The organism is Pedobacter yulinensis (genome assembly GCF_003029735.1).
GTDB lineage: Bacteria > Bacteroidota > Bacteroidia > Sphingobacteriales > Sphingobacteriaceae > Pedobacter > Pedobacter yulinensis.
In genome coordinates this window covers 1,548,715-1,599,214 of the sequence record NZ_KZ686269.1, presented here as the reverse complement: position 1 = coordinate 1,599,214, position 50,500 = coordinate 1,548,715, and the positions used below count along the sequence as shown (strand labels likewise).

General features: G+C 51.3%; 47 protein-coding genes and 1 other RNA gene (1 of these 48 cut by a window edge). 31 read left to right on the top strand and 17 right to left on the bottom strand.

From position 1 onward, the window contains the following. The 7 genes from C7T94_RS14520 to C7T94_RS19550 form a co-directional block, all read left to right on the top strand. Positions 1 to 3,049, top strand: a 3,049-nt coding sequence (locus C7T94_RS14520) for a YraN family protein (RefSeq protein WP_204353288.1), incomplete at its 5' end; no start/stop codon positions are given. Positions 3,050 to 3,051: 2 nt separating this feature from the next. Further along, positions 3,052 to 3,978, top strand: a complete 927-nt coding sequence (locus C7T94_RS14515) for a hypothetical protein (protein ID WP_107215989.1) — start codon at positions 3,052 to 3,054, stop codon at positions 3,976 to 3,978. 126 nt (positions 3,979 to 4,104) lie between these two features. After that, positions 4,105 to 4,668, top strand: coding sequence for a Crp/Fnr family transcriptional regulator (locus C7T94_RS14510; RefSeq protein WP_107215988.1), 564 nt, complete (start codon positions 4,105 to 4,107; stop codon positions 4,666 to 4,668). A gap of 63 nt (positions 4,669 to 4,731) precedes the next feature. After that, entirely contained in the window at positions 4,732 to 5,481 is a 750-nt protein-coding gene (locus C7T94_RS14505) for a hypothetical protein (RefSeq protein ID WP_107215987.1), read from the top strand. Positions 5,482 to 5,639: 158 nt separating this feature from the next. Continuing rightward, positions 5,640 to 6,008, top strand: a transfer-messenger RNA (tmRNA) gene (gene ssrA, locus C7T94_RS14500). A 1,342-nt stretch (positions 6,009 to 7,350) separates the two neighbouring features. After that, positions 7,351 to 7,917 (top strand): AAA family ATPase, encoded by a 567-nt coding sequence (locus tag C7T94_RS19760; protein ID WP_394341005.1) that lies wholly within the window; start codon positions 7,351 to 7,353, stop codon positions 7,915 to 7,917. Continuing rightward, positions 7,859 to 8,680 (top strand): DUF4143 domain-containing protein, encoded by an 822-nt coding sequence (locus tag C7T94_RS19550; RefSeq protein WP_204353287.1) that lies wholly within the window; start codon positions 7,859 to 7,861, stop codon positions 8,678 to 8,680. The genes C7T94_RS19760 and C7T94_RS19550 overlap by 59 nt, the downstream gene beginning before the upstream one ends. A gap of 101 nt (positions 8,681 to 8,781) precedes the next feature. Here C7T94_RS19550 and C7T94_RS14490 read toward each other — a convergent pair whose 3' ends face one another. Continuing rightward, entirely contained in the window at positions 8,782 to 9,981 is a 1,200-nt protein-coding gene (locus C7T94_RS14490; protein ID WP_107215986.1) for a pyridoxal phosphate-dependent aminotransferase, read from the bottom strand. Positions 9,982 to 10,046: 65 nt separating this feature from the next. Then, entirely contained in the window at positions 10,047 to 10,436 is a 390-nt protein-coding gene (locus tag C7T94_RS14485) for a DUF1573 domain-containing protein (RefSeq protein WP_107215985.1), read from the bottom strand. Between the two features lie 193 nt (positions 10,437 to 10,629). Between C7T94_RS14485 and C7T94_RS14480 the strand changes: the two genes are divergently transcribed. Next, entirely contained in the window at positions 10,630 to 13,071 is a 2,442-nt protein-coding gene (locus tag C7T94_RS14480) for an alpha-ketoacid dehydrogenase subunit alpha/beta (RefSeq protein WP_107215984.1), read from the top strand. A 36-nt stretch (positions 13,072 to 13,107) separates the two neighbouring features. Here the strand turns inward: C7T94_RS14480 and C7T94_RS14475 are convergent, their stop codons facing one another. The 8 genes from C7T94_RS14475 to C7T94_RS14440 all read right to left on the bottom strand — a co-directional run bounded on the left by C7T94_RS14475 (position 13,108) and on the right by C7T94_RS14440 (position 20,611). Continuing rightward, positions 13,108 to 13,716, bottom strand: coding sequence for a DUF1684 domain-containing protein (locus C7T94_RS14475; RefSeq protein WP_107215983.1), 609 nt, complete (start codon positions 13,714 to 13,716; stop codon positions 13,108 to 13,110). 8 nt (positions 13,717 to 13,724) lie between these two features. Continuing rightward, positions 13,725 to 14,828: a chorismate synthase gene (gene aroC / locus C7T94_RS14470; RefSeq protein WP_107215982.1), complete on the bottom strand. Its 1,104-nt coding sequence runs from the start codon at positions 14,826 to 14,828 to the stop codon at positions 13,725 to 13,727. Between the two features lie 67 nt (positions 14,829 to 14,895). Then, on the bottom strand, positions 14,896 to 16,152 hold the full coding sequence (gene aroA, locus C7T94_RS14465; protein WP_107215981.1) for a 3-phosphoshikimate 1-carboxyvinyltransferase: 1,257 nt from the start codon (positions 16,150 to 16,152) through the stop codon (positions 14,896 to 14,898). A 2-nt stretch (positions 16,153 to 16,154) separates the two neighbouring features. Continuing rightward, positions 16,155 to 17,294, bottom strand: coding sequence for a chorismate mutase (locus C7T94_RS14460; RefSeq protein ID WP_107215980.1), 1,140 nt, complete (start codon positions 17,292 to 17,294; stop codon positions 16,155 to 16,157). Positions 17,295 to 17,358: 64 nt separating this feature from the next. Then, the gene (locus C7T94_RS14455; RefSeq protein WP_107215979.1) at positions 17,359 to 18,192 is read right to left on the bottom strand and encodes a prephenate dehydratase; all 834 of its coding nucleotides are present in this window, start codon (positions 18,190 to 18,192) and stop codon (positions 17,359 to 17,361) included. 214 nt (positions 18,193 to 18,406) lie between these two features. Continuing rightward, positions 18,407 to 19,303: a sterol desaturase family protein gene (locus C7T94_RS14450; RefSeq protein ID WP_107215978.1), complete on the bottom strand. Its 897-nt coding sequence runs from the start codon at positions 19,301 to 19,303 to the stop codon at positions 18,407 to 18,409. 2 nt (positions 19,304 to 19,305) lie between these two features. Beyond that, positions 19,306 to 20,367 carry a 3-dehydroquinate synthase gene (aroB, locus tag C7T94_RS14445; protein ID WP_107215977.1) on the bottom strand — a complete coding sequence of 354 codons (1,062 nt, stop codon included), beginning with the start codon at positions 20,365 to 20,367 and terminating at the stop codon, positions 19,306 to 19,308. 37 nt (positions 20,368 to 20,404) lie between these two features. After that, positions 20,405 to 20,611: an RNA-binding S4 domain-containing protein gene (locus tag C7T94_RS14440; RefSeq protein ID WP_107215976.1), complete on the bottom strand. Its 207-nt coding sequence runs from the start codon at positions 20,609 to 20,611 to the stop codon at positions 20,405 to 20,407. A 92-nt stretch (positions 20,612 to 20,703) separates the two neighbouring features. Here C7T94_RS14440 and C7T94_RS14435 point away from each other — a divergent pair, with 92 nt between their 5' ends. After that, complete coding sequence (locus tag C7T94_RS14435; RefSeq protein ID WP_107216148.1) at positions 20,704 to 21,888, top strand: proline dehydrogenase family protein; 1,185 nt, start codon at positions 20,704 to 20,706, stop codon at positions 21,886 to 21,888. Between the two features lie 2 nt (positions 21,889 to 21,890). On the opposite strand, the gene C7T94_RS14430 is transcribed toward C7T94_RS14435, so the two are convergent. Beyond that, positions 21,891 to 22,214 (bottom strand): Mpo1-like protein, encoded by a 324-nt coding sequence (locus C7T94_RS14430; protein ID WP_107216147.1) that lies wholly within the window; start codon positions 22,212 to 22,214, stop codon positions 21,891 to 21,893. Positions 22,215 to 22,465: 251 nt separating this feature from the next. Here C7T94_RS14430 and C7T94_RS14425 point away from each other — a divergent pair, with 251 nt between their 5' ends. Beyond that, positions 22,466 to 24,571, top strand: coding sequence for an FUSC family protein (locus tag C7T94_RS14425; RefSeq protein WP_162618707.1), 2,106 nt, complete (start codon positions 22,466 to 22,468; stop codon positions 24,569 to 24,571). Here C7T94_RS14425 and C7T94_RS14420 read toward each other — a convergent pair whose 3' ends face one another. Beyond that, a complete protein-coding gene (locus C7T94_RS14420; RefSeq protein WP_107216146.1) occupies positions 24,572 to 25,318 on the bottom strand; it encodes a hypothetical protein in 747 nt (248 codons plus the stop codon). A 165-nt stretch (positions 25,319 to 25,483) separates the two neighbouring features. On the opposite strand from C7T94_RS14420, the gene C7T94_RS14415 reads away from it, so the two are divergent. The 11 genes from C7T94_RS14415 to C7T94_RS14365 all read left to right on the top strand — a co-directional run bounded on the left by C7T94_RS14415 (position 25,484) and on the right by C7T94_RS14365 (position 35,082). Further along, a complete protein-coding gene (locus tag C7T94_RS14415) occupies positions 25,484 to 25,939 on the top strand; it encodes a hypothetical protein (RefSeq protein WP_162618706.1) in 456 nt (151 codons plus the stop codon). 116 nt (positions 25,940 to 26,055) lie between these two features. Next, entirely contained in the window at positions 26,056 to 26,403 is a 348-nt protein-coding gene (locus C7T94_RS14410) for a hypothetical protein (RefSeq protein ID WP_162618705.1), read from the top strand. Positions 26,404 to 26,450: 47 nt separating this feature from the next. Continuing rightward, positions 26,451 to 27,284: an HAEPLYID family protein gene (locus C7T94_RS14405; protein ID WP_107215972.1), complete on the top strand. Its 834-nt coding sequence runs from the start codon at positions 26,451 to 26,453 to the stop codon at positions 27,282 to 27,284. Positions 27,285 to 27,457: 173 nt separating this feature from the next. Continuing rightward, complete coding sequence (locus C7T94_RS14400) at positions 27,458 to 28,318, top strand: STAS domain-containing protein (protein ID WP_107215971.1); 861 nt, start codon at positions 27,458 to 27,460, stop codon at positions 28,316 to 28,318. 12 nt (positions 28,319 to 28,330) lie between these two features. After that, positions 28,331 to 28,738 (top strand): STAS domain-containing protein, encoded by a 408-nt coding sequence (locus C7T94_RS14395; RefSeq protein ID WP_107215970.1) that lies wholly within the window; start codon positions 28,331 to 28,333, stop codon positions 28,736 to 28,738. After that, positions 28,719 to 29,132 carry an anti-sigma regulatory factor gene (locus tag C7T94_RS14390; protein ID WP_107215969.1) on the top strand — a complete coding sequence of 138 codons (414 nt, stop codon included), beginning with the start codon at positions 28,719 to 28,721 and terminating at the stop codon, positions 29,130 to 29,132. Before C7T94_RS14395 ends, C7T94_RS14390 begins: the two co-directional genes overlap by 20 nt. Beyond that, on the top strand, positions 29,125 to 30,135 hold the full coding sequence (locus tag C7T94_RS14385) for a serine/threonine protein kinase (RefSeq protein ID WP_107215968.1): 1,011 nt from the start codon (positions 29,125 to 29,127) through the stop codon (positions 30,133 to 30,135). The genes C7T94_RS14390 and C7T94_RS14385 overlap by 8 nt, the downstream gene beginning before the upstream one ends. Positions 30,136 to 30,137: 2 nt before the next feature. Continuing rightward, on the top strand, positions 30,138 to 31,349 hold the full coding sequence (locus C7T94_RS14380; RefSeq protein ID WP_107216145.1) for an ATP-binding protein: 1,212 nt from the start codon (positions 30,138 to 30,140) through the stop codon (positions 31,347 to 31,349). A 193-nt stretch (positions 31,350 to 31,542) separates the two neighbouring features. Continuing rightward, entirely contained in the window at positions 31,543 to 34,191 is a 2,649-nt protein-coding gene (locus C7T94_RS14375; RefSeq protein WP_107215967.1) for a glycoside hydrolase family 78 protein, read from the top strand. Positions 34,192 to 34,251: 60 nt separating this feature from the next. After that, entirely contained in the window at positions 34,252 to 34,683 is a 432-nt protein-coding gene (locus C7T94_RS14370; RefSeq protein ID WP_162618704.1) for a helix-turn-helix domain-containing protein, read from the top strand. Positions 34,684 to 34,689: 6 nt separating this feature from the next. After that, complete coding sequence (locus tag C7T94_RS14365; RefSeq protein WP_107215965.1) at positions 34,690 to 35,082, top strand: VOC family protein; 393 nt, start codon at positions 34,690 to 34,692, stop codon at positions 35,080 to 35,082. Positions 35,083 to 35,177: 95 nt separating this feature from the next. Here the strand turns inward: C7T94_RS14365 and C7T94_RS14360 are convergent, their stop codons facing one another. The 3 genes from C7T94_RS14360 to C7T94_RS14350 all read right to left on the bottom strand — a co-directional run bounded on the left by C7T94_RS14360 (position 35,178) and on the right by C7T94_RS14350 (position 36,798). Beyond that, complete coding sequence (locus C7T94_RS14360; protein WP_107215964.1) at positions 35,178 to 35,672, bottom strand: DinB family protein; 495 nt, start codon at positions 35,670 to 35,672, stop codon at positions 35,178 to 35,180. A gap of 85 nt (positions 35,673 to 35,757) precedes the next feature. Beyond that, the gene (locus C7T94_RS14355; protein ID WP_107215963.1) at positions 35,758 to 36,057 is read right to left on the bottom strand and encodes a hypothetical protein; all 300 of its coding nucleotides are present in this window, start codon (positions 36,055 to 36,057) and stop codon (positions 35,758 to 35,760) included. A 129-nt stretch (positions 36,058 to 36,186) separates the two neighbouring features. After that, complete coding sequence (locus C7T94_RS14350; protein WP_107215962.1) at positions 36,187 to 36,798, bottom strand: RNA polymerase sigma-70 factor; 612 nt, start codon at positions 36,796 to 36,798, stop codon at positions 36,187 to 36,189. A gap of 200 nt (positions 36,799 to 36,998) precedes the next feature. Between C7T94_RS14350 and C7T94_RS14345 the strand changes: the two genes are divergently transcribed. From C7T94_RS14345 to C7T94_RS14310, 8 genes are all read left to right on the top strand, one after another. Beyond that, positions 36,999 to 37,964: a FecR family protein gene (locus C7T94_RS14345; RefSeq protein WP_107215961.1), complete on the top strand. Its 966-nt coding sequence runs from the start codon at positions 36,999 to 37,001 to the stop codon at positions 37,962 to 37,964. A 225-nt stretch (positions 37,965 to 38,189) separates the two neighbouring features. After that, a complete protein-coding gene (locus C7T94_RS14340; RefSeq protein ID WP_239495023.1) occupies positions 38,190 to 41,612 on the top strand; it encodes a TonB-dependent receptor in 3,423 nt (1,140 codons plus the stop codon). An 18-nt stretch (positions 41,613 to 41,630) separates the two neighbouring features. After that, positions 41,631 to 43,223, top strand: a complete 1,593-nt coding sequence (locus C7T94_RS14335; RefSeq protein ID WP_107215960.1) for a RagB/SusD family nutrient uptake outer membrane protein — start codon at positions 41,631 to 41,633, stop codon at positions 43,221 to 43,223. Between the two features lie 20 nt (positions 43,224 to 43,243). Next, positions 43,244 to 44,200, top strand: a complete 957-nt coding sequence (locus C7T94_RS14330) for a DUF5017 domain-containing protein (RefSeq protein ID WP_107215959.1) — start codon at positions 43,244 to 43,246, stop codon at positions 44,198 to 44,200. 4 nt (positions 44,201 to 44,204) lie between these two features. Next, positions 44,205 to 45,137: a glycerophosphodiester phosphodiesterase family protein gene (locus C7T94_RS14325; RefSeq protein WP_107215958.1), complete on the top strand. Its 933-nt coding sequence runs from the start codon at positions 44,205 to 44,207 to the stop codon at positions 45,135 to 45,137. Between the two features lie 11 nt (positions 45,138 to 45,148). Next, positions 45,149 to 46,042: a glycerophosphodiester phosphodiesterase family protein gene (locus C7T94_RS14320; RefSeq protein ID WP_107215957.1), complete on the top strand. Its 894-nt coding sequence runs from the start codon at positions 45,149 to 45,151 to the stop codon at positions 46,040 to 46,042. Positions 46,043 to 46,047: 5 nt separating this feature from the next. Next, complete coding sequence (locus C7T94_RS14315) at positions 46,048 to 46,839, top strand: sialate O-acetylesterase (RefSeq protein ID WP_107215956.1); 792 nt, start codon at positions 46,048 to 46,050, stop codon at positions 46,837 to 46,839. Between the two features lie 93 nt (positions 46,840 to 46,932). Then, the gene (locus C7T94_RS14310) at positions 46,933 to 47,736 is read left to right on the top strand and encodes an endonuclease/exonuclease/phosphatase family protein (RefSeq protein ID WP_107216143.1); all 804 of its coding nucleotides are present in this window, start codon (positions 46,933 to 46,935) and stop codon (positions 47,734 to 47,736) included. A gap of 21 nt (positions 47,737 to 47,757) precedes the next feature. Here the strand turns inward: C7T94_RS14310 and C7T94_RS14305 are convergent, their stop codons facing one another. Together C7T94_RS14305 and C7T94_RS14300 are read right to left on the bottom strand one after the other, a co-directional pair. Next, positions 47,758 to 49,179, bottom strand: coding sequence for an MFS transporter (locus C7T94_RS14305; protein ID WP_162618702.1), 1,422 nt, complete (start codon positions 49,177 to 49,179; stop codon positions 47,758 to 47,760). 37 nt (positions 49,180 to 49,216) lie between these two features. Continuing rightward, the gene (locus C7T94_RS14300; protein ID WP_107215954.1) at positions 49,217 to 49,771 is read right to left on the bottom strand and encodes a TetR/AcrR family transcriptional regulator; all 555 of its coding nucleotides are present in this window, start codon (positions 49,769 to 49,771) and stop codon (positions 49,217 to 49,219) included. 346 nt (positions 49,772 to 50,117) lie between these two features. On the opposite strand from C7T94_RS14300, the gene C7T94_RS14295 reads away from it, so the two are divergent. Both C7T94_RS14295 and kdpA read left to right on the top strand, forming a co-directional pair. Then, positions 50,118 to 50,195, top strand: coding sequence for a potassium-transporting ATPase subunit F (locus tag C7T94_RS14295; protein ID WP_107216142.1), 78 nt, complete (start codon positions 50,118 to 50,120; stop codon positions 50,193 to 50,195). Positions 50,196 to 50,204: 9 nt separating this feature from the next. Then, positions 50,205 to 50,500 carry the 5' end (the start) of a potassium-transporting ATPase subunit KdpA gene (gene kdpA, locus C7T94_RS14290; RefSeq protein WP_107215953.1) on the top strand. 1,426 nt of this gene lie beyond the right edge of the window, so only the first 296 of its 1,722 coding nucleotides appear in the window; it begins with the start codon at positions 50,205 to 50,207; its stop codon lies off the right edge, out of view.

Genomic DNA, 50,500 nt, shown 5'->3' with positions numbered 1-50,500 from the left:
GTATGATGATCAGGGGAACCTGACGCATGTATATGACCGGGCGGGCAAGAGCATCCGTTTTGGTTATGACGAACAGAACCGGGTAACCGGGCGTCGCAACCGCAACGGGATGCAGTACATCTGGCGTTACGACAAACAGGGCCGGGTCACGCATACAGAAGGAGAAGGCGGTTACATGCGGGGGGAGATCAGGTATCACCCGGATGAGGGTTACAACGAGGTGATCTACCACAAAGACAAGATCGAACAGTACTGGTATGATCAAGACCAGCTGGTGTACAAAAAAGTGGATGCGCTGGGCGGAGAAACCTGGTATGAATACAACCGCTATAACGAGCAGACAATGATGTCGAGCCCAGAGGGTAAGATAACTGGCCAGGCGTATGATGAAATGGGTAATCCTGTAACGTGGTATCTTTCTGACGGAACGGAACACCAGGCGTCCTATGACGCTTACGGGCGCATGCTGAGCCGGACCGATGGCAACGGCTTATCTGAACGCTGGTCGTATGATGAATCAGGACGGCTTGTCTTACACCAGGACAAAGACGGTTCTTCCTGGGCTTACTTCTATAGCGGTGATAAGCCGTATCCCGCGGGTTCAAGAAACCAGAACGGCCTGGAGATTACCTGGACTTATAACGAACAGCATCAGCTTGTTGAGGCAAAGAGCTCGGCCGGCCTGCTGCGGTCATGGGCATATGACACCTACGGACGATTGATCAGATTTATTGCTGAAAACGGCTCCGTAAGCGAATGGGATTATGATGACCTCGGGCGGACGACTGCCGTTCGGGAAACAGATAAAGCTCCGCTCAGCTTCGCGTACGACGCGTACGATTTACCGGTTGCCGCATCAGATGGCCGGGAAGCGTGGACAATGAAGTATACGGCGATGGGTAGTTTGCTCATGCAAAGCCGTAAGCGCCTGGATGGTCCTGAGGAAGTCCAGACCCTCCGCTTCAGGTATGACGACTGGGACGCACTGCAGGCCATTCACAATGAAAAAGACGAAGTGTACCGCTTTGTTCGCGACGCAACTGATGAAATTATAGCAGAAACGGGTTTCGACGGCGCAACGCAGCGATACGAGCGCAACAAAGACGGAGAAGTGGAGCGTACAATACGTCCTGACGGGACTGAGGTGCGGCATTATTATGATCTGGCGGGCCGGATGGTCTACAGCCGCTACCCCGATGGCAGTTACGAAGCACTTACCTATGACAAAAATGGGTTGCTTATCGAGGCAGAGAATACCCACACCACGGTGCGGATTGCGCGTGATGCGCTCGGCCGTGTAAAAGAAGAAGACCAGAACGGCCACAAAATCAAGTATAGCTATGATGTGCTGGGGAACCTGAGCCAGGTGCAAACTTCACTTGGCGCGAATGTCACCTACCGGAGCAGTCCCGACGGGGCATCACTCGATATCGACGCAACCGCAGGCACAAAATCCTGGCGTGCCGCCTTCAGGTACAATGCTTCAGACCAGGAAACTGAGCGCCTGCTGCCCGGCAATCTGCGGCAGCAGTTTGATTATGACCGCTCGGGGCGGCCCGTATTGCAGAAGGTAGCACGGGAAAATACAATCAATACGTACCGGCAATATGCCTGGGGGCCTGACGACCGGTTGAATGAAGTGCTGAACAACATAACCGGCGGACGTGTCACGTTCAGGTATACCGCATTTGGCAGCCTTTCGTCGGCGACGTACCCGCAAGACCTGCAGACTGAATACCGGAACCCTGATGAAACCGGCAACCTGTTCAGGACGGTTTCAAGGAACGACCGGCGATACGATGCGGGCGGGCAGCTGCTTAAAGACGATAAGTGGTATTATCGCTACGATGCGCTTGGTAACCTGGTACTTAAAAGCAAAAGGAACATCAACGCGCTGCCTGCGGGGCCGGAGAAAGTGCCTGCAGATACCGGCCTGTTTGATAGCGCCCTGACCTGGAAAACCGCCCTGCCAGGGAATGCGACCGATGCCGATGTGCAGCCTTTACCTGATGCCGCTCCGGGCGAACCGATCTGGCAGCCGGGCGACTGGGCATATGAATGGCAACATACGGGCTTGCTGAAAGCGGTGCGAAATCCGGAGGGCGCTACAACCGAATTCGAGTACGATGCCATGGGCCGGCGTACCGCCAAAATAAGCGGCGGCCAGATTACACGATACCTGTGGGATGGCAGCCTGCTGTTTCATGAGTGGGCCTACAGCCTGGAGCAGCGGCCCTCTGTGGCCGTGTCGCCGCAGGGAGAAGTCACAACGTCTGCGCCGGAGCCCTTAACAGGCCTGGTTACCTGGATTTATGACCAGTCAAACTTTACGCCTGTGGCTCGCCTCGGCGATGCCGGAAGCCTGAGCATCATCAGCGACCACCTCGCTACTCCGGTTGAGGCCTATGACGGGCACGGTCAACTGGTCTGGTCTCGGGAACTGGATATTTATGGAAAGGTGCGGAAAATGGCGGGTCAGGCAAGCCTGATCCCCTTCCTGTTTCAAGGACAGTATCTGGACGAGGAAACCGGACTGGCGTACAACCGGTTCCGGTATTACGATCCGCAGCGCGGCGATTACATCAGCAAGGATCCGATCGGCCTTTATGGCGGTCTGTCTTTGTACAGTTATGTTGCAGACCCAAACAGCTGGACCGACGTTTTTGGTCTGGCGGGGGAACTTGGTGCCTGGGGAGAGAAAGTTGCGGCGAAATACCTGCGTCAGCAAGGCCATCAGATACTAGGCTCTGTCCAGAATGCTTCCGGCCACGGCTTCGACCTGATTACAAAAACCGCAAATGGCGATATTCATGTAATCGAGGTAAAGACAAGCCAATCGCACTGGCGCAGCAAAAGCAACATGAGCAACTGGACAAACAGGAACATTCGGAAGATATCTGCAAACCGGAACGGGCGGTGGGGCAACAAGCCGCAGTACCAAACTGACCTGATGCGTACGCTGAGCAATGCACAGGCCAACGCAAAACTGAAAAATAAACTTTTGCAGATCAATATTGACAAGCGATCAATCCGCTTAATTTGTAAATAAGTATGAAATATAAAAATGCCCTGATCAACAAGGCGATTAAATTGTACGGGTACGGTGAACCGGTTGATCCGGTAGAGGCGCAGGAAGAGTTTTTCCGCGGATACGCGCGCTCGCATAAAGATTATAAAAAGAACAAGTACGATTTTGCACGGTTTTACAACCAGTTAGACGGTTTGCCCGAAAGTGCAGAAGTTCCTGCGAAAAACCTGCTGTTTCAGGAAGATCCCGCAGCCTGGCTGTATTTTGAACGGGCGGCGGTTTTTTTCTTCTACGGAAGAGTGCGGCCTGAATTTCTTGATGACTTCAAAGATATACTTGAATATACGCTGTATGTGGAGCGGGACGACTTGTTGCAGCAAACCATGGCGCGCTTAACGAGCCTGGCCGGCTCGGCAGACTATCGGTCTGATGCCGAGTTTAGGTCCCAGCCCGTTTATCCCAGCGTGATCCTGGCTTGTTTCCTTGCCGACAAATGGCTTGGCAAGGAGGGAACAAGCGAAGAGATTTACGGGTATGGTGCCGGCCTGGGCATTTACCAGCCTATTGCCGACCATTGGGACGATTTATCTGAACTTGGCCAGGATTATTGGTCAGACCTGTGTGAATATCACTTGAAGGGATTGAGCCTCACCAAAGCAGACAAACGCGAATATGAAGAGTTTCTGGAGTGCGGTCTTGTGCCGATGGAGCTGGTTAACCTGATCAAGGTGAGAAAAAAGCTCGGGTTAGACGTTCCGAGTATCGACCACGAACTCATGCATACACCGATGGCCAGCATTCCGGTTCTGCCTACCGGTTATAGTGAAAAAAAGGACCTGATCTTCCGGGCCGTTCAGCATACGGCCGAAACGAAAGAACTGACCACCCGCGAGGAGCTGCTGCAGCGCCTCAGCGAGGAAGGCATAGGTGAAAAAGAGGTGATCCATTGAATGCGCTGATGTGCCGACCTTTGCCACCACACTGTTCTTTTGGCTCCCGGAATAAAGAAACCGCTTGTACCGGGACAGCCGTCTGGGTGTTCCGGATATTGTACGATACTCTCAACGTCAACAACCATGAATAACCTCGCTGCGGCGCTTCATGCCTTTTCGCCGCTAAACGCACAGGCTATTGAAGATCTGGGAAAGAGCAGCATGAGCAGGCAATTTGCAAAAGGTGAAGTGATCAGTGAGGCCGGAAGAATTTGTAGGCATTTGTACTTCCTTCAGCAGGGTCTGGTTAAGCTCTACTTTGACAACGGCGACAAAGAGTTCGTGATGCGGTTTTTTTCTGAAGAGTCGATTTTTACGGGGCTGGACAGTTACATCAGTGAAACCAGTTCCACCTATTCGATCATGGCACTTGAACCCGCCACCGTACACTCTATAAGCCGGTCCAGGATGGAGCAACTTTGCGTGCAACATCATTGTATTGAAACGGCCTTCCGGAAGTTTATTTCCATGGCAGCATTCAACATGATGGGTCGCGTGAGTGAGATGCTGGAAGAGGAGGCAGCAGCCAGGTATGACAGTTTCATCCGTGCCCATGCCGCATTAATGCAGCGCATCAGTCTGGGCGACCTGGCCGCTTACCTGGGCATTACGCAGGTATCACTGAGCAGAATCCGCGGGAAACGGTGATTTTTTATCATATGTAAAAAGACGCATCGCCCGGCTATCCTAGCTTTACGGAAAAGGATAGCTATGGAAACAAACCTGAACATCGTTAATGCACACCTGCATCGTGCAACGGTATCATTGATTGACCCGACAGACCACCATTACCTTTTGCTTGCGGCAGAAGTGGACCATGCGTTTTTTCCGGTCTTTCTAAGCAGCAGCCCGAAGAAAAAAAAGCTGATCAGTGCCGCAAAGGAATGGTGCAACCAGCTGGTGACTGAGCCTGGCGTTGCCAGCGCAGTGGTTTTCAAGGCTAGGGTTATTCCGCCAGGCCGTGGTAAGTTACTCCGGGAACGCGGCTTGCCAAGCGCGCGCTACGACCTCGTTCTCCTGATCGAAACAGAAACCGGCTCTGTGCTTGACAAAATCACCAACAGCAGCAGCTATAAAGACATCGCCAACCAGATCAAAGGCGCTGGGTCAAAGTTTTACCATACTGCCGCCACAAATGTGAGGCGCATCGGGCCGGTAGCGCACAACAGGCCAGGAGTGTTTTTATTCAATTATTTTTTTGCCGACGACCGTGCGCAAAATATTGATGTATGGGCGTATACGGCCGGTTGGTTCCAGAAAGAAACCGGACTGGACAACTCGACGGTGCTATTGCCTTTGGGCACAAATCGGGAATACAGGCTGATTAACCACTGTAGATGGGAGCGAATTCGCGACATCCTTCCTGACCTTCTATTCAAGAAAACGTTTCGCAGTTTCGTACTCGAGAACTTTTACGCCAACAACGTGGCGCCCATGCCGGTGCTTTATGTGCTGGCGTGAGTTGTCTTGTCAAACAGGACGTAAAATACTTTGGTTCCAGTAAACTGCGCATGCCAGCTTGGCCAGACAACACGAGTTTGTTCATGCCAGTGCTTTGAAGGCAGGTGAATCACGACATTTTCTGAACTGCCTTTTTTTTGGTATATTTGAATGTTCATGGGCCCGTTCCTGGATTTGACGGGGTGGCGAAGGATAAGTAAGCATGCAGTGCGTTGTACGGAGAGCACTTAAATCTGAACGTTCAAACAATAATTGGCGAAAATAACTACGCCTTAGCTGCCTAATTTAGAATTACGCAAGCTTTTGTTCCGCTGGCCCTCGCGAGATTGGGTTAGCATCAGGAGCATCGAACAAATGTCGCTGGCCGCTGCAGGGTGTGATGCAGGGGTAAGAACAAACACCTAAGGAAGAAGGTTAAGGCGCTTTTCCGGTCTGCCCCTTCCCGACAACCAAACGGAAAATAAGCATGTAGAAAGCTTGTTTTATCTCACAACCGGACAAGGGTTCGACTCCCTTCGGGTCCACAATTACGAAAAGCAGACGTATCAGGTTATATAAAAACCGCGTCTGCTTTTTTCATTTGCTGCTTTTTTGTTATTTTACATATAACCGGATATAACAGTGTATTCAAAAATGTTTGCACCAAATGAGGTACCGATCTAAAAAATGTTTGCACCGGTTTGCACCAACATATAATGAGTATGACGGCTTTTGTTCAGTTCGTCCTTCAAGATGCAAAACGCAATCAACGGAAGGCGTCCGGTAGAATTTTTTAATCAAGTATGAACAGTAGCTTTGTAATATCCATATATCTCCATAGAACGGTATCTTGACCGGGTTGACTTTTCGTATGGTATATGATTTTACATTAGGGAGTGTGATGTGATATTTCGGGGTTTACTTGAGGAGATCAAACTTCGACAATTGACAGTTATTCGCGTAGATAAAAAGAGCATGTTGTACTATTGACAGATTGCGGACGGCATGTTGTAGATTCAATTACTTGTCATCCCAAACGGGAGGCAACCCCACTTACTGGAACCCAAGCTCATATTTTTCTTTTAGCCTCTTGTCATGTTCCGAGCGATCATCGGCCGATATGTTCTTTGATTTGATCTCGAAAACTTCGAGGTAAAACGCTTCTTTTAGAGATTCGTACGCCTTATCTCGATCGCCCCAAAATTTATGTTTCTTGTATTCGTCCAGCTTGGCCAGAGACGGCTTCCTGGCAATCTGATTTTTAATAGCAGCAACATTGAAGCATAGTACAAAGAAGCAAAATAATGGCTGCCAGAGGTATGACTAACGTTAAAGTACCAAATAGTGGAGCGAAAATTTCTATTTACAGTGGGATTAGATCTGAGTAAAAACATAAAAGATTCCTGGACTTAGTTTTTTTCTATTGTCTTTTCGATCAGCATTTGCCCTATTTTATGACGTTACAGACCGAACCGGACAGGCGATATCAATAGCGCAATGAGATCCTGATTGTTAATGTACATTTTTTATCACAAGATGAATTTCACTCAAGAATCTGAGCCCTCTTTTTCCAGGACCACAATTCAAGCAACGCATTTCCTTTGGATAGAGTCAAAATTCATCATAACCCTCCTATAACTCATGCCTATGTAGCCGTTTTGCCGGCGATGTTTGCCTATACATTATTAAAAGATAGCCATCCCTACCAGGCTTTCGGAATCGTATCAAGCATAAGTGTGCGAAACTGCCTTTGTTTTGTTACAAAATGAAAGTCAAACCGCCCTTGTTCTGTTACATAATTGCGGCAGAACTGCCCTTGTTTTGTTACAAATGATTATCTTTGGTTTACAAATATAAGGTTAATTACATGTCTTTTACCCGCCATATAGAATTGCGGTTGCAGAACTGGAAATCAAGCCAAAATCGAAAGCCGCTCATCATCAGGGAGCTAGGCAGGTAGGAAAGACAACCCTGATTAAAGCTTTCGCAAGGAGGTACAAGCATGCCATTTTACTTAACCTTGAAAAGCCCGGCGATCGTCGTTTTTTTGACGACTTCGACAATGTCCAAACAATTTTCGAGGCGCTTTTTCTTGCGCACAACATCCCTTCTGTCGCGATTGCCGAAACGCTGCTCTTTGTAGACGAAATTCAGGAAAGCCCCAAAGCAATTCACTTGCTGCGGTATTTCTATGAAGAATTACCACAACTGCATGTGGTAAGTGCCGAATCGCTCCTTGAGTTTGCCCTGCAAAAGGTTAAGGTTTTCCTGTGGCAGGGTCGAGTTTTTATACCTTCATCCGCTGAATTTCCAGGAGTACCTGCAGGCTGCACAGATGGAAGCGTTATGGAAACACCTGATGGCTGTTCCCCTAAAGCCGGTTGCACATCAGTTACTAATGGACGCTTTTCATCGGTATGCCATTATAGGTGGCATGCCCGAAGCGGTGAAAACTGATCTGGGCCGGCGAAATCTGTCAGACCTGGCGAGGGTGTACGAAAGCATCTGGGCCAGTTACAAGAACGACGCAGAGAAATACACTTCGAACGATACAGAGCGAAAAATCATCAAACACCTGATGAACACTGCGCCGCTTTACCTTGACGAGCGCGTAAAATTTCAAGGTTTCGGAAATTCAAACTACCGGTCAAGAGAAATCGGAGAGGCGTTCCGCACACTGGAAGATGCCAGAATTATACGGTTGATTTATCCAACTACAGACCTGCGGCCACCGCTAAAGACCGACCTGAAGAAATCGCCCCGATTGCAGATTCTTGATACCGGACTGGTCAACTATTCACCTGGTATTCAGCTGGATATGTTGGACATGGATGACCTGAACAAAGCATACAAAGGTGCAGTGATGCCATACCTGGTCACACAGGAGTTAATTTCCCTGCAGAGTATGGCAGCCTACAAACCAAACTTCTGGGTCAGGGAGAAATCTCAGTCCAGCGCAAAGATCGACCTGCTTTATGCGCATAAAGACCTGGTCATTCCGATTGAGATCAAATCGGGCAGCACGGGGAGCCTCAAATCGCTTCACCAATTTATCGAGGCTGCCGACCATCCCTATGCGATACGGCTATATGCAGGTCCATTACTTTTTGAGCGTACACAAACGCCGAATAAAAAGCCATATCTGCTGCTCAATCTGCCCTACTATTGCGGTACCGTATTGCCGCAATATGCAGAATGGCTGGCCGGGCAGAAACTTTAGGCGTTGGGCTCTGAACGCTGCGGGCAAGCTCCGAAGCGGAATTTTCTATTTTCGCGGGAAGAAAAAAAGCGCCGTTTCCGGCGCTCTTTGTTTAATAGCTGCTAAGCCTGGCGGCCAGGATACACCTTTAAGGCTTCCTGCAGGCAATCCATGGCTTTATTCAAATCGCTGGTATTCAGTACATAGGCCATACGCACTTCGTTGCTTCCTGACCCGGGGGTCGAATAAAAGCCGGTAGCGGGGGCCATCATGACGGTCTGGTTCTCATATTCAAAGGTTTCCAGCATCCATTGGCAAAAAGCGTCTGCATTGTCAATCGGCAGCCTGGCCACCACGTAAAATGCGCCGCCGGGGTTGGGGCAGAATACGCCGTCCATGCTGTTCAGGCGGTTTACCAGCGTGTCCCTGCGCAATGTATATTCGGTATTTACTTTTTCAAAATAACTATCTGGCGTATCGACGGCTGCAGCACCTGCAATCTGCTCAACCATTCCAGGGCTCAGACGCGCCTGTGCAAATTTCAGTCCGGCGGCGATAACCGTTTTGTTTTTGGTGATCAGGCAGCCCAGCCGTGCACCGCAGGCGCTGTAACGTTTTGAAACCGTGTCCATGATCACAACATTTTCGTCCAGCCCGTCCAGGTGCATGGGTGATACGAACTCCCGCCCATCGTAGCAGAACTCGCGGTAGGCTTCGTCAGAGAACAGGAAAAGATCATACTTAAGGCAAAGCGACTTCAGTGCCTCCAGTTCTTCGCGCGAATACAGATAACCGGTCGGGTTGTTCGGATTGCAGATAATGATTGCCTTAGTCTTCGATGTAATCAGCTTTTCAAACTCAGCAATTGGCGGGAGGGCAAATCCGTTCTCGATGTAAGACAGGATCGGTTTTACCACCACATTGCTCATGCAGGCGAAACCATTATAGTTGGCGTAAAAAGGCTCTGGGATAATGATCTCATCGCCCTCATTCACACAGGTTTGCATGGCAATGGTAATGGCTTCAGAACCGCCCACCGTTACCAGGATGTCGGCAGCGGTAATGCCATATCCCAACTTATTGTAGTATTCGGTGAGTTTTTCACGATAGGCCAGCGTTCCCTCAGATGGGGTGTAAGCCCAGACATCAAAATCAATGTTTTTAATGGCATTCAACATGCTTTCTGGCGTTTCGATATCGGGCTGGCCGATGTTGAGGTGATATACTTTGCGTCCCAGCCTCTTGGCCTGGTCAGCAAACGGGGTCAACTTCCGGATGGGTGATGCGGGCATCTGGAGCCCTTTCTCTGAGATTTTTGGCATGCGCAAAAATAAGAAAACCCGGCCATATTGGCCGGGCTTTCCGTGTTCTTTATATTTCGGCTGTTTTAGCGGGTGGCGCTAACCGTTTCACCTTTAATGTAAAGCACCTTGACCGGCGTTTTAGCGTTAGAAGTAACGGTAACAGTCTTTGCAAATTGCTGCGGATCGCCGGCGGCATTATAGGTCACTGAAATGGTACCGCTTTCGCCTTTTTTTACCGGAGTAGCAGAGAATGTTGGTTTTGTACAACCACATGTTGCTTCGGCGTTTTTAATGATCAGCGGCTCATCACCGATATTGGTAAATTTAAATACGTGGGTCACCGGTTTTCCGGCGGGGATTTTTCCAAAATCGAAGGTCTCTTCAACGAACTTAAATTCGGCAGGCTTGCTTTGTGCATGGGCAGCGACACCGATTCCAAGGATGAGTGTTAATGCAAGGAGGATCTTTTTCATGAATCTGTGTGTTTTATGTGAACAACTGCAAAGATCGGGCCGCCAGCATACAGCAACCATATTGATTCTGTGCAGGATAGCAAAATTAGTATTTTACGCCAGATTTCAAAGCTCGTTCCAAATTTATATTGTTACATGACCAAGCAAGAGGCAATTTTATTATTTGTTATCTTTGTCCCCTAACTGTTAGCGTATGATGCCAACCAATAAAGTTGTGACCAACCCCATTGATGCCTCAGAACTAAGCTTCGACGATTTCAAAAAGATCGTTATAGCGGACTACAAAATTGCGTTTGAAAGCCGGCAAGCCAGCTTGATCGGGCGCAAGGAGGTGCTGACCGGAAAGGCCAAATTCGGTATTTTCGGTGATGGCAAGGAGGTCCCTCAGATTGCAATGGCCAAGGCATTCAAGAAGGGTGACTGGCGGGCCGGTTATTACCGCGACCAGACTTTTGCTTTCGCATCCGGCATTTCGACGATCAAGGAGTTTTTTGCGCAGCTTTATGCAAATCCTGATGTGGAAAAGGATCCTGCATCGGCCGGCAGGCAAATGAACTGTCATTTTGCCACCCGCTCCATCAATCCTGACGGCAGCTGGAACGACCTGACCGACATGAAAAACTCTTCTGCCGATATTTCGACAACCGGCGGGCATATGGCGCGGCTGGTCGGCCTGGCTTATGCATCTAAACTGTACCGGCAGAATCCCGAGCTCTCTTACCTGAAGAACTTTTCAGTGAACGGGAACGAGGTGGCCTTTGGCACGATCGGCAATGCATCGACCTCTGAGGGGATCTTTTTCGAGGCTTTTAATGCGGCCGGCGTTTTGCAGGTACCCATGGCCATTTCCATATGGGACGATGCCTATGGCATATCGGTCCCCGCTAAATACCAGACCACCAAAGAAAACATTTCTGAGATTCTCAAGGGGTTTCAGCGCGACGATAAAAATGCAGGGTATGAAATTTTCCGCGTGCGCGGATGGGACTATCCTGCACTTTGCGAGGCTTATGAAAAGGCAATCCAGATTTGCCGCGACGAACATGTGCCGGTGTTGATCCACGTTACAGAAGTGACTCAGCCTCAGGGACACTCCACTTCAGGCTCACATGAACGGTACAAGACCAAGGAACGGCTTGACTGGGAGCGCGAATACGATTGCCTGGTGCAGATGCGTAAGTGGATGATCGAGTCGGCGATTGCCGATGAACCGGAGTTAACAGAACTGGAAAATACAGCCAAGAAATATGTGCGTGAATGCCAGCGCGAAGCCTGGAACGACTTCCTGGATAATATTCGCACAGAACACAAGGCGGTTGTGCTGATGATCCACAACCTGGCTCGCGGGCAGGCCGGCATCGTCAAAGTCGGTGCACAGCTTGCGTCTATGCCCGACGCGACACGAAAAGACGTGGTTGCGGCCGTGCGTAAAGCACTTCGGTTAACGGCAGGTCAAAGCTTGGCAGAACGCAGCACGCTGCTGGAATGGTATGAAGCACAGGGACTGGAAAACCATGAACGGTACAACTCCAAGCTATTTACAGACGGCAATGAAAGGCCCGGTCTTATTCCTGAGGTTTTGCCGGTTTATGGCGATGTGCCAAAAATGTTAGACGGCCGGGAGATCCTGAACGCCTGTTTTGACGCAAACTTTACGCGCGACCCCCGACTGGTAGCCTTTGGTGAAGACCTGGGCAACATTGGCGATGTAAACCAGGGTTTTGCAGGGCTGCAGGCTAAATTCGGCGAACTGCGGGTTACTGATACCGGCATCCGGGAAATGACCATCATGGGACAGGGCATTGGCCTGGCTATGCGTGGCTTACGTCCCATTGCCGAAATCCAGTACCTTGATTACCTGTTGTTTGCGCTAAACGTTCTGAGCGATGACCTGGCCAGCTTATCTTACCGCACCAAGGGTGGGCAGAAGGCTCCGGTCATTATTCGTACCCGCGGCCACCGGCTCGAGGGCATCTGGCATTCCGGGTCGCCGATCCAGATGATGCTGGGATCACTGCGCGGCCTTCATTTGTGTGTGCCACGCAATATGGTCCAGGCGGCAGGGCTTTACAATACCCTGTTCCGTGCCGATGAACCGGCAATCGTGATCGAATGCCTGAACGGCTACCGCCTGAAAGAGCGGCTTCCGGAAAATGTGGGCGAATTTACCGTGCCGCTGGGGAAGGCCGAGGTGCTGAAGCAGGGAACTGACCTGACTATTGTGTCTTACGGATCGACGCTTCGCATTGTGCAGGAGGCAGCTGAAGAGCTGGCTTTATTCGATATTTCTGTGGAGATTATTGACCCGCAAACCTTGCTGCCTTTTGACACGGACCACCTGTGTGCGGCTTCATTGCGCAAAACAAATAAACTGCTTGTTGTAGACGAAGACGTACCGGGAGGCGCATCGGCCTATATCCTGCAAAAGATTCTCGAAGAACAGGACGGTTATTACCACCTTGACGGGCAGCCCAAAACGTTAACCGCAAAAGCGCACCGGCCGCCGTATGGCTCAGATGGCGACTATTTCAGCAAACCTTCGGTAGATGATGTGGTAGAAGCTGTGTACAACATGATGCATGAAGCCAATGCGGCGAAGTTTCCGGCAATTTATGATCCAGGAAATGCCGGATAGGCAGTCAGATTCCTGATGGCACTGCTACGATCGTCTTTACCGGTGTTTCTTGTCCCCGGCAAACCTCTGTTCGCCAGCTTCCAACGGTAATTTCAGGTCGTTTTCGGCTGGGGGGACGGGGCATTGGTAACCATCGCTGTATGCACAGTAGGGGTTGTACGCTTTGTTGAAATCCAGCACAACCACATTGCCCGACATGTTTTTCATCGATAAATCAAGATACCTTCCGCCATCATAAGTTTGCCCGCCATTGGTTTGATCGGTAAAAGGCAGGAACAGGTAATCTTTATACACCGGGTTAGTCATCAAGGCCACACTTCTGTAAACGGTCAGCTCGTGCAGCTGTCCTTTCAGTTCAAAACGGAGCACCGCATAACGAATAAAATCCTTGCTGCGCCCATCAAAGGTAGGCATCTTGAAAGCTACCGCATTGTCGAGCAGGGTGACTTTTGCCGTAACCCGGCAGGTGCTGTCGGGGCTGAAAAAACGCAGCGACTCCAGGTCCTTCTCTTTTAACGGCGCATGATCGTCGGTCAGGAATGCCTTCTTATAGGCATCGCGGTGTGCTTCGGTCAGTGCGGCAAAGTTCTGCGCGCCTGCCTGGAGGCAGGTAAGAAGCAGCAGGAAGGAAAGCAGCCTTTTCATACCAGGGGCTATTGCGATGGGAAACTGGATTTGCTGATGGCTTTCTGGCGCAGCAGGTGATCGGCCAGTACAAGGGCGGCCATGGCTTCGACAATGACAACAGCGCGCGGTACCACGCAGGGGTCGTGCCGTCCTTTGCCTTTGATCTCTGATGCTTCGCCTTTGGCATTGATGGTCTGCTGGTTGTGCATAATGGTGGCAACCGGTTTGAAAGCAACGGTGAAATTGATGTCCATGCCATTTGAAATGCCGCCCAATATGCCGCCGGCATGGTTCGTAACCGAACGGTAACCGTTTCCGGGCTGCGGAATGTCATTGTGTTCAGACCCGCGCATTTCAGTTGCCGCAAATCCAGAACCGTAAGCAAATCCGTGCACCGCATTAATGCTCAGCATGGCCTTGCCGAGGTCGGCATGCAGTTTGTCGAAGACCGGCTCTCCGAGTCCCGCAGGGCAGTTTCGCACCAGGCAGGAAACCTGCCCGCCGATGGTGTCACCGTCTTTGCGAACGGCATCGATCAGGCTGACCATTTCATTGGCGGTTGCCGGATCCGCGCAACGAACAATGTTTTCCTCGCGAATGCGTAACAGTTCATCAAGTTCCAGATCTGAAAGATTCGGTGCGTAGATGCGGCCAACTGAGGAAACATGGGCAAAAATACCAATTCCCAATTCTTTCAATACGAGTTTGGCAACTGCTCCGGCGGCTACCCGCGCTGCAGTTTCGCGGGCAGAAGACCGCCCGCCGCCGCGGTGGTCACGAATGCCGTACTTGGCGTCATACACATAATCCGCGTGCGATGGCCGGTAAATGTCGATGTTGTGACCATAGTCTTTCGACCGCTGGTCCTCATTCGGAATGAGCAGGGCAATGGGAGTGCCGGTGCTTTTGCCTTCAAACACGCCTGAAAGTACCTGTACGGTATCGCTCTCCTTGCGTTGTGTGGTTATTTTTGACTGTCCCGGCCTGCGTTTGTCCAGCTCTGACTGGATGAACGCAAGATCAATGTCTATGTTTGGCGGACAGCCATCTACCACCACACCGATCGCCGTTCCGTGCGATTCACCGAAGGTGCTGATTCTGAACAATTGTCCGAAAGTATTTCCTGCCATATCTTGTTGTAAAAATTCCGGCATCCTGAAGGTGCCGGAATAGCTGTAAATATATTGATTGTGTAGCCTAAACAGAAGTTACGTTAAAGCCGGCCTGCTCAAGGTGTGCCCAGAAATCAGGATATGATTTTGCAACCACATTAGCTTCTTCAATTTCCACTTCTCTGACCAGCAGGGCCAGCGGGGCAAAAGCCATGGCCATGCGGTGGTCCTCATACGTGCGTATAAAAATGCGGTCGGGGAAATGGAGATTATCACAGTTCAACGTATAGACCTTATTGTCTTCGGTCAATGTAACACCCAGCTGCGCCAGTTCATTCTGAAGCGCGGCAATGCGGTCGGTTTCTTTGATTTTAAGCGTTTCCAGGCCTGTGAACGAGAGGTTCTTTCCCATTGCCGCGGCGCACACAACGATGGTCTGGGCCAGGTCAGGGCAGTCTTTCAGATCGAGCACCGTAGCAGGGAAATTTTGCGGTCCCTTTGACAGGGAAATGCCCTTCTCGATCTGTGTTGTCGAAACACCAAAATCCTGCATGATTTGCCTGATGCGGCTGTCGCCTTGCAGGCTTTGTGCGCGCAGTGCCGGCAGTTCAAGCGCGGCGCCGGCAGCCAATGCAGCAATGCTGTACCAATAAGAGGCTGCGCTCCAGTCCGGTTCGACAGTCAGGTTGCTTGCACTGAAAGTTTGCGGCCTGATCACAATGCGGTTTCCATTCCATTCATGCCGAATACCCGCTTCTGCAAGCATGTCCAGCGTCATCTGGACGTAAGGCCGCGAGGTCAGTTCTCCTTTAATCTGCAGCTCAAGACCCTGGGGCAACTGCGGGGCAACCATAAGCAGCGCAGAAAGGTATTGGCTGCTGATATCGCCGGCAATTTCAACCCTGGCTGCTGTCTGCGCGAAGCCGCCGTCAATATCAAGCGGCGGAAAACCGGGTTCGCCTGCATAGTTGATGTTTGCACCAATGCTGCGCAGTGCATCGACCAGCACGCCGATCGGGCGCTGTTTCATGCGTTCTGTACCAGTAAGATGATATTTGCCAGGAAGCACCGCCAGGTAGGCTGTTAAGAAACGCATGGCTGTGCCTGCCGGTCCAACATCTACCAGCCTGCGGCCGGTGTTATCGCCAGCGGCGAGGCTGGTCAGTATGCCCCCCAGAGTGACGGTATCAGCCGCATTTGACTGGTTCTCTACCTTAACAGCACCATTGCTGAGGGCGCTGATAACCAGGGCACGGTTGCACTCACTTTTTGAACCAGTGAGTGCAATCCTTGCCTGTATGTTTTTGGTTCCATTGAAGGAGACCAGGACATTTTTACCCATGTTTATGCCTTTACTTCAGAGTGAGACTCGGCTGCAATTCCAGCCTCGGCTTTCCCGGCATTCATAATTTCGGTTTGTTTTCGGATCGACTCGCTGTGAACCAACTCCAGGAATTTCTCTACGAATCCGGTATCCAGTTTCAGTGCTTTGGCGAAAGCAGTTCCTTTTTTAATGATCTCTTCCCAGCGGTTTACCTGCAGAATGGTGACCTGGTTGTCGCGTTTAAACTCGCCGATCTTTTGAACAATAGACATCCGCTCGCCGAGTTTCTGGAGCATCAGGTCGTCGATCTTGTCGATCTGCTTACGCAATTCTGCCAGCTGGTCAACAAATACCTCGTTGTTTGATTCGGGTTCACGAACGGTCAGCCTGTCTACCAGCTCAGATAATGCAGCTGGCGTTACCTGCTGTTTGGCATCTGTCCAGGCTACTGACGGGTCAACGTGCGATTCGATCATAAGGCCCTGCATATCGAGGTCAAGCGCCTTCTGTGCAATATAAGGGATCAGTTCACGGTTGCCGCAAATGTGGCTCGGGTCATTGATGATCGGTAGTTCCGGGCAAAGTGTTTTAAGCTGGATCGCCATTTCCCACATGGGTTCGTTGCGGAAAGAGCTTTTTTCGAACGATGAAAATCCGCGGTGAATCGCACCCAGTTTGGTAATGCCTGCTTTGTTGATGCGCTCAAGTGCACCGATCCAAAGCTGCAGGTCAGGGTTCACGGGGTTTTTTACCAGCACCGGTACGTCAACTCCCTGGAGTGCATCGGCAATTTCCTGTACAGTGAAAGGGTTAACGGTAGAGCGGGCCCCAATCCACAATATGTCGACGCCTGCAGCAAGTGCTTCTTCAACGTGTTTGGCATTGGCTACCTCAACCGCGGTTGGAAGACCGGTTTCCTGTTTCGCGCGGTTCAGCCATTCCAGGCCTACACTGCCGATTCCTTCAAATTCTCCCGGACGGGTGCGTGGTTTCCAGATACCGGCACGCAGTACTGACACTTTGCCGGTTGAAGCGAGCAGGTGTGCTGTGGTAAGCAGCTGTTCTTCAGTTTCAGCACTGCAGGGTCCTGAAATCAGGAGCGGTTCGTTGTTTGTGTTCAACCAGGTGTTGAGCGGTTGGATGTTCAATTGTAATTTCATGTGATTTTTAGTAAGGCCCGGAGGCAAGGTTTTTATTGTGATGTTTGACTTTAATTTTTATTTCTTACACTTTGTCGTTTTTCTGGTATTCGCCCATGATGTTGAAGTTGACGGTGAATTTAAGCGTCCGGCGGATGGCGTTTTCATACTTCTCCAGGTTCTTCCATTCCATATCGACATAGAAGTAGTATTCGTTTCTTTTGCCCAGGACCGGCATAGACTGGATTTTGGTCAGGTTCACCTCGTTCTCGGCAAAGATGTTCAGTACCCGGGCCAGCGCACCGGCCGTATTGCCAACCTGGAAACAGATCGAGGCCTTGTTGATGTCCTTGTTCAGGTCTGACTTTTCTTTCTGCAGAATCAGGAAACGGGTAAAATTCTTTTTGTTCGACTCGATCCGGCGCTCAAGTACATTTAAGCCATACAGTTCTGCGGCCAGCATGTTCGCAATGGCTACGGTATCTGTCAGTTGTTCATCGCGGATGCGTTTTGCGCAGGCGGCGGTGTCTACGCTTTCGACGACCTTCAGGTGCGGAAATTCATCAAAGAAATCAACGCACTGCCGGATGGCGATGGGGTGGGAGGTAACGGTTTTAACGTCTTCGAACTTAACGCCCGGAAGGGCAAGCAGGTGCAGCTGAATGGGCAGGTACACTTCACCAACGACAGCGAAATTGTATTCCCTGATTAGTGTGTAATTGGGAAGCAGGCTGCCGGCAATTGAATTTTCTATGGCCATGACCACGAAATCGGCATCGCCTTTTTCCAGGTGCTCACAGGTGCGTTTAAAGGAGTCGCATTCAATGGTTTGAATGTCCCTGCCAAAGAATTTGAAGGCAGCCTCTTCATGGAAGGAAGCTTTAATACCCTGGATTGCTACGCGTGCTTGTTTTTTCATTTCGGTTTTTAGATACACAAAAAAAGTCCCGGCTTGCGGCCGGGACTTTCGTATACGTTTTATCTTGTTATGTCGATATTAGTACATATTAGTCCCGGCTCTTACTGAAGTAGTAAAAGTAACCGAACCAATATGTATAAGAATTTCTCATGTTTATTTCTGTGCTGGCAAATGTACAAACAAAATTTAATTTGTCAAGACGTAAATAAAAAAATTATTTTTTGGTTTCTTGCTCCTGCAGTTGCTTTTGCAAAACTTTTGCTACCTGCGAACTGCCGTCATGGCTCCAGCCGGGCGGACTCAGCAGGTACCTGAACTTGTCTGAAAGCGTGGGTGCGGCTTTCACGTCTTTGGCAAGTTCGACAAATTCGTGAAAAATGATATTTACAGGGCCCGTATTCTCCGGTTGTTTCGTCAGGCCGTAATGGATCTTTTCTTCAGGTATTTCTTCCTGGAATGTGCCGAACAGGCGGTCCCAGAGAATAAAGATCATGCCCATGTTTTTATCCAGGTACCTGATGTTGCTGGCATGGTGCACCCGGTGGTGCGAAGGCGTAACAAAGATATATTCAATAAGCGGATGCAGTTTGCCGATGGTCTGGGTATGTACCAGGTTGCCATACATCTGCGTAACCATGTAAGCAAACAGGATGTCAATGGCGGTAAAGCCGAAGAATGCAAGCGGCAGGTAAAAGAATACGCGGTAGATCGGCTCAAATACGGTAGAACGGAACCCGATAGTCAGGTTAAATTGCTCTGAAGAATGGTGTGTCACGTGCATGGCCCAGAACAGTCTTACGTAATGGCCGGTGGTGTGAAGCAGCCAGTAAAAAAAATCCTGGAGCACAATCAGTAATACCCAGTATAACACCGGGTTCGCGATCTCAACAAAGCGGTAACCGTAAGCAAAGTTCAGCAGGAAAAAGGTGGCCGTTTTCATGCCCAGGTTGATGACCAGCGCACTGCCCATCAGGTAAAGGTTGGTGAGCGTATCTTTTCTCGAGTACAGTTTACGGTCGTGAACATAGCTAAAATACATTTCGACCAGGGTGGTGATAAAGATAAGCGCGAACAGGTAAATCAGTGTTTCAGAACGTACAGGATTGTCCATGATCAGAAAAGTTGGTTGTAGTAATTAAAGGCCGCGATGATGCGATCGGCGCCTGCAGCGTGGTTGTAGGTGCATTTGCCGGGTTCTTCAAGCGTAGAAAAGAGGATTTTACCGTCCTCGTTCTTTTTGTCGCTCTGCATCAGCAAAATGAGTTCATCGAATGCGGCTTGGGGCAGCCTGCTGTGCGGGTACAAGACCGAAAACGCACGGGTTACCTCTTCCAGATGCTGTTGGGTAAATGTTTCATGTTCGAGCGATAGCCAGGCTTCGCAAATCATACCTGCTGCGATGGCCTCGCCATGGGTAAGCGGGTTTTTACCTTCGGCGAGGAAATAACTTTCAATGGCATGGCCGATTGTATGCCCATAATTTAAAATCTTTCGCAAGCCTTTTTCGCGCGGATCTGCAGTTACGACTTCATTTTTGATTTCGACAGAACGGTAGATCTGCGCTGCAGTGACCGAAGCCGGCTTCTGGTTCTTGAGTTCGTCAAAATAAGCCTTATCGGCAATGAGGCCATGTTTGAGCATTTCGGAATAACCAGACAACATTTCCCGTGCAGGGACCGTCTTCAAAAAAGCCGTTTCAATAAAGACGGCCTGGGGCAGGCTGAAGGTGCCGACCATATTCTTTACATTGTCTATGTCGATACCGGTTTTTCCGCCGACCGAGGCGTCGACCTGCGAAAGCAGCGTTGTAGGAATATTGACAAAGTCGATTCCGCGTTTATAGGTCGAAGCAACAAAACCGCCCATGTCGGTGATCACGCCACCGCCCAGGTTAATCAGCAAACTTTTGCGGTCTGCCCCGAAGTCAAGAAGCGTTTTCCAGATGCCGATGCAGAAATCGATATTTTTGTTTTCTTCGCCCGGATCGGTTTCGATCAGGTCAAAACCGTTAAAATCATCCAGCATCTGGCGAAACAAGGGCAGGCAGTGTTCGGTGGTATTGATATCTGTCAGTACAAATATCTTGCTGTACGTGTTGCTGCCTAACAGGTCGAGCAGGGGCTTGAGGCCAGATTCAAAATGGATCTGGTGCCCTGAACTGTGAATTGGTTTCATATAGTTTGAGGCCTGGGGCCTTTCGGTTTTTATGTATTCAGATCACTTTGATCTGCTGGCCGTTAAATTCGACCAGGTCGCCGCGGCGAACTTTGAGGCGTTTCCGGTAATCGGTCTGGCCGTTGTATTTCACGAGTCCGTCTTCGACAACCAACTGCGCTTCGCCGCCGCTGCTTACCAGTGCGCAGGCTTTCAGCAGCTGGATCATAGGAATATATTCGCCTTCTAATTTGAACTCGTTCATGGCTGGCAAATTTACAATTATTTATAAAGGTGATGAATTTAGAACGGCCGGAATTTATATTTTTGCACTCGCTTGATAATTGCAGCCTGTTTATGGAGATTTCGCCAGAGAGAATGCCCGATTTTAACAATACCGAAATTGCTTTTCAATCAAAGAATAACAAAGAGCTGAAAAAAGCTTATTGGTTGTTCAAAATGATCGGAAGCAATTTTCTTACTAAAGTCGGGCCGCCCATTACCAATTTCTTTCTCGATATCGGACTGCCCATTCAGGGAATGATCAAATCTACCATATTTGAGCAATTCTGCGGCGGCGAGACCATTGCCGAATGTGAACCGGCCATAGCCAAACTGCATGCAGGAAACGTGGGTACCATTCTGGATTATTCTGTAGAAGGAGAGGAAGAAGAGCAGGTGTTTGATGAAACCTGCCGGGAAATTATTCGCACCATTGAAACTGCCGCTACAGACAAGCGCATCCCGATCACGGTATTTAAGGTAACAGGTATTGGTCGTTTTGGCCTGCTGGAGAAACTTGACGCAAAAAAAGAGCTTTCAGCAAAGGAGCGCGAAGAGTATGTTAAAGTAAAAGCCCGCTGTGAAAGGATCTGCCGCACTGCCTTTGATAAACAGGTACCGGTCATGATTGATGCCGAAGAGACCTGGATCCAGAACACCATCGATGAGCTGGCGCTCGACATGATGCGGAAATTTAACCGGGAGCGCGTCATCGTTTACAACACCTACCAGATGTACCGGCATGATAAGCTGGCCGATATGAAAGCCGACCACCTGATTGCGCGCGAATCGGGATTTATCCTGGGCGTTAAAATGGTACGCGGTGCATACATGGAAAAGGAACGCAGGCGTGCTGAAGAACTGGGTTATCCCTCGCCGATCCAGCCTGATAAGGCCGCATCAGACCGCGATTATGACCAGTCGCTCCGGTATTGCGTAGAGAACCTGGACCAAGTGGCCTTTGTGGCCGGCACACACAATGAAGACAGCTGCCGCCTGCTCACCTACCTGCTCCAGGAAAAGAAGATTCCGCATAACCACCCGCATGTTTTTTTCTCGCAACTGCTTGGCATGAGCGACAACCTTAGTTTTAACCTGGCCAATTCAAATTACAATGTGGCCAAGTATGTTCCCTACGGCCCCGTCAAAGCGGTTATGCCTTACCTTTTCAGGCGTGCGCAGGAAAATACCTCGGTAGCAGGGCAGACCGGCCGTGAGTTGAGTCTTATTCAGAAAGAACTGAAACGCCGTCGCGCCTGACCTTATTTCCTGCCTGTATAAAAAGGCTGCCTGCCTGTAAGCAGGTCGTAAAATAAAATGAAATCGCTTGCCAGGCTGTAAAAAGGGTACTGGAAGGTGGCTGGTCTGTTTTTTTCAAAAAAATAATGCCCGATCCAGGCAAAGCCATAACCCAGCAAGGGGATCGCAATAAAAAAGCGCCAGTCATGAAACAGGAAACCGGCAAAGAGGGCCATGAGTACAAAGGCCGTTCCAATGAAGTGCAGGATGCGGGAGGTCGAATTGCGGTGTTCACTGAGGTAAAAAGGATAAAACTCCTGCAGCGATCGGTATTTTTTCTGAGTCATTTCACAAATGCTGGCCCTGAATTTAAAAACATTTAAATAAAAAAGCGGAAAACGGACATTTAAATCCATTTCCCGCCATCTAAATTAACGCTCTCGAATATATAACGACACCGGCAGCGGTATATTGCATGGCACCCTTTTTTAGATTCTTTTGCAACACACCTGCAGCGCACGACTTGCACCTTTTAACTACCTTTGCGGCCGCATTTGGTTGCTGGTAGAAACCGGGATACAGGCATGGAACAATCATTTTGAGAGACTATATCGTGAACAAGGCTATCAGGGGAAGCAGGCTTTCCGTTTTTCTGGGCGAAAATTTTATGGATGCCTTAAGGCATACCCTTGCCATTGTCGTGCCCGTCTGGTTTTTACTTGACGCAGGCCGGGAGATCTATCTTCCATTCGGTCTGGGAATTCTGCTTATCGGCCTGACCGACCTGCCCGGAACCGTCAGGGACAAATTGCGGACAGCCATATGGAGCCTCTGCACCCTTGCTGCAACGGCGCTGGTTCTGGTGGCTGCCATGTCACACTGGTGGACCATGCAGATTTTTTGGGTGGTTGCAAGTTTTGTGCTCTGCCTGTTCGGCGCGGGCGGCAACAGGCTGGGCCTGATCGGCACAATGTGCCTGATCCTGGCCATTTTCATTTATGGACTGGCGCCCGGCGACGCGCTTACTTTTGCGTTCTGGGTTTTCCTGGGCGCCCTGTGGTACCACGGGCTCAGCGTAATCCAGGTGCTGCTTTTTCCGTTCCGCTCGCTGCGGCAAGCGCTGTTTGAATGTCTGGAAGCAAGCGGGGCCTTGCTGCATGCCAAGTCGACCTGTTACAACACTGACGTGCCGCTTGCTGCAGCCTACGCTTATACCGTAGAGGCGCAGCGCATCCTTGCCTTGAAGCAGGAGCAGGTACGGCACCTGCTGCTCTCCGACCCGAAGGTAAGCCGGTCGCCCCGGGGTAGGGGAGCTTACTGGCTGCAAAACGGCCTGGCTGTTATGGAGCTTTTTGAGCAGATCAATGCCATTCATTTCGATTATGACCACCTGCGGAATGCGGTCAGCGCCGACACGCTCTCCAAATTAACCGAGCTCATACAAGGCCTGTCAGGGGCAACACGTAAGCTGGCTTTTGGAGCGCTGGTGCGAACCGTACCCTTAGAAAAAAAACTATCGCGCGAGCTGGAAAAACTGGATGATAAGATCCGGAACATGGCCGGTTGCGTGCAACAGCAAAACGAAGCAGCCGGGAAGGCGGTTACAGAGGTTCTGGCCAATGCCGGGGCTATTGTGCAGTTGTTGCAGTGTTTAAATAAGCACGATAAACTTCCTGAGGCGCCACCGCTTGATGTACTTGCCTTTTTGCCGCAAACCAGGTTTCGCTGGAGCGGACTGCGGCCAACCCTGAGGACCTATCGCTCACAATGGCGGTTCGCCCTTCGCATTGCCGTGCTGTTCGGCCTGCTTTGGCTGCCCATCTCTGTTTTACATTTTGGTCACTACAGTTATTGGATCCTGCTGACGGTCATCGTCGTTTCCCGGCCCAACTTTGGTCTCAGCTGGCAACGTAACCTCCAGCGGTTATGGGGAACGCTGGCCGGACTCGCATTAGGGGTACTGGCCTGGTTTGCTCTCGGTGGCACGTTCTGGACCTGGGTCCTGTCTGCCGTCTTTTTGTTTGGGTTTTTTTGGCTGCAGCGCTTCCGTTACGGCTACGCTGTGATTTGCATTTCAGCAGTGGTCGTACTGCTGTTTGCCGGAGAACGTGGCATTTCCTTTTCGCTTGTGGCCGAACGTTTGTTCGATACGCTGATTGGCTGCGGCGCGGCGCTTGTCGGCGCTTATCTTTTCCCGGTCTGGGAACGCAGGCGGCTCCGGGCCCTGCTTGGCACGCTGGTGCAGCAACAACTTGACTACCTGCATGAGATTGGCCGGTTCACAGCAGGCAATGGCGACCTGACCAGGATGCGGCTGGCCCGGAAACAAACCTCTGCATCGGTTGCCGCATACGCCGATGGCATTGCGCAGGCATTGGTCGAACCCGGCCACCGTCGCCTTGACGTGCCGCTGCTGTTTTTACTTCGCGAACTCGGCTATCGCATCAATGCGGTGCTGGTAGGCCTGGCGCTCGAGGCAGAACGGGGTCTGAAATCCGTTCCTGAAAAGGAATCTTCATGGGCAATTTCTGCACTCGAAGAAAGTGCAGGACTGATCAGCCATTCGGGCAACATCAGGCGGCAGCCTGTTTCTTATCCTGTTCGCCAGGCGGCGGCCGGCTGGGAGCTGCTGGCAGGCCTGAGCAACAAACTGCTTTGCGTTGTTGCCGAAGCAGACCGGAAATACCCGGCCAGGCACCGGTAATTAAGGTCTTGCCTTTCCCGGTTTCAAGTGTTTTGCGCGCATTAAGGCCTGCCTGTATTCGGCCAGGCATGTGTCTAGCGGCTGGCCTTGCCGGTGAATGCAATCACAAAACCGGTAGCATGCCCGGGGATCTTTGCGCTCGTCGCACTGTCGTCCGCAGTCGCCTAAGGTATTGCGCGGCATGATGTCAAAGCCCTGGGTTAACAGCAAGACAAGCAATGCAACTACCGTGAACGCAGCGGCAAAAAAACGGAATGGGAAACGATTGTCGACTTTTAGCTTTCGGCCGGGTGGCTGGTAGGTCTGGCCGCGCCCAATGATCAGATACTTGAGCTTGTCATAATCCCAAATCAGCAGGTAAAGGTTGGCCAGGACCATGAGCGGCGAGGAAATCAGCGAGCCTTCAAACCGCACTGCCAGCGAGAGCACACATATGTTCAGGATAATGGGAAAATACAGAACAGCACCAAGCGTGGCCGTGCGGGGAATGAGCAAAAGCACAGCTGCCCCGACCTGGAAAATGCCGATGGCCGTGTAGTAATAGCCCGTGAGGTGAAGCGCTTCGAGATAATGACCCATGGGGTGGTTCACCGACAGGGAAGTAAAACGCTCGCCCGCAATCTTCACGAAACCCGAAGGCAGAAAACCCAGCGCAAGAGCAACCCGGGTAAAAACCGTGAAATATTTTAGCCACCTGTTTGCCTGCGCCAATGCATGCAAATGATCAAGCCGTCTATGCAAACTCATATTTAAAAGTGCTTTGTTTTTCAAAGTTAGTATTTATAATTTCATTTCAAAGCAGCATTTGCAGGAAAAACAGGCCAGTTAAAACGGCAACACAGAATTTGAAAACCTTCGTGCGTTTCAATGGTTGTGTTTACAAGGTCAATGGTGGCCCCGAAACGTGAACTTATGCAATATCCAGATCAGCAAAACGCAGAAAACGAAGGTGTGAAACCAGATTCGACAGAACAGAATGCAGCGGCACAGCAAGGCACGCCTGCAGGTGAGTGGGACAGCGAGACCGAATTCGAAGAGCTTAACCAGGATCAGGGCAATACAACCGTTGCGGGCGCGCAGGAATCAGGGGTAACGCCAACAGATTCTCCCGGTGTGGCCGACCAGGATGGTTCACCTCTTTTGACCCTCGGCGACACTGAGCCATTTGAAATACAGGTTGTTGAAGATAAGATACGGGTTGAGCCGCAAAATAACGGAACCTACCGGATTTTCCTGCACGGGGAAAAAATCGCTGTCATCTATCCACAATCGTCAGGTGACCAGGTTGTCTGGGAAACGCTTGATTCGATTGAGGATGGTTTTCTGCAGCAGATAGGGGAGCTCATCACAGAGCACCACATGCATTAGCTTTAGGCCATTGATAGCGGTTCGCCATAATTATGTACATTTGACCCGTGAAATTTTTTGCAGGCCGGAATTTAGGATGTCTTGTTTGCTGGCTGCTGCTCCTGCAAATGTTAAACTTGTCGCTCAACCCGGCCAGGCACTTGAGTATGATCGGCGGAAAGGCTACCTACCGGGAAGATCTGCGAATTAACCAAATCGAAAGCATCTGTGAATTTGTCCTTGAGTTTGCCTTTGATGTCGACGTTCCCGAAAATCAGGATTCTGACGATGGCCCGGCGGGCAAAATACTGCTGGCTTGCCTGCAGCCCGCTCCGTTCGCGTACGCAGTTGAGGCGGAGCATCGCATCATCACACACCGTTCGCACTACAATCCGTACATACCTACACATATAGAGAAACGGGAATCACCACCGCCAGAACAGGCTGTTTCGGGTGTGCAGCTGCACACTGTTAACGCAGGCTGATTTTTTGGTAACCCGGCTGCCTTGTGCGGCTTATTTTTCTATTTTAAATGAACACAATCAAAACAAGTGTCCTGGCTATCATGCTGGCACTACCGGCGTTTGCGGCAACCGCACAGCGCGACTCTACCCGGCTTCCGGCCAAAGTACTGCATGCAGAACCTTTATTTATAGACCTGATCCGTGATCTTGGCGCCAGAAAAGGCGAGCGGGAATGGAATGTTGGGATGGGTGTTACGGACCACGATAAATTTGACGAATACACCGCTTTGGTGGAATATGAGTTCGCTCCGCTGAACCGCCTGGGGCTCGAAGTGGAATTGCCTTTTACCTTTTACTCCCGAAATCAGCGCGCGCCCAACGACCAACCGCTGCCGGGGAACCGGCTCAACGGACTGAAGCTGGCGGCACAGTACTCATTTTTTGTTTCCGAAAAGCTACAGAGTTCCCTGGCTGTCGGCTATATCCACGAATTTGCAATGAAGCCGTTTAATATGTACAGGCATGGGCTTTTTAGCGGTCATGTGTTCAGCCCGTTTTTCATTGCTGCAAAGCGGTGGGGAAGCAACTTTCATACGCTGATCTACACGGGACCAGTGCTTGTCAGGGAGGCGGGGCATATTGAATCAAGCTGGCAGCACAACACCAGTTTTCATTACCTGATTCCCGGCTCAAAAAACTTTCTGGGCATTGAACTGAACAAGGAGTGGAGCACAGCGGGGTTTGATATGACCGTCAGACCCCAGTTCAGGCTCACGCTTGCAGACAACCTGCTTGCCGGTATCGTGACCGGTATTCCGGTTAACCGCGAGGCCCAGCGTTTGTCCAGTTTTCTGCGGCTCATTTACGAACCGGCGCACCGTGAAAGCCGGAAGAAACGCTGAGTAGGCGGGCTGGCTCGGAGCGTTTAGGGTCTGTTGAGAAAACTTTAAACAAATTTATGGTTATTGCGCATTTTAGCCTGATCGTCTGTTTGCTTTGTTCAATCAAAAGCTTACCTTTCGCCATTATTTTTCGTAAGAGAATATAGCTTCGTACCCTATCCTATATTTTTGCCATGTCTTTAAAAATCAACAAATTGCTACAAAAGAAAAAAAAGAACATCCTGGAACTCTGGATGAAAAACCAATTGGCGGATGAAGGTCTTCGCGAGGACCTGATCAGCAACGAAGAACTCAGAAGCCAGTCAGAAGAACTGATCGATGCTTTAGTGAGCAATTTGGGGGAAGATAATTTTGAGAATGTTGACTCCGATCTGTGGAGTCCGGTTATTGAAATTCTCGGTGGCATTGCCATTACCCGGGCAAGGCAAGGCTTTACGCCGCGGGAAACGGGAAACTTCGTGTTTTCATTAAAAGAAGCGCTGCTTGAAATCCTGCAGCAGGAAACAAAAGATGATGCGGCAGCGCTTTTTGCGCAGAGCTTGCGGATCAGCCGCGTCATGGACAGCCTGAGCGTGGTCACTTTTGAGACCTTTATCAAGGGAAGAGAAGAAGTTATTCTGCGCCAGACAGACGAAATTACAGAGATATCGACGCCGGTAATCCGGGTTTGGGACGGTATCCTTGCCCTGCCGATCATCGGAACATTAGACAGTGCCAGGACGCAGGTTGTCATGGAGAGCCTGTTGCAGGAGATCGTAGAGACCGGTAGCAGCATTGCCATCCTAGACATCTCGGGCGTGCCGGCGGTTGATTCGCTTGTTGCCCAGCACCTGATCAAAACGGTGAGTGCAACCCGGTTAATGGGCGCCGAGTGCATTATTAGCGGTATCCGTCCGGAAATCGCACAGACGGTCGTTCATCTTGGCATCGACCTGTCGACCATCATTACCAAAGCATCGCTGGCCAGTGCGCTCGCTTACGCGTTCAAGGCGATGAGGCTTGAGGTGAAAAAAATCCCTGCGGGGCAAAGATAACGGGAAGAAAATATGGATAGAATTCCTATTCTGAGAATGGGCAGCTTCTTGCTCGTGACCATTCAGGTAGATTTATACGACCGGCTGGCACTTACGCTTGAAGCAGATCTGGTACAGATGGTCAATAAGACAGGGGCCAGAGGTGTTTTAATTGACATTTCTGCCGTATCGATTGTCGATTCGTTTATGGGTCGCATTGTCGGTAATATTGCCAGCATGTCAAAGATACTCGACGCCGAAACGGTGGTTGTAGGCATGCAGCCTGCGGTGGCCATAACCCTTATTGAGCTTGGTTTGCCGCTGAAAGGCGTTCATACTGCGCTCGATGTGGAGAAAGGGATGGCGTTGCTAAAATCAATGATGGATGAAGACCAGGAAACGGACCAAGAGGAAATAGAAGATGGTCCTGTCGTTGAGTAAAGACACCATCCAGGTTGTCAAGGAGCAGGACGCCGTATTCCTTAAGAACCGGGTAAAGGAGACCGCAACCAAAATTAAAATGGGGCTGGTTAACCAAACCCGGCTCATCACAGCAGCCAGTGAGCTTGTCAGAAACATGCTGCGGTACGCCAATGGTGGCCGCTGCGACATCGAGGTGGTTTCGAGCGGAAGAAACAATGGTGTCAGGCTAACTTTTACAGACAAAGGACCTGGCATTCCGGATATTTCACAGGCCATGAAAGACGGCTTTTCGACGGGCAAAAGTCTTGGACTGGGCCTGCCGGGAACCCGCCGGCTTGTAAACGAATTTGATATTAAAAGCAAAATAGGAGAAGGTACGACGGTGATGGTTATAAAGTGGGCAAATGGTTGACGCAACGCACATCAGTTTTGCTGCCAGCGACAGGAGTTATTTTTCCCTGCTGAAAAAGGAAATTCACCGGATGGCGGGAGAGGGCGGCATACAGGAAGCGCGGCTCAATGAATTGGACCTGATCGTGGCTGAGATGACTTCCAACCTGTTCAAATTCGGTAACCATGGCGAAATTCTGGCCGGCGTGTTTCATAACAATGGTGACCCCTATGTCGAATTGATCAGCATTGACAACGGGCCGGGCATGATTAATCCGTCGCGGATGATGAACGATGGCATGTCGACGTCAAATACGATGGGGCATGGCCTGGGCAGCATCAAAAGGTTGTCGACCGAGTTTGACCTTTATTCGCTGAGCGGCTGGGGTACGATCGTGCTGAGCCGCGTTTTCAACCACACAGCAGCCAAACCGGATCGCAGCGTGGTTACCGTACGTCCGCTTGTCCTGTCGAAACCAGGTGAAAATACTAGCGGCGACGGGGTAGCGATCAAAAAGACGGGGACCTATTTAAAGATTATGCTGGCAGACGGTCTGGGCCATGGCCCTGAAGCCAACAAAGCGGTCAATGAGGCGGCTGCGGCTTTCCGGGTTTTTCCAGACCACAGCCCCACTGAAACCATCCGGTTTCTGCACCAGGCCATTAAAAAGACGCGCGGTGCGGTTATGAATATCCTGTTTTACGATTTCGCCACCAGGATTTGGCGTTCTGCCGGCGTTGGAAATATTGCAGCAAGGATATTTGGACCAATCCTGGTCAAAAACCACATGTCATACAATGGCATTGTGGGGCACAATATACCCACCTCCATGAATGATCAGTCTTATGCCGGTGCCGACTTCAACCTGGTTGTTCTGTGTTCTGACGGTATCAAAACACGTTGGGACCTTGCGAAATATCCGAACATCCGGAAACACGACCTGGCCGTCCTGAACGCAGCCATTTATAAGGACCACGCAAGGCAGACAGACGATATGTCCGTTGTTAGCATAAAAATCAGATGAGCATGATCGAAATTATTTTCATATCACTTGAGAACGAAATGGATCTTGTCCTGGCTCACAGGCGTTCACTTCACCTGGGGGAAAGGCTCGGTTTAACGCTGGCGACCCGCACCACATTCGCGACAGCGGTTTCTGAAATTGCAAGAACCGTCATTGAACATACCGACAATGGCAGCCTGACCCTTGGCCTCAGGCAGACCGACCAGCGGTATGCATTGACGGGCCGGTTCAGCTTTGGCAGTCCTGAGCATTTTGTTCCGGCCGATGGTTATTATTATGCACAGAAACTGGTCCCCGAGTTTATAAAAACTGAAGCTGATGGGGTTACGCTCATCGAGATCCGCATTGGCATACCGCGGTCAGTAAACCTGGACCGCTCGAAAATTTCGGTATTGGCTGCGTATTTTAAAGAAGCGCCGCCAATGAATGCTTACGAAGAAATCAAACAACGTAACCTGACGCTGAACCGCATTGCTGTTGAGAAAGATGAGGAACTGCGGCGGTCCAAGATCATTGACCAGAAAAAGACCGAGTTTATTTCTGTAGCCAGTCACGAGATTAAGACACCGATAACCGTGATCAAGGCCTATTCGCAGATGATCAAGGTCATGAAAGAAGGGTGCACCGACCGGGTTAAGGGTATCGTAGACAAAATTGATGGACAAACAACCAAACTGCTCTCACTGGTTCAGCAACTGCTCGATGTTTCCAAGTTCGAAAACGGCCACCTTTCTTACACCAAAGAAAGGGTACAGATTGGTAGCCTGGTCTCAGAGATGGTGGCTGTCATGCAGCACATTACACCCTACCATGAGTTTGAAGTGTCTGTAAATGAAGATGTTGAGGTTGAGATCGATAAATTGCGAATGGAACAGGTCTTCTCCAACCTGCTTGGCAATGCAGCCAAATATTCACGAAAAAACACAATTATCAGTATAGAGGCCGCTGCAGACGAAGCGGATTCGGTGCGAATCTCAGTTACCGATCAGGGCATTGGTATGAGCAGAGTGGATATTGCGTCTGTTTTTGAAAAATTCTACCGCTCAGACGATGTGATCAACTCGCACGCAGGTTTGGGCATGGGACTCTATATAGCCTCGAAGATCGTTACCGATCATGGTGGCAGGATCTGGGTAGAAAGTACACCCGGAAGTGGTTCCACCTTCCATTTCACGATTCCCAGACCTGAGCAGCCTGCCGACGCGCTGAATTAATACATATGTCGGCTGCGCCGGATGTCGTATCCGGCGCCGACCACAGCCGCCGACCGCACCCCGCAAGCGGGAAACCTGCTCCGTTTCCTGCTGCCGGAAAAAGGCTGCTACCCATGTATCTTTTTAATGAACATTTCCCAACTTTTTGCAGGCTTGGAGCTTAGCTGCTATATTTAAGCAAACTAAACCTACCATGCGTAACCATTTCATCTCTGTTTTTTCACTGCTTTTCTTTTTTTCTGTTTTCGCGCCGGCCGCTGCTGTGCAGGCCCAAAAGCCAGACATTTACGACCTGACCGTTAACCAGCTTACAAATCCGCTCAGCGTGGATCCGCAGGGGCTGACTTTTAGCTGGAAGATCCGGGCGCAACAGAAGAATACCCGGCAGGCGGGGTATGAGATCAGGGTTAGCAGCACTGCGACAAGCGGAAAGGAAGTCTGGCACGCGCTGCGCACCAGCGAACAATCGGTCCGTATTCCTTATGGAGGTCTGCCGCTGACATCAAAAACGCGGTACCGCTGGCAGGTGCGGGTAAAAGACAACCATGGCCAGCAGTCTGCCTGGTCTGCACCACAACATTTCCGGACCGGCCTGCAGCCGCAAGACTGGACGGCGAAATGGATCACGGTTCCGGGCGCCGACACCGCTGCCGCGAGTCCGTTGCTGCGCCAGGTCTTTGTGGTTAAAAAAAATGTGCGTGCTGCCACTGCTTACATTACGGCTAAAGGTTTGTATGAGGCGCGCCTGAACGGCAGCCGCGTGAGCGACCATTATTTTGCGCCGGGCTGGACAAGCTACAAAAACCACATCCAGTACCAGGTCTATCCGCTCGACGGGCAGATCAGGAAAGGAAACAACGTGCTGGCGCTGGTGCTGGGCAATGGCTGGTACAAAGGGCGGATCGGCTTTTCACACCAGAGCAAGTTTTATGGCGATACCCGGGCTGTGCGGGCCCAGCTGGAAATTGAGTATACAGACGGCAGCAGCGAGGTGATTACCAGCAATGAGAACTGGAAAACCACCGACGGACCAATACGCAGTTCAGACATGTATGACGGCGAAACCTACGATGCCAGGCAGGAACTGGCAGGCTGGGACCGGCCTGATTTTAACGAATCTGATCGCTGGAAACCCGTCAGGATACTCCCTGAGGGACCGGAAAGGCTGGTGGGTATGAGTGGGCCGCCGGTGCGTAAGCATGAAACTTTCAAACCAGTAAAGATATTCAAAACGCCGTTGGGTGAAAACGTGATCGACTTCGGACAGAACCTCGTCGGCTGGGTAACCGTGCGGGCACGGGGTGCAGCGGGGACAAAAATCACCCTTAGCCATGCTGAAGTGCTCGACAAGGCCGGTAACTTTTACATCACCAACCTGCGGTCGGCCAAACAGCAGAACCACTACATCCTGAAGGGTGGAGAAGCTGAAAGTTTTGAGCCGCACTTTACATTTCAGGGTTTCCGGTATGTGAAAGTGGAGGGATACCCTGGAACGCTGCGGCCAGAAGACTTTACCGCCGTTGCGCTGTACTCGGATATGAGACCGACCGGTAAATTTACAACCTCAAATACTTTGCTGAACCAATTGCAGCACAATATTCAATGGGGACAGAAAGGTAATTTTGTTGATGTGCCGACCGATTGCCCGCAACGTGATGAACGCCTGGGCTGGACTGGCGATGCGCAGGCATTCGCCAGCACGGCCGCATACAACATGGATGTATCGGGTTTTTTCAACAAGTGGATGAAAGACGTGGCTGCTGATCAGCATGCAAATGGCAGCGTGCCTTTCGTGATTCCGAACGTACTGAACGCCGGCGATGCGGGCGCCACCGGCTGGGCCGATGCAGCAACCATTATTCCGTGGACAATGTATCTCACCTACGGCGACAAACAGATACTCGCGAGCCAGTACACCAGCATGAAGAAATGGGTGGACTACATGGTTTCACAATCTGTAGATAACCTTTGGGCAAAGGGTTTCCACTTTGGCGACTGGCTGTTCTACAGGCCAAACGACGACAACGACGGCCGGGCAGCCGTGACCGATAAATACATGATTGCGCAAACCTTTTATGCCAACTCGGTACAGATTCTTGCCAATACGGCCGAAGTCCTGGGTAAGCCCGAAGAAGCGGCCCGGTATCGCGATTTGCTGCAGAAAATTAAAAGTGCTTTTGTTGAGGAATACATGACGCCGAAAGGCAAGCTGGTCTCCGACACACAAACGGCTTATGTGCTGGCGCTGCAGTTCGACATGTTGCCCGAGGCTTTTCGGGCACAGGCTGCCAAACGCCTGGTTGACAATGTGCAGAGTTACGGTAACCACCTGACAACCGGATTTCTGGGCACGCCTTACCTGTGTCATGTACTGAGCCGGTTCGGGTATCAAAATACGGCATATGACCTGCTGATGCAGGAAAGTTACCCATCCTGGCTCTACCCGGTCAAGATGGGCGCGACGACCATCTGGGAGCGTTGGGATGGCATTAAGCCCGACGGATCATTCCAGACAGCGGATATGAATTCATTTAATCATTATGCCTACGGCGCCATAGGCGACTGGATGTACAAAAATATAGCGGGCATACGGTTGCTAGAGGCATCGCCCGGTTACAAGACCTTTGAGATTTCGCCCAGGCCAGGTGGTAAACTGACCAATGCTGCCGCTGAACTGGAAACGGTATACGGGCCGATTAAATCTTCCTGGACCATTGTCGATGGCAAGTTCCGGCTTGACGTGAGCATACCTGTGAACACAACGGCCAGCATCAGGCTGCCTGGATCGGATAAGACCGAAAAAGTGGGTTCGGGGTCCTACCACTTTGAATGTGCATATTAATTGATCGTAAAACCGGGCCGGAACGCGCTAGTTGTGCTGTCGATGGCTAAAGCTGTAAAAATGACTTTTTACCTGAGGGAAGTACAGAAAATCAGACACATCGTTTACGGCAACCAGGGACAGTTGGAGGCAGTTATAGGTGCACGCCGCTTTCTTGACGGAAATTTAGACGGCAATATCAATCTCGACCTGCTGTCTGAAAACAGTTACATTTCGAAATTCCACTTGTTGAGGCTGTTTAAACAGTACTATGGGCAAACGCCCCGGCAATACCTGACCGACAGGCGCATCGAGCGATCAAAAATCTGTCTCAGGAGGGGAATGGGCATAGCACAGACCTGTTACGCCGTCGGGTTCGAGAGCCCCAATTCATTCAGTACGTTGTTTAAGTCGCGGACCGGCGTCTCGCCCACGCAATTTAAAAAAGAGCAATTTTCACAACGTTCCATGCCTCCACATTCGGAAACTTCGTGCATTGAATTTAAAACCTGAGCAAAAATGAAAGTAAAAGTTTTAAGCGTCCCGGTATGGGACCAGGAGCAGGCCCTGGCGTTTTACACCGAAAAACTCGGCTTTATCAAAAAGGTAGATCTTCCTCTGGGCGAAGACCGTTGGTTAACGGTAGTCAGCAAGGAAGAGCAGGATGGCGTTCAGGTGCTGTTGGAGCCGGCGCCCAAACATTTTGAACCGGCAAAAATTTATCAGCAGGCGCTTTTTGACGCCGGTATTCCGTACACCCAGTTTGATGTGGAAAGCGTGCAGCAGGAGTATGACCGCCTGGTCGGGCTTGGCGTCGCATTCAGTGTTCCGCCGACCGAAATGGGTACGGTGAATATTGCCGTATTTGACGATACCTGCGGTAACAACATCCAGCTGGTGGAGATGCGCTGAGGGGCAGTTCCGGCAACTGTTATCGGTGCCAAAGGGAATTTTGCAAGCCGATTACATTAAAAAAGCAGGCAGGATTATTTTCCTGCCTGCTTTTTTCAGCTTTCTTCGTAAGTGGGTCCGTACATGCCCGGCACCTTGTTGCCGGTTGCCCTGAGGTAGACGATCAGTTCGCCGCGGTGGTGATAAATGTGGTTAAAGAGAAAGCCCCGCGCAACGATTCCGCGTTCCATCGGCCCGAGCACCACCTGCTCACCAGCTTTCATGGTCCAGTTTTCCTGAAGCTTTTGCTCTGTCAGCGAAGCCAAGGCTGTTCTCGCTTTTGCAACGTTGCTTTCAAACAGTTCAATTGTTGCGGCAATGTCGGCAGGGTCGCCCCGTTCCAGGCTGTCTGCCGCAAGATCATAAACGTCTTGTGTCAGTGCCCCGACATACCAGTAATAAATGGTGGCAATGTGCTGGGCCAGCTCGCCCATTGTCCAGGAAATGGCTGAAGGTTTATAAGCCAGATCTTTTTGGGGAATGGCCTGCAGCAGCCTGCGTGTGCTGTTCACTTCCTGCTCGAACTCGGCCGTAAGGTATTTTAGTATCATGGTGAGGATGTTTTTTAGTTTACTAAAATAAGAAACACGACCTTGAAAGAAATGGCTTTTTTAGAAGAACTAAACCGCAAGTTGATTAACGGTTTCCGCCACCAGCCCAGTCGTCGTTATAGATGTTTTTTGTGATCTGCACATTGATTCCTTCTGCAGGGAAAATGGAGACCTGCGAGGTGATACCCTCCTGGGTGTCTCTGTCAATGACCTTCTTAATCTTTATGTTATAGACGTGCTGCACTACTCCTGACCCAGGACCAAAACGGTCAATGGCCATGAACTCGTTTTCCAGTGTATAGTCAAAAAAGTAATTGGGATAGGCGCCAAGAAAACAGAATCCCGGACCGATCATTACCGGCAGAGAAACAGGTTTCCCCTTCATGGTGGCTTCCCAGATTACCTTCAAATTTCGATTGCCTCCGTCCTGATAGACCCGGAAAGAATCCCAGCTATCAATTTGATCAAGACTGGATCCCCAGATCGTCCCGGTGTGGGCGATGTAATCTTTCCCTCACTCAAACCAACCAACCGTCCACACCGCTACCACCGGCAAATAATGCTGCAACGAGCCCCGCAGGCGCTGCAGGGCCTTGCGCATGTGCTGCTCTACAGTGTTTACAGAAATGTTCAGGCGTGTGGCAATCTCCTTGTGCGGCAGGTGCTCCTGTCGGCTCAGCACAAACACTTCCCGGCACTTTTCCGGAAGGTTGTTTACCCCTGTCTGTATCGCCTTCTCAAGTTCCCTGCGCGCCAGGTCCTGTTCGGTACCGGTCGCTGCCGCAGACCAGAGCCGCGCAATGCCGTCTTCGTGTTTTTTTCGCATCAGCACCTCTCGGTAATAATTGTATACCCGGTGTTGTACAGCGCTATACAAGTAAGCTTTGACTGATTTTTCAGGATCAAGCTCGCTTTTCCGCCTGAAGAAGTCGAGAAATATGTCCTGCACCATTTCCTTCGCCAGTTCCCGGTCGCCCGTTTTCCTCGCCGCAAGCGCCACCAGACCGGTTACATGCCTCAGGTATAAAACGTCGAACGCCTCTGCCGTACCCTGCTGCCACAGCGTAACGAGCTCTGCATCGCAAAGCAAAGACATCGTAGAAATACTTGTCGGCTGAAGGCTCATGTATGGATACAGGCAATAGTTGGTTTCACGAATATATCATCGGGCATTAAGTAAAGCAAATTAAAAGCATACATGTTACCAAGATGTTAAGTGCCGGTCAACTCTTCTTTGGCTTCGAGCTGCATCAGGAGCTAAATTTTTTTTCCGTCCGGATAACGGTTCGCCACGCGTTGCGGTAATCAACTGTAAACCGACCCGCAATGGATCAAGACAAACTACGCCGCTTACTGGACAAATACAAGGAAGGTACCTGCAGCCCGCAGGAACTCGACGAGCTGGAAGCCTGGTATGCCCGGCTGGACCATGATACAGACATGCCTGGTGGCGATACGGCTGCGCAGGGAATGCTTGCCGACCTGAAACGGCGCATGCCTGCTGCGGGCCCGGCGGTTAAGCCACTGGGCAGCAAGTGGTACATCCAGGTTGCAGCCACCTTATTTGTCGGCGTTGCCCTGGCGGCGCTCATATTCAGGTACGGACAGACTGGCCGCCCTGACAGCGTTTCATTACATACGCCTCAGACCGTTCAGGCCCGGCACAACCGTTTCGTGCAGTTGCCAGACGGCACCCGGGTCATCCTGAAAGAAGGAAGCCGGCTGCAATATGCAGCTTCATTTAATGAAAAAGTAAGGCAGGTGACCCTCGTGGGCGAAGCCTATTTTGATGTGAAACACGACGCCAGCAAGCCATTTATCATTCACACAGGAAGCGTTCGTACGCAGGTGCTGGGCACGGCATTCAACATCAAAGCGTACCCCGAGCAAAAAGATATTGTCGTTACGGTAACGCGCGGCAAGGTAAAGGTAAGCGAGAAAAGCCGGGTGCTGGCCGTGCTGACGCCCAACAAGCGGGTCGTTTTCAACAAAGACCGCGCTACCGCATTGCACCAGGATATCGAAGCCGATACAGTGGTTAGCTGGGTCAGGAAAAACCTGGCCTTTGACAATGAATCATTTGGTAACGTAGCCAGGCAGCTCGCAGACCGCTTCCAGGTATCCATTAAAATTGAGAATGAGCGCCTCAGCCCATGTCCGACAACCGTTGCGTTCTCCGGTTCAGAGAACGTAGACGAAGCGCTGAAGATATTATGCCTGATCCGCGGTGCCTCCTTTAAAAAGGTAAACGGTGTTTATGTTATTGACGGAGAAGGTTGTACGCTAAATTAACGAGAGAATTTTATGACCAGATCACCATGACCCAACCGGCGTGCAAACGTCAATAAAAAAACTCCTCTGCTTGGGGAAGCGTACCGAGGAGTTTTAGTCAAAATCATGTTTACATTTTAACCAGACAAAACTATGCAAAATCTTTTTTGCAGGAAAGGCATTTGTGTGCCTGAATACGCCAGTCTTAATCGCATTTTCCTGTTTACTATGAAAATAAGTGCCTGCATGGCAATTATTTTGCTAACGACCTTCCAACTGCTGTTTGCCCGTCCCGGCAGGGCGCAGAGCGTTCACAACAAGGTCATTACCGTTGCCTTCCAGGATGTCAGCCTGAAAGATGCGCTCGGTCAGATTTCCTCTTTATCGGGCTTCAAGTTCGGCTACCCGACCGAACAGGTGAGCCGGTACGGACACATCACCGTCGAAAAACAATCGGCTACCGTAGCCAGCATCCTGAACAGGGTGCTGAGTGGCACAGGCATGGATTATACGCAGCAGGGCAATACCATTGTTGTCTTCAAAAAAGCCGATGACGCCAAAAGGGAGCAGTCATCTGTGCAACAGAAAAGCATCAGGGGCAAGGTGACCGACCGCAGGGGTGAGCCGCTGGAAGGGGTGAGCGTCAAAGTGAAAGGCGGCAACGCCAGCGCCTCTACAAAAAATGACGGCTCTTATACCATCGAAGCGGCCGATGGCAACGCCATTCTCGTCTTTAGTTACGTCGGGTATCTGACCGAAGAGGTGGCCGCAGCCGGCAAAAGCCGGATAGACCTGCAGCTTCGCGAAACGGCCACCGACCTGAACGAGGTGCTGGTGATCGGCTACGGCTCGGTGCGGAAAAAAGACCTGACCGGAGCCGTTGGCGATGTGAACGTAGCGCAGCTCGCAAAAGCCCCCGTTGCGTCTTTTGACCAGGCCCTGGCCGGACGGATAGCCGGCGTACAGGTATCTTCTATGGAAGACGGGCAGCCGGGCTCGGGCATGAACATCGTGATTCGCGGCAGCAACTCGCTCACCCAATCAAACGCACCCTTGTACGTGGTAGACGGTTTCCCTATGGAAAACCTGCAAACGGCCGGGATCAACCCCGACGACATCCAATCCATTAACATCCTGAAAGACGCCTCGGCAACCGCTATTTACGGTGCGCGGGCGGCCAATGGTGTCATCGTCATCGAGACAAAAAAAGGCAAAACAGGAAAGCCCGTCATCAGTCTTAACGCTTCTCTCGGCACCGAAACCACACCGAAAATGATGGATCTGCTCGATCCGCATGAATTTGTGAAATACGAATTTGAACGCTACGGTACAGGACCCGACCAACTGGGTTACTTTCTCAACGGCAAAACCGTAGACAGCTACCGCGAAACCCCCGGTATCGACTGGCAGCGCGAACTGTTCAGGACCGGTCTTACGCAAATACACAACGTAGCCATGCGCGGCGGCACGGACCAGACCAAGTACGCCATTTCGGGCTCGGTCTACAATTCTGACGGTGTGGTGGCCAACAGCGGTTTTGACCGGTATCAGGCGCGAATTTCAGTTGATCAGACGGTGAGCAAAAAGCTAAAAACGGGTATCAATGTGAACTTCAGCAACCAGCTCACCTACGGACAGGTACTGGGGCGCACATCGGCGACCTCATCGACAACCATTAGCGGGTTCCTCCTGTACTCGGTATGGGGCTATCGCCCGGTTACAGGTTCAGAAGCAGACAACCTGAGCCTGGAAGACCAGCTGCTCGACAGCGGTGTGGATCCCGCTTCAGATTTCAGAATCAACCCGATCATCTCCGCCGAAAATACGCTGCGGCAGCGCAAAATCAACAACCTGACCGCCAACGCGTATGCCGCGTATGACTTTACCAAACACCTGACCCTGAAGATTACAGGCGGTTTGAACGGATACATCAGCCGGAACGAAGAATTTTACAACAGCAAAACCGTTCGGGGCACACCGCTGCGCGTAAATAACATCAACGGTATTAATGGTTCTGTAAACAATGGCCAGCACCTGGACTGGCTGAACGAAAACACGCTCACCTGGAGCAAAAGCCTCGGCGGCGGGCACCGGCTCGAAGCCCTTGGCGGCGTTACGCTGCAAGGAGCGAGAAATACCGCAAACGGTTTCTCGGCCATCCTGGTGCCCAATGAATCGCTCGGCATCGCCGGCCTGTCGCAGGGTACGCCGCTGGAAACCATCAGCAATGCGAGTGAAAACCGCATGGCTTCTTTCATCAGCCGCGTAAATTACAATTACAAATCGCGGTACCTGCTTACCGCGACTATGCGCGCAGACGGGTCATCTAAGTTTTCACCCGGCAGGCGCTGGGGTTATTTTCCTTCTGCTGCCTTCGCCTGGCGCATGAGCCAGGAATCGTTCCTGAAGAAAATTCCAGCCATCAGCGATGCCAAACTGCGCGTCAGTTATGGGGTAACCGGTAACAACCGGGTCAGCGACTTTGCCTACCTGGCTGCAATAGACCTGAACGATCTGGCCAGCTATTCCTTTAACAACCAGCGCCTGTACGGACTCAACATCACCCGGCTGGGCAACCCCGAACTGCGGTGGGAGAGCACGGCTCAGGTCGATGCCGGCTACGACCTGAGCCTGTTCAAAGACCGGGTAAGCCTGGTGGTAGATTGGTACCGCAAAACGACCTATGATCTGCTGCTCAACGCACAACTGCCTTATACCACCGGTTTCAGCAATTCCTTCAAAAACATCGGCAAGATCCGGAACGAAGGCTGGGAGTTTACCTTAAACACCATCAACGTTCATACACCAAAATTCAGCTGGGAAAGCAATTTCAACATCAGCTTTAACCGGAACAAGATCATGTCGCTGGCCGAAAACCAGCCCAACCTCCTCTCCAACATCCGTTCTTTCGTAAGCCGGATGGCCGAAGAACCGCTCTATATTGCCGAGATCGGCAAACCTGCCGCCATGTTTTACGGACTGATCTGGGACGGCGTGTATCAGTATGCCGACTTTGATCAGCCGTCGCCGGGTGTTTATGTGCTGAAAAACAGCGTACCGACCAATGGTGACATCAGAAGCGCTATCAAACCGGGCGATATCAGGTACCGCGACATCAACAATGACGGTGTCATTGACGGCGGCGATAAAACGGTGATCGGAAACGCGATCCCCGTACACGTTGGCGGCTTCTCAAACAGTTTTAGTTACAAAGGGTTCGAGCTTAGCGTGCTGCTGCAATGGTCGTACGGAAACAAGATCATGAATGCAAACCGGCTCATCTTTGAAGGCAACATTACCGAAGTGCCGCATTTTAACCAGTTTGCTTCCTGGGCAGACCGGTGGACACCCGAGAACCAGACCAATGAGCTCTTCCGTGCCGGAGGCGGAGGCCCGCAGGTCATGTCATCGCGTACGCTGGAAGACGGCTCCTACCTGCGCCTGAAAACGGTGGCGTTAAGTTATTCGCTGCCTGCAGCGTTCATTCGCCGGGCCAGGATCCGTTCGCTGAGCCTCAATGTAGCGGCGCAAAACCTGCACACCTGGACCAATTACAGTGGCATGGATCCCGAAGTGTCGGTGCAGAACTCAACGCTTACGCCCGGTTTCGATTTCTCGGCATATCCGCATTCCCGCACCCTGGTTTTCGGACTTAAAGCAGCTTTCTAACGATTTAATAACAAGGTTATGAAGAAAATATACACCTTATTCCTGGTACTGATCCTGTTCAGTGCCAGTTCTTGCAAAGATTTTCTGGACACACAGCCGGAAGACTTTTTATCTCCCGAATATTATTATACCAACGAGACGCAGATCAACACCGCGCTTGCCGGCATTTACAGCATCATGGCCGATACGCGGAACGAGGAACCGTTCTATGCCGCCAGTTACATCAGTTCGATGGGCACGGAGGGCGACGACGGCTACTACCGCAAGGGCCCAGACCGCAACATTGTGGGCCAGTTTCTGTATAACGCAAGCGTGCCGGCCATCTCGCACCTCTGGGAAAGTCTGTACAGCGGCATCAACCTGGCCAACCTCATGCTCGAGCGCATAGACGGAGCAGACATGCCTGCAGCCAAACGCGAAGTAGCAAGGGGAGAGGCCCACTTCCTGCGGGCCTACTATTATTTCATCCTTGTGTCTAACTGGGGCGATGTGCCTTTGAAGCTGACCTCGACCACATCGCCGCTGAACAACGAGATCGCACGCAGTCCCGCACGCGAAGTGTATGCGCAGATTGTAAAAGACATGGAAACCGCATACGGCCTGGTGCCGACTGCGACCACCGTTGGCTTTGGCGGCCGCGTCAACAAATCGGCAGTTGCCGGCATCCTGGCGCGTGTTTACCTGTACTGGGCTGGTGCCCCGCTAAATGATGCCTCGAAATACCAGAACGCCCGCGATTGGGCACTCAAGGTGATCGACTCGCAGGAGCACAGCCTCAACAGCTCATACCAGCAGGTTTTTATCAATTACGCCGCTGATAAATACGACATCAGGGAATCGATCTGGGAAGTGGAGTTTTACGGCAACCGCACAGACAGGCCGCGCCAGGCAGGTTTGGTCGGCAATTATATCGGCATACGCTCTACAAGCGACGAGGTAGGAAACAGCAACGCCAATGTGCGCGCCACCTCGAGGCTTTACCAGCTTTACGGCAACGGCGACCTGCGCCGAGACTGGGCCATAGCACCCTTTCAGTACACGCCTGTCAACTCGTCAACGAAGGTAAACTACGCGTCGACCGCCATCTGGAACCGCGATGTGGGCAAATACCGGCGCGAATATGAGGTCTTCCTCCCGAAGTCGAAGGGCTACACCCCGATCAATTTCCCGATTCTTCGTTATGCCGATGTGCTGCTGATGTATGCCGAAGCAGAAAATCAGGTGAGCGGGCCGACGGCTGCGGCGATTAACGCTGTCAATATGGTGCGCCGGCGTGGTTATGGAAAGCCGGTCACGGCCGCTGATGCTGCGGCAGATCTGAGGCCGGGGCAGTATGCTGACAAGGCTGCTTTCCTTCAGGTTATCCAGGATGAACGATCGCGCGAACTGTGTTTCGAATGCCTGCGTAAATACGACCTGATCAGGTGGGGAACCTACGTTTTTGCCATGAAGGCGGTAGGCGCCACGTATCAGAATTCATCCGGTGTTCCCTCTGATGCGCGGAATGTTGTGCCTTCGTTGCAGCTTATTGACCAGAAACACCTGTTCTGGCCCATCCCGACACACGAGCTTTCTTTAAACCGGAAACTGAGCCAGAATCCGGGCTGGTAATTACCATTAATTGTGTACACATGAAAAGAATTTATTTATACCTGTTCGCACTGCTGGGTCCATTTGCCGCCGCTTGCGACAAATCAATGGATGTTGGCGAACCGGTTTTCGAAGTAACCGGTTATTCAGTCGAAAACCGTTTAGACAGCGCCGGTAACCCCATCAAAAGCGTGACCTTTACACTTGACGGCAACGCGGATATTATTTCCTTTTATTCGGGCGAAACCCTTCGGGATTACAATTTTCGTGAGGGTCGCGTTGTGAAGACTAAAAACGTGACCATGTCTTTTAGTTCGAACTGTAAGCTCAACAGCGGCACGATCGCTATGGCGAACCAGCTGTCGGTGGTTGCATCGACCAACTTTACCGGGCAACTGAACGATACAGCGGTTCAGGCAGCAAGCTGGACCGATATTACCGGGCGGTTCAAACTTTCGCCGCTAGTAGCCACAGACAATTTTCTTCCCTCAGGCGAAGCGGATGTATCAGACCTGTTCCAAAAAGGAAAACCCTTATATATTGCTTTTAAATATGTGACACCGCCGCAAACCACTGCACTGCGCCATACGCAATGGCGCATGCGCGACTACCTGCTCAGGCGCAATACCGAACTTGGCCTGAACACACTGGCCAGCCAGTCTGCCACGCCCTGGAATTTGTACCATAAAGGGCCGTTCGAGTCGGGTCGTTCAGCCAACAGCACTTCGCAGCTCATCCTTCGGGGCAACAACTCGGCGGCGAATTTCTCCGAACCAACCGAAGACTGGGCCATATCGCCGGCCATACAAGTGGTCGAAGACACCGACATTGGTCCGGACCGGCCTTTCGCCATCAAAACGCGGATCGACGTGCCAATTTCTGTGTACACGTTCAACTACAGCAAGCCAGGCACCTATAAAGCCGTATTTGTGGCCTCAAATGTAACGGCCAGTCAGGAAGTAAAGGTCGTGAAGACCATCGACGTAGTTATCAAGTAAAACCGTGAAAAAATTACAGACAACAATCAGGCTGCTATTCTGCGCGCTCGTGTCGCTGACCTGCCTCCAGCAGGCAGCAGCCAGGCAAAATAGCCGTACCGACATCAGTGCCGTCCGGCGCTCGGGCACAGACAAAAACATCCTGATCGCCACACACCGCGGCGGGCTCTGGCAGCGGTTTCCTGAAAACTCGCTCGAAGCCATCCGGGCGGCCATTGAAGTGGGGGCAGATTTCATTGAGGTTGATGTGCGCAAAACCAAAGACAACCAATTGATCCTGATGCACGACCAGACCCTTGATCGCTGTACCAACGGAAAAGGCCGGGTGCGGGAGCACACGCTTGCTCAGATCCAGGCGCTCTATCTTAAAGATAAAAACCGGCAGTTGACAAAATTCCGTGTGCCGACTTTGAGGGAGGCGTTATTGGCCATGAAAGGCCGGGTGTTCATCAAGGTGGACAAATACAATGAAGAAAAGATTCTCGACAAAATTGTCGCTGTCCTTGATGAAACCGGCACCATGAGGCAGGCGTCTTTCAGGGCGGGACTGGATTACGAGAAGTTCAGGAATCGGTATGAGGGCCGATACGGCAGGCTTCATGTTTTTCCGGCGCTGGAAGGCGACACGTCAATTAAAAATGCTGCGGCTGCGCTTCACACTTTCCGCACAAACGTGAACCCGGTTGTTTTCCAGGCAAAGTTTAAAGACCCCGCTTCGGCTGTAGTGCCGCACCTTATGCCGCTTAACCGCGCCGGCTACCACATCTGGACCATGGCCAGCCGGCCCTATTACTGCGGCGGCTTCGACGACAAAGTCTCACTTACCGATCCCGAAAAAGGCTGGGGCCGGCTGATCGCGCTGGGTGTAACCATTATTGAAACCGATTATCCTGAGCAGCTGCTCGCTTACCTCAAACAACGAAAACTGCATCCGTAACTGTTGAATACATGAAGAACTTTTTTTTATCTGTCCTGCTGGCCTTGTTTACAGCCGGCGCCTTCGGGCAGTCGGCCCAGGCCGTCAAAGCAAAAATGGCCGCATTGTTTGATCCCTCGGCCAGTCAGCCGCTGGTCTGCGCGCACAGGGGCGACTGGCGAAACACACCCGAAAATTCCATTCAGGCACTCAGAAATTGTGTGGCCATGGGTGTCGATATCATGGAACTGGATCTGAAAAAGACCAAAGACGGCCACCTGATCGTGATGCATGACAAAACGATAGACCGGACCGTAAAGGGCAAGGGCAAACCCGAAGATCTTACGTTTGCAGAGATCAAGGCCATGTGGCTGCGCAATGGCACCGGGCATGCCACTACCCACCGCGTGCCGGGTTTTGAAGAGATGATGGCCGAGGCAAAAGACAAGATCATTGTCAACATTGACAAGGGATATGAATACTTTGACGATGTGATCGCGGTGCTGCGCAAAACAGGCACCATGCATCAGGCCATTTTAAGCGTTACCAAAAACCTGCCTTACGACAGCGTGCTGAAGGCGCATCCCGGTATCCCCGCAGAACTGGTGCTGATGCCGGTTATTGACCTGGCCGATCATGAAGCCGCGGCAATGTTGCAAAGCTACAAAGTCCGGAAGAACGTTGTTTACCAATTCGATTTCAAGGACGACCATTCGCCGCTGTTGGCGCGGGTGGGCGAACTGAGAAAACAGCGGTACGGCGTCTGGTTCAACAGCATCTGGCCTGAGTTGTCGGGTGGCCACCATGATGACCTTGCTGTTGAGGGTAACCAGCCCGATCAGGCCTGGGGATGGATGAAACGCATGAACGTTTCGGTTATCCAGACGGACCGGCCAGCCGCCCTTTTGCAATACTTTAAACGCTGATCGATATGTTGAACGCGAAACGATTTCTGACCGGCTTAATAGTCGCTGCTCTGGCGCTCACCGGCGCAGCGACGCCTGAACGCCCCCAGGCTAAAACGCGGGTTTACCTGCTCATGGGCCAGTCGAATATGGCAGGCAGGGGCAAGGTTACAGCAGTGTATAAAAGCATGCAACACCCGCGGGTAATCATGCTGAACAAAAACAACCAATGGACAGAGGCGAAGCACCCGGTTCATTTTGACAAACCCGATGTAGCAGGCGTTGGTCCAGGCCTGCGTTTTGGCATGGAACTGGCCAAAGCCTATCCGCACGACACCATTGCACTGGTTCCCTGTGCGGTAGGCGGAACCTCGATCACCAAATGGGAACCCGGCGTGTATGACAAAGCCAGTAAGCGGCATGTATATGACGATGCACTGGCGAGGATCAGAACGGCGATGCAGAAAGGGACTGTTCATGGTGTAATCTGGCTCCAGGGCGAGGCAGACAGCGGTAAAGACACTGCAGTAAACGGTTACCTCTCAAAATTGGATGGCCTGATCCGGAATATCCGCCGGGAAGTGGGAAATGAACAGCTGCCCTGGGTAGCCGGCGAGCTGGGCCGGTACCGCCAGCGCTACCTCGTTTTTAACAAGGAACTGCGCAAATTACCCCGAAAGGTAGCCAACACAGCGGTCGTAACCTCGACCAATCTGCAGCACAAAGGCGATACAACACACCTGGACAGCCCATCGGCAGATCTGTACGGAAAGCGCTTCGCGCGGCAGATGATCCGCCTGGAACGCAAAATGAAGTAACGAAGGCAGTGCTCGGCAAGGCATTTGCAGGCCGGAAGCCCATGCGCCCTTCGGGCAATACAAATGCCAATTAGCATTGAGAATACTAAACATATGAAATATTTCCTTACGGCCCTGGCGGCCCTGTTTTTTTGTAGCATTGCCTTCGCGCAGCTGCCTGATAACCTGCCTTTAAAGCTGAGGGTGGGTACCTATAATGTCGGACATTTTAACCAGGGCTCACTGGGCGGGTTCCAGCGGACCGGCCAGCAGGTAACGGCCGAAATGCTGCGGTGGAAAAAGTGGATAGGCGAACAAAGCCTGGATATCCTCGCGCTGAATGAATGGAACAAACATTTTGACAAGGACAGTACCCTTAACGCAGAAGAGGTTCTGCTCAAGCCGTACTATCGGAACGTCTATTTCGGCGCGGAGAAACGCTGGATCTATAATGGCATTGCGACGCATTACAAACTTCAGAACATCCGCCAGAAGGTGTCGTCGGGCGAATATTACATGGTTATCGGCGACCTGAAGGTGGGGCGCAAAAATATTGCGGTTATTTCCGTTCACATTCCCTGGCAGAAAGACTGGCACAAGCAGGCCCTGGAAGCACTCACCAAAGAGCTGGAGAAACATGCGTATTTTATCTGTATGGGCGACATGAATTCGACCGATGCCGAGCAGCTGGCGTTTCGGTCGAAGGGTTTTAACATCGCCAACGGCGGACATATGGGCTGGTTCGGCACCGCTGCGGCCGCCAATATGATAGCGGGGCGTACCGCAGGGCCCAACACCAATATTGACAACATCATTACCAGCGGCAACATCAGCATCATGAAGGTCAGCGCGCCGCATACCGGGCTGAACGACCTGGACCACCTGCCGGTAATGGCCGACCTGGTGGTGAACTGGTAATTCTGCAACCTGATTGATGATTCAGGGCGCAGTTTTTCCACTTATTTTGGGAAGCACCATGCCCGGCAGCACCAGGAGAGCCACCAGGACCCCGCCCAGGCAAACCAGGTGTACGAGCGTGCTCCAGGCGAATGCATGCAGGAACTTGCAGCTCTGCTGCTGCAAGTTCATCAGGTGGTAGAACAGGCCGCCAGTCAGGGAAATACCCAGTGCGCCAAAAAGCTGCTGGGCGGTGGTGTATACACCAGAAGCGTTGCCGACCAGTTCGGTCGGCAGGCCTTTCATGGCAATATTGGCAAAAGAGGGCAGGACAAGCGCCACCCCGAACCCATGCAGCACCATGACGGCGTATCCGGCCGGCGGGTTTGCCGGCCAGGTGAAAAGAAGGAGTTGGAGCGCCAGGGCCAATGCAATGAACAGCACTCCCGAGATCAGGACCGCTTTACCAAAGCGCAGCACCAGCCTGGGGGCAATTAGCGAAGCCAACATAAAGCCTGCGCCCTGAAAAACAACAAAAAATCCGGCTTTGAGCGGCGGCAGGTGCAAACCGGTCTGGAGAAAAATGGCGAGAACAAAAAAATAGGCATCCAGCATGAACATAAACAGGGCCGCCGCCAGGATGGCCAGGTTAAAATTCCAGTACGCAAAAAGCCCTGGGTTAACCAGCATATGCCGGCCCTGCCGGCGCCTGTGGCGTTGCAGCCAGCCAAAGCGGCAAAACAGCAGGAGCGAAAGCGGCAAGGTATACACAAGGTACACCGGTTGTTCCATGCCTGCCGTGAGCGAAAAGACCAGCAGGATCAGGGCAGCTGACACCAGCAATGCGCCGGTATAGTCCATCTTTTCGGTCATGCGATCTTCAACTGCAGGAAGATAGCGTTTTCCAAGCATCAGCGCCCCCAGGCAAACGGGTATATTGACCAGAAAAATATAACGCCAGGATTGGTCTACCCATAGCGGATGAAGTTCGACCAGCAAGCCGCCAAGAAACTGGCCCGACATGGTACCAATGCCGATGGTCATGCCGTACCAGCCAATGGCATGCGTGCGTTCGCCGTGGCCGGGAAAGAGCAGGTGGATGAAAGCCAAAACCTGCGGCGACATGAGGCCGGCGCTGCAGCCCTGCACAAAACGCAGCAGGATCAACTGCCCGGGGGTCCCGGCCAAACCACAACCGGCCGAACTAAGCATAAACATGGACATACCTGCCAGGAAGATCTTTTTTCTGCCGTAATGGTCGCCGGCCCGGCCCGCCGCTATTAAACAGGAGGCAAAGCCGACCATGTACATGGCCACAACCAGCTGCATCTCCCCATCGCTGCCCGTCAGGCCCTGCTGCACCGAAGGGATGGCGATATTCACAATAAAGATGTCGACAATGGTAAGCAGGTGCGCAGCCAACAACACAAGCAGGGCCAGGGTTCTGTTGGGGTAGATGTTCATTGTATAGAATAGTCTATATATTGCAGAGTAAAAAAAACTAGACGAGCGTTGGTACGATTTTTTTAACGGCTTGCAGGTCATCGGTATTTCCGTTCATGCTGCTCGACACGACCGCACCTTCAATGAGTAAAAAGATGGCAGCTGCGGCCAGGTCTGCGTCTCTTTTTTTGCCGGTTCTTTCGAGCAGGATGTTTTTGATGGTGGTTTTCTGCTGCTGTTTGTGCCGGGTTACCAGTTCTGCCACCTGTTTGTTCAGCCTGCCGCCCTCTGCATTGATCTTGATAAAAGGGCAGCCTGCAAAACCAGATCTTTGCTGCAGCGCGATCCGGTAATCGATGAGTTTCATCAGTTTTTCGCCGGGCGATTGTACCGCTTCCAGGTATTCTGCCAGTCCCTTAAAAAAAGCGGTTTCTTCCAGTTCCAGGTAGCGGATCAGCAATTCTTCCTTAGACCGGTAATGCTTGTACAGCGAACCGATGGCAATTTCAGCCTCTGCCACGATCTGGTTAATCCCTGTGCTGTTGTAACCCTGCTGGTAAAACAGGCGGGAGGCGGTTTGCAGAATGCGCTCGTTTACGCTGGTCTTTTTCATGGCGATCAAAGGTAATAAAAAAAATATATAGACCTATCTATTTTTTTGAATGTATGCTGCAGGGTCTTGATGCGCCGGTACCGATCTTCCCGCCTTTCATATTGAAAACGACCCTACCATTTTGAAAGGGTTGTCGCGGCATATATGCCTGACAATTTACGCGGATTGCATTTTAAGATGATGATGTTCAGTCAATTGCGTTTTAACCCCGAAAGCTGGCACCCGGATGGTGTAGGGCCATTGAAAATTAAAGACCATGCTCACTATCGCATTATTCCTCGCGCTGCTTCTGCTGATGCGGCTTTGTTTCAAATCAATCGACTGGTTCGATAAAATCTAAAAATCCATGATCGCATTATTCATCATCGCACTGGCCGTCTTCATTTACATGATCTACGTGCTGATTTATCCTGAAAAATTTTAACAAGACGTTATGAACACAGAGATACTCGGACTTATCACCACCTACCTCCTCACGTTGCTCATTGCCATCCCGCTGGGAAAATACCTGGCAAAGGTTTTTGCCGGAGCTCCCGTCTGGACTGATTTTATGAAGCCGCTGGAGGGCCTGATCTTCAGGTTAGCCGGCGTCAGCGCCAGGGAACAAATGAACTGGAAGCAGCACATGAAGGCCTTGCTCACCATTAACCTGGTCTGGCTGGTTTACGGCTTTTTCGTGCTGATGTTCCAGGACAAACTTCCGCTTAATCCAGACGGGAACCCAGGCAT

Bases quoted from the DNA above. Each gene is read 5' to 3' on its own strand.
- C7T94_RS14515 (WP_107215989.1), top strand. From the start codon at position 3,052: ATGAAATATAAAAATGCCCTGATCAACAAGGCGATTAAATTGTACGGG.
- C7T94_RS14510 (WP_107215988.1), top strand. From the start codon at position 4,105: ATGAATAACCTCGCTGCGGCGCTTCATGCCTTTTCGCCGCTAAACGCA.
- C7T94_RS14505 (WP_107215987.1), top strand. From the start codon at position 4,732: ATGGAAACAAACCTGAACATCGTTAATGCACACCTGCATCGTGCAACG.
- C7T94_RS19550 (WP_204353287.1), top strand. From the start codon at position 7,859: ATGGACGCTTTTCATCGGTATGCCATTATAGGTGGCATGCCCGAAGCG.
- C7T94_RS14490 (WP_107215986.1), bottom strand. From the start codon at position 9,981: ATGCCAAAAATCTCAGAGAAAGGGCTCCAGATGCCCGCATCACCCATC.
- C7T94_RS14485 (WP_107215985.1), bottom strand. From the start codon at position 10,436: ATGAAAAAGATCCTCCTTGCATTAACACTCATCCTTGGAATCGGTGTC.
- C7T94_RS14480 (WP_107215984.1), top strand. From the start codon at position 10,630: ATGATGCCAACCAATAAAGTTGTGACCAACCCCATTGATGCCTCAGAA.
- C7T94_RS14475 (WP_107215983.1), bottom strand. From the start codon at position 13,716: ATGAAAAGGCTGCTTTCCTTCCTGCTGCTTCTTACCTGCCTCCAGGCA.
- aroC (WP_107215982.1), bottom strand. From the start codon at position 14,828: ATGGCAGGAAATACTTTCGGACAATTGTTCAGAATCAGCACCTTCGGT.
- aroA (WP_107215981.1), bottom strand. From the start codon at position 16,152: ATGGGTAAAAATGTCCTGGTCTCCTTCAATGGAACCAAAAACATACAG.
- C7T94_RS14460 (WP_107215980.1), bottom strand. From the start codon at position 17,294: ATGAAATTACAATTGAACATCCAACCGCTCAACACCTGGTTGAACACA.
- C7T94_RS14455 (WP_107215979.1), bottom strand. From the start codon at position 18,192: ATGAAAAAACAAGCACGCGTAGCAATCCAGGGTATTAAAGCTTCCTTC.
- C7T94_RS14450 (WP_107215978.1), bottom strand. From the start codon at position 19,303: ATGGACAATCCTGTACGTTCTGAAACACTGATTTACCTGTTCGCGCTT.
- aroB (WP_107215977.1), bottom strand. From the start codon at position 20,367: ATGAAACCAATTCACAGTTCAGGGCACCAGATCCATTTTGAATCTGGC.
- C7T94_RS14440 (WP_107215976.1), bottom strand. From the start codon at position 20,611: ATGAACGAGTTCAAATTAGAAGGCGAATATATTCCTATGATCCAGCTG.
- C7T94_RS14435 (WP_107216148.1), top strand. From the start codon at position 20,704: ATGGAGATTTCGCCAGAGAGAATGCCCGATTTTAACAATACCGAAATT.
- C7T94_RS14430 (WP_107216147.1), bottom strand. From the start codon at position 22,214: ATGACTCAGAAAAAATACCGATCGCTGCAGGAGTTTTATCCTTTTTAC.
- C7T94_RS14420 (WP_107216146.1), bottom strand. From the start codon at position 25,318: ATGAGTTTGCATAGACGGCTTGATCATTTGCATGCATTGGCGCAGGCA.
- C7T94_RS14415 (WP_162618706.1), top strand. From the start codon at position 25,484: ATGCAATATCCAGATCAGCAAAACGCAGAAAACGAAGGTGTGAAACCA.
- C7T94_RS14405 (WP_107215972.1), top strand. From the start codon at position 26,451: ATGAACACAATCAAAACAAGTGTCCTGGCTATCATGCTGGCACTACCG.
- C7T94_RS14400 (WP_107215971.1), top strand. From the start codon at position 27,458: ATGTCTTTAAAAATCAACAAATTGCTACAAAAGAAAAAAAAGAACATC.
- C7T94_RS14395 (WP_107215970.1), top strand. From the start codon at position 28,331: ATGGATAGAATTCCTATTCTGAGAATGGGCAGCTTCTTGCTCGTGACC.
- C7T94_RS14390 (WP_107215969.1), top strand. From the start codon at position 28,719: ATGGTCCTGTCGTTGAGTAAAGACACCATCCAGGTTGTCAAGGAGCAG.
- C7T94_RS14385 (WP_107215968.1), top strand. From the start codon at position 29,125: ATGGTTGACGCAACGCACATCAGTTTTGCTGCCAGCGACAGGAGTTAT.
- C7T94_RS14380 (WP_107216145.1), top strand. From the start codon at position 30,138: ATGATCGAAATTATTTTCATATCACTTGAGAACGAAATGGATCTTGTC.
- C7T94_RS14375 (WP_107215967.1), top strand. From the start codon at position 31,543: ATGCGTAACCATTTCATCTCTGTTTTTTCACTGCTTTTCTTTTTTTCT.
- C7T94_RS14370 (WP_162618704.1), top strand. From the start codon at position 34,252: ATGACTTTTTACCTGAGGGAAGTACAGAAAATCAGACACATCGTTTAC.
- C7T94_RS14365 (WP_107215965.1), top strand. From the start codon at position 34,690: ATGAAAGTAAAAGTTTTAAGCGTCCCGGTATGGGACCAGGAGCAGGCC.
- C7T94_RS14360 (WP_107215964.1), bottom strand. From the start codon at position 35,672: ATGATACTAAAATACCTTACGGCCGAGTTCGAGCAGGAAGTGAACAGC.
- C7T94_RS14355 (WP_107215963.1), bottom strand. From the start codon at position 36,057: ATGAAGGGGAAACCTGTTTCTCTGCCGGTAATGATCGGTCCGGGATTC.
- C7T94_RS14350 (WP_107215962.1), bottom strand. From the start codon at position 36,798: ATGAGCCTTCAGCCGACAAGTATTTCTACGATGTCTTTGCTTTGCGAT.
- C7T94_RS14345 (WP_107215961.1), top strand. From the start codon at position 36,999: ATGGATCAAGACAAACTACGCCGCTTACTGGACAAATACAAGGAAGGT.
- C7T94_RS14340 (WP_239495023.1), top strand. From the start codon at position 38,190: ATGGCAATTATTTTGCTAACGACCTTCCAACTGCTGTTTGCCCGTCCC.
- C7T94_RS14335 (WP_107215960.1), top strand. From the start codon at position 41,631: ATGAAGAAAATATACACCTTATTCCTGGTACTGATCCTGTTCAGTGCC.
- C7T94_RS14330 (WP_107215959.1), top strand. From the start codon at position 43,244: ATGAAAAGAATTTATTTATACCTGTTCGCACTGCTGGGTCCATTTGCC.
- C7T94_RS14320 (WP_107215957.1), top strand. From the start codon at position 45,149: ATGAAGAACTTTTTTTTATCTGTCCTGCTGGCCTTGTTTACAGCCGGC.
- C7T94_RS14315 (WP_107215956.1), top strand. From the start codon at position 46,048: ATGTTGAACGCGAAACGATTTCTGACCGGCTTAATAGTCGCTGCTCTG.
- C7T94_RS14310 (WP_107216143.1), top strand. From the start codon at position 46,933: ATGAAATATTTCCTTACGGCCCTGGCGGCCCTGTTTTTTTGTAGCATT.
- C7T94_RS14305 (WP_162618702.1), bottom strand. From the start codon at position 49,179: ATGAACATCTACCCCAACAGAACCCTGGCCCTGCTTGTGTTGTTGGCT.
- C7T94_RS14300 (WP_107215954.1), bottom strand. From the start codon at position 49,771: ATGAAAAAGACCAGCGTAAACGAGCGCATTCTGCAAACCGCCTCCCGC.
- C7T94_RS14295 (WP_107216142.1), top strand. From the start codon at position 50,118: ATGATCGCATTATTCATCATCGCACTGGCCGTCTTCATTTACATGATC.